This window comes from Streptomyces sp. NPDC004111 (assembly GCF_042874215.1).
Taxonomy (GTDB): Bacteria; Actinomycetota; Actinomycetes; order Streptomycetales; family Streptomycetaceae; genus Streptomyces.
In genome coordinates this window covers 111,875-168,527 of sequence record NZ_JBIAMU010000010.1, presented here as the reverse complement: position 1 = coordinate 168,527, position 56,653 = coordinate 111,875, and the positions used below count along the sequence as shown (strand labels likewise).

Genomic DNA, 56,653 nt, shown 5'->3' with positions numbered 1-56,653 from the left:
ACGGAAGTCCACCGCAATGCCCCTGCCACAGCCGCAGCCCCTGCCCCTGCCCCGCATCGGCGTCGTCATCGTCACCATGGGCAACCGCCCGGCAGAGCTCGACGCCCTGATCGCCTCGGTGAACAAGCAGGACTCCGCCGCGGCCCGAGTCGTCCTGGTCGGCAGCGCGACGCCGCTCACCGATGTCCCGTACGACGTCACCAAGATCCCGCTGGAGGACAACCCGGGCTGCCCCGGCGCCCGTAACGTCGGGCTTCGGGCACTGATCGACTCGGGCGAGGTGGACGTCGTCGTCGAACTCGACGACGACGGACTCCTCGTCGCCGACGACGTGTTCCGGCAGGTCCAGCAGTTGTACGCGCACGACCCCGCGCTCGGCATCGTGTCGTTCCGCATCGCGGACGAGCACGGCGAGACCCAGCGCAGGCACGTACCGCGGCTGCGCGCGGGCGACCCGATGCGGCGCGGCCTGGTGACCAGCTTCCTCGGCGGCGGGCACGCGCTGTCGGTGCCGATGCTGCGTCAGATCGGCATCTGGGCGGGCGAGTTCAGGTTCGGGCACGAGGAGTCGGACCTGGCCTGGCGGGCGCTCGACGCCGGCTGGAAGATCCTCTACGAGCCGGGCCTGGTCCTGCGGCACCCGAAGACGTCCCCGGCGAGGCACGCGGTGTACTACCGGTACACCGCACGCAACCGGGTGTGGATCGCGCGCCGCAGGCTCCCGGTCCCCCTCGTCCCGGTCTACCTGGGTGTCTGGCTGGCGCTCACCCTGGCCAGGATCCGCTCGCTCACCGGGCTGAAGGCGTGGTGCGCGGGGTTCCTGGAGGGAGTGCGCACCCCGTGCGGTCCGCGCAGGCCGATGAGGTGGCGCACCGTGTGGCGGATGACCAGGCTCGGCCGTCCCCCGGTCGTCTGAAGCGCTCTTCGCTCTCCCCGTCACGGGACGAACAATTGCCGGAGCGCGGCAGGCGGCCGGGCAGTAGGTTGAGCGGATGTCTACGCCACCCGTGATCCTGCTGCTGTCCGGAAGTCTGCGTACCGGTTCCTCCAACGAGTCCGTCCTGCGCACCGCGGGGGCCGTGGCTCACGCCGGGGCGCGCACCGTCCTGTACGACGGCCTGGCCGCCCTGCCGCACTTCAACCCCGACGACGACACCGACCCGCCGCCGGCCGCGGTGCGCGAACTGCGCGCGGCGATCGACACGGCGGACGCGATCCTGATCTGCACCCCGGAGTACGCGGGCACCCTGCCCGGGTCGTTCAAGAACCTGCTGGACTGGACGGTCGGCGGCACCGAGATCAGCGACAAGCCCACCGCCTGGGTCAACTCGGCCGCCCCTGGCCGCGGCCAGGGCGCCGAGGAAACCCTGCGCCAGGTGCTCGGCTACACCGGAGCCACCGTCGTCGAACCCGCCTGCGCCCGGATCCCGGTGGACCGCGCGATGCTCGGCACGGACGGCCTCATCACCGACGAGAACGTACGCCGACAACTCGCCGAACTCCTCGAACTGCTGACGAACCCACGCTGACGGCCACCTTCACGACCCGGCCGGGGCGTTCGGCCCATTGCCCCGCCGCCCCGGCCGTCCGTCCTGGTCCCGCCGCTCCCCCAGCGTGTTCCGCAGGAAGGTGTACTTCAGGGCCTGGAGCCTGGCGGACTGGGCGTTGTCGGCGGCGCTGCTGTGGCCGCCGCTGGGGGTTTCGTGGAAGAGGACCTCGTGGCCCTGGGCGCGCAGCAGGGCCGCGGTCTTGCGGGCGTGGCCGGGGTGGACGCGGTCGTCGCTGGTGGCGGTGTAGAGGAGGGTCGGCGGGTAGCCGCGGTCGGCGTGGAGGTTGTGGTACGGGGAGATCTCGTCGATGTGGGGCCGGTCGGCGGGGTCGTCCGGGTCGCCGTACTCGGCGATCCAGGAGGCGCCCGCGAGCAGCAGGTGGTAGCGGCGCAGGTCGAGGATGGGCGCGCCGATGATCGCGGCTCCGAAGAGTTCGGGGTAGCGGGCGAGCATCGCGCCGATGAGCAGGCCACCGTTGCTGCGGCCCTCGATGCCGAGCCGGTCGGGGGTGGTCAGGTTCCGGGCGACGAGGTCGCGGGCGACGGCCGCGAAGTCCTCGAACGCGCGCGGTCGGTTCGCCTTGAGCGCGGCGCGGTGCCAGGCGGGCCCGTACTCCCCGCCGCCCCGGATGCCCGCGATGACGTACGTACCGCCGAGGGCCAGCCAGCCCCGGCCGCGCAGGGCGCCGTAGCCGGGGGTCTGGGTGTGCTCGAAGCCGCCGTAGCCGTAGAGGAGCGTGGGGGTGGGGCCGGTGGGTTCGGCGGGGCCGATGACGAAGTACGGCACCCGGGTGCCGTCGTCGGAGGTGGCGAAGTGCTGGCGTACGGCCAGGCCCGTGGTGTCGAAGAGGGCCGGGGACTGCTTGAGCTGTTCCATCGCGCCGCCCGGGTGCGCGGTGGCCTCGCCCCGGTAGAGGGTGGGCGGCTGGAGGAAGCCGTCGACGGCCAGGAAGTACTCGTCGCTGTCGGGGTCCGTGGCGGTGACGGTGGCGGAGGCGAGCGGGGGCACGTCGGTGAGGGGGCGCCGGGACCAGGCGGCCGGGGCTCCCGCGCCGGTACCGGCCGGGGGTGCCCCCGGGGTGAGGATCTCGATGCTGGTGGCGACGTCCGTCAGGATCTCCAGGATCAGGTGGTCGCGCGTCCAGGAGTGCCCTTCGAGCGCGGTGCGGGCCGTCGGCGTGAACAGCACGGCCGCCTCGCGCGCACCCGCCAGGAACGCGTCGAAGCCGAACGCGAGGAGCGAGCCGGCCGGATGCCCCAGCCACTCGCTCCTGGGGCTGACGATCAGCCATTCGCGGTGCGCGTACGCGGTGGCGTCGTCCGGTACGTCGATCCGCGTCAACCGGTCGCCGTCGCCCAGGAGGTAGAGGTCCTGGTGCCAGAAGTCCCGGTGCACGGCGAGGAAGTCGCGGACGTACCCCGGGGTGGGGTCGCGCCAGCCGGTCACCGACAGGTCGTCGCGCGCGGCCTCGAAGACGAGCGCGGCCTCGGTGTGCGGGGTGCCGCGCCGCCAGCGGCGTACGGTGCGCGGGTAGCCCGAGGTGGTGAGCGAGTCGGGGCCGAGGTCGGCGCCGAGGAAGACGGTGTCCTCGTCGATCCAGCCGATACGGGTCTTGCCCTCGGGCACCCGGAAGCCCGCGGGGCCCCCGCCCGCCGTGCCGCCCGTAGCGTCCTCCGGTACGAACTCCCGCTCCACCATGTCGAACTCGCGCACCACGACGGCGTCCGTGCCCGAAGGGGACAGCCTGACCAGGGCCCGCCGGTGGTCCGGGTAGCGCACCCGGGCGCCGTCCCAGACCCAGTCGACGCCTTCGGCCTCGGCCAGGGCGTCGATGTCCAGCACGGTCTCCCACTCCGGCTCGTCCTTGCGGTACTCCGCGAGGGTCGTGCGCCGCCAGACGCCCCGGACGTGGGTGGCGTCCCGCCGGAAGTCGTAGAGCAGTTCGCCGCGGCGCCGGACGTAGGGAATGCGCCGGGCGTCGTCCAGCACCTCCCGGAGCTCGCTGGAGAGCTTGTCGAACTCCGGCCCCTCCAGCACCCGTTCGCACTCCGCGGTGCGCTCGCGCACCCACGCGAGCGCGTCCGGTCCTTCGATGTCTTCGAGCCACAGGTACGGGTCGTCAGCGATCATGACTTCGAGTATGGCCCTCCGGGGCGGCGGCCGGTAGCGGCGACAGACCCGTGCGCGTGCCCGGCCATCCGTGCGCCCCACCACCGCACCCCGTAGCATGTAAGGCATGAATGCCATGAGTGACTCTTACGAGCTGCGTATCGGCGTGCCCTCCGTGGAGGACTTCCGACGGCTGCGCACGGATGCCGGACTTTCGGACAAGTCCCCCGAGGCGGCGGCGCTCGCGCTGCCGAACACGTGGTTCGGGGTGGTGCTCGAACACGGCGGTCGGCCGATCGGCATGGGGCGGATCATCGGGGACGGCGGAACCGCGTTCCAGATCGTCGACATCTGCGTGAACCCGGCGCACCAGGGACGGGGGCTCGGCAGGCGCATCATGGCGGCGCTCACCGGGGAGCTGGAGCGGCGGGCACCGGCCACGGCGTACGTGTCACTGATCGCGGACGGGCCCGCGCGCTTCCTCTACGAGAAGTTCGGCTTCGCCGACACGGCGGGGCACGGGTCGATCGGGATGTACCGGATGATGGGCGCGCGTCGGACGGCGGGCGGACCCGACGGGGGTTCGGCCCCCGCGGAGACCTCGTAGACCGCGCCGCCCGGGGTGGGGCCGATGGGGCCGGGGCGCCCGCGGGCGGAAAACGGTCCGGTCAGGATCAGGATTGGAGAAGCACTCGTCATGGGCCCGGACCTAATGTGATCCGCATGGACCTCACCCCGCACTCCGGACCCCGCACCCGTACCCAGCGCCGGCTCGACACCGAGCGGCGGCTCGGCGGCGACGCCGACCTCTGGGTGGCGAGCGCCTCGGCGGACGGTGCGCCGTACCTGGTGCCGCTGTCCTTCGACTGGGACGGCGAGACGCTGCTGCTGGCCACTCCCGCCAACAGCCCGACCGGCCGGAACCTGGCCGCCGCCAAGGCCGTCCGGCTGGGGCTGGGGCCGACCCGCGACGTGACGATGATCGACGGCGAGGTCGAGGTCCTGGAGATGGACGCGCTGCCCCGGGAACACGGCGACCGGTTCGCGGCGCGCACCGGTTTCGACCCGCGTGCCGAGACGGCGACGTACCGCTGGTTCCGGGTCCGGCCGGTCCGCGTCCAGACGTGGCGGGAGGCGGACGAGCTGGCCGGCCGCACGCTGATGCGCGACGGCGCCTGGCTGGCCTGAGCGTTCCGGACCACGCCCCACCACCCCCTCACCCGCCACTTCAGCCCGTACACCCCACAGGGAGACACGATGAGCAGGGCCAGGAAGACATCGGACTCGCCGTCGTCCGCGCCGCGCGTTGCCGACAGCCACGATCTGATCCGCGTGCACGGTGCGCGCGTGAACAATCTCAAGGACGTCAGCATCGAGATCCCCAAGCGCCACCTGACGGTGTTCACGGGCGTCTCGGGGTCCGGCAAGAGCTCGCTGGTCTTCGACACGATCGCCGCCGAGTCGCAACGGCTGATCAACGAGACGTACAGCTCCTTCGTGCAGGGCTTCATGCCGAGCCTGGCGCGCCCCGAGGTCGACGTGCTGGACGGGCTGACGACGGCGATCATCGTCGACCAGCAGCGGATGGGCTCGGACCCGCGTTCCACGGTCGGCACCGCCACCGACGCCAACGCGATGCTGCGCATCCTCTTCAGCCGGCTCGGCAAGCCGCACATCGGCTCGCCCGGGGCGTTCGCCTTCAACGTGCCCTCGGTACGGGCGAGCGGCGCGATCACCGTCGAGCGCGGCAACAAGAAGACGGTGAAGGCGACCTTCAACCGCACCGGCGGCATGTGCACGCGCTGCGAGGGCCGCGGCTCGGTCTCCGACATCGACCTCACCCAGCTGTACGACGCGTCGAAGTCGCTCGCCGAGGGCGCGTTCACCATCCCGGGCTGGAAGTCCGACAGCTTCTTCACCGTGCGGGTGTACGCCGAGTCGGGGCTGCTCGATCCGCACAAGCCGATCGAGAAGTTCACCAAGCGGGAGATGCAGGACTTCCTGTACCGGGAGCCGACCAAGGTGAAGGTGGAGGGGGTGAACCTCACCTTCGAGGGGCTGATCCCCAAGATCCAGAAGTCGTTCCTCTCCAAGGACCGCGAGGCGATGCAGCCGCACATTCGCGAATTCGTGGACCGGGCGGTCACCTTCACCACCTGCCCCGAGTGCGACGGCACCCGGCTCAGCGCGGAGGCCCGCTCCTCGAAGATCGCCAAGGTCGGCATCGCCGACGTGTGCGCGATGCAGATCAGCGATCTGGCCGAGTGGGTGCGCGGGCTGCGCGAGCCCTCGGTGGCACCCCTGCTCACCGCACTCCAGCAGACCCTCGACTCGTTCGTGGAGATCGGCCTCGGGTACCTGTCGCTGGACCGCGCGTCCGGCACACTGTCCGGCGGCGAGGCGCAGCGGGTCAAGATGATCCGCCACCTCGGCTCCTCGCTCACCGACGTCACGTACGTCTTCGACGAGCCCACCACGGGCCTGCACCCGCACGACATCCAGCGGATGAACAACCTCCTGCTGCGCCTGCGGGACAAGGGCAACACGGTGCTCGTCGTGGAGCACAAGCCGGAGACGATCGCCGTCGCCGAGCACGTCGTCGACCTCGGCCCCGGCGCGGGGGCGGGCGGCGGCACCGTCTGCTTCGAGGGCACGGTGGAGGAGCTGCGGGCCGCCGACACGGTCACCGGACGCCACTTCGACGACCGGGCCAAGCTCAAGGACGAGGTGCGCGAGCCCACCGGCGTCCTGGAGGTGCGCGGCGCGAACGCCCACAACCTCCAGGACGTCGACGTCGACATTCCGCTCGGCGTGCTGACGGTGGTCACCGGGGTCGCCGGGTCCGGCAAGAGCTCGCTGATCCAGGGGTCGGTGGCGGGCCGGGAAGGCATCGTCACGGTCGACCAGGGGGCGATCCGCGGTTCACGGCGCAGCAACCCGGCGACGTACACCGGACTGCTCGACCCGATCCGCAAGGCGTTCGCGAAGGCGAACGGGGTGAAGCCGGCGCTCTTCAGCGCCAACTCCGAGGGCGCCTGCCCCCACTGCAACGGCGCCGGTGTCGTCTTCACCGACCTGGGGATGATGGCCGGGGTCTCCAGCACCTGCGAGGAGTGCGAGGGCAAGCGGTTCCAGGCGGCGGTGCTGGAGTACCGCCTGGGCGGCCGTGACATCAGCGAGGTGCTCGCGATGCCGGTGGCCGAGGCGAAGGAGTTCTTCGGTGACGGCGAGGCGCGCACCCCGGCCGCGCACCGGATCCTGGAGCGGCTCGCCGACGTCGGGCTCGGCTACCTCACGCTCGGGCAGCCGCTGACCACGCTGTCCGGCGGCGAGCGCCAGCGGCTCAAGCTGGCCACGCACATGGCCGAGAGGGGCGGTGTGTACGTCCTGGACGAGCCGACCGCGGGCCTGCACCTCGCCGATGTCGAGCAACTCCTGGGCCTGCTGGACCGGTTGGTCGAATCCGGCAAGTCGGCGATCGTGATCGAGCACCACCAGGCGGTGATGGCGCACGCCGACTGGATCATCGACCTGGGTCCCGGCGCGGGCCACGACGGCGGCCGGATCGTCTTCGAGGGCACGCCCACGGCTCTGGTCGCGGACCGTTCGACCCTGACGGGACAGCACTTGGCGGAGTACGTGGGCGGCTGAGGAAGCGCCGGCCGAAGTGTGTCCCCGGGACGGGTCCCGGGGACACACTTCGGCCATCTTGCACGAGCGGCGCACCCGGCATCGCCGGACAGCCGAAAGCCCTCGAAAGCACCCGAAGGCGCTGGCTGCTGGCTGCTGGCTGCTGGCTGCTGGCTGCTGGCTGCTGGCTGCTGAGCCTGGTACCGGCTCCGCGCACGACAACGCGACGGGCCGTCCTCTCCCCAGGACGGGCCGTCGTCGTCGGTCCGGTCGCGTCACCGGGCCAGGATCTCCCCCACGGATCCCCTGCCGCCCGGTGACGCCCGTACGTGCCGCAGTGCAGCGCCGCTCGCGCCGCGCCGTCCCCCGCACTGCTTGGCACAGAAGTTACGGGCGGTACGCCGTCGGCCGCGTCCTGCGGAGGGTTGATCCCCGGGTCAACCCAGCGCGGTAGTTCCGGGCCGTCTACAACCAGCGTGGTACATCGACCGGTTGACGTTCACCCCAGGCCCCGCCACTACGCTGCGACGATGCGGATCCGTTCCCCCTTCGTCCGCCGTCGGCAGACCGGTTCCCCGCCCCCTCGCGGCACCGTCCGCCCCGGCACCGTCCGCTCCGGCACCCGCCGGCTCGGCACCGGCCGGCTCGGGCCCCGGGGCCTCGACGCGCTGCTGGCCCTGGCACAGACGACGGTCGCCGTACTGCTGGGGCAGGAGGCCGTACGGCAGGGCTGGCCGGCCCTCGACGCGCTCGGGTACGCGCTGCTGGCCCTCACCACGCTGCCCGCCGTCCTCCGCACCCGCGCCCCGGTCCTCAGCTGCCTGGCCGTCCACGCGGGCTGGCTCGGCTACATCGTCGCCGGGTACTGGCCGGTCGCCGTCTGCACCGCCCCCATGCTCGCCGTGTACACCGTCGCCTCGCTGCGCCCGGCCCGTACGTCGGTGGCCTGCGCGGGGCTGATGGCGGCGGTGTGGACCGGCGCGGGGCTGCTGCACCCCGGTTCCGTCATGTCCTCCGTGCTGGCTCAGGCGCTGGTCTGGCCCGCCGTGCTGTGGCGGTTCGGGTTCACCGCCCGGCGGTCGGCGGAGCTGGCGCGCAGACTGCGGCTGGAGCAGGCGGAGCGGGCCCGCCGGGAGGTGGCCGCCGAACGCGGCCGGATCGCCCGCGAGCTGCACGACGTCGTCGCCCACCACATGTCGGTGATCTCCGTGCAGTCGGGGCTCGCCCGCTTCGTCCTCGACTCCGACCCGCCGACCGCGCGGGCCGCCCTGGACACCATCTCCGGCACCAGCACGGAGGCCCTGGAGGAGATGCGCCGGATGCTGCGGCTGCTGCGGGCGGACGACGACGAGCCCGGCGGGAGCGGCGGTGGCGGCGACGGTTCCACGGGGGCGGCTCCGGACGCGCCGATGCCGGGGCTCGCCCGGCTGTCGGAGATGGTCGAGCGGGTACGGAGCGGGGGCGTGCCGGTGGAGCTGCGGACGGCGGGCACCCCGCGTCCGCTCGCCCCCGGGGTGGAGCTGTGCGCCTACCGGGTCGTCCAGGAAGCCCTCACGAACGTCGTGAAGCACGCCCCCGGCGCCCCCACACTCGTACAACTGCGGTACGAGACGCACGAGGTGACGGTCGTGGTGACAAACGAGGCACCCCGGGCGGAACCGGCCATCGCGTCCGGGTTCGGCCCGGCCGGAAAGCACCTCGGCGCGCTCTCACCGGGCGGCCATGGCTTGATTGGAATGCGTGAGCGGGCCAAGCTCTACGGCGGAACGATCAGCATCGGCCCGCTCGGTGACGGCTACGAGGTACGCCTCGCCCTGCCCACCTCGCCCCGGGCCGTCCGACGGGAGGACGACGCCTCACCATGACCAGCCCCCGGCGGTCCGGATGACCGAACCGGTGCCTCCGTCCACTCCGGCCGCCCCCGCCTCCCAGCCGTCCCCCACCGTCCCGACCACCCCGGTGACGCGGGTGCTCGTCGTCGACGACCAGTTCCTCATCCGGGCCGGCCTGGCGGGACTGCTGCGCGCCGCACCGGGGTTCGAGGTGGCGGGCGAGGCGGGCGACGGCGCGGAGGCCGTCGAACTCGCCGCCCGGCTGCGGCCCGACGTGATCCTGATGGACATCCGGATGCCGGGCATGAGCGGCATCGTCGCCACCGAGAAGATCCTCGCCGAGGCCGAGGAGCCCGCCCCGCGCGTCCTCGTGCTGACGACCTTCGACCTCGACGAGTACGTGTACGGGGCGCTGCGCGCCGGAGCGTCCGGGTTCCTGCTGAAGGACTCCGGTCCCGAACGGCTGCTGGCGGCCGTGACGGCGGTGCGCGGCGGGGACGCGCTCTTCGCCCCGAGCGTCACCCGCCGCCTGGTCGAGGCGTTCGCGCAGCGCACCGAGGAGACGCGGGGCCCGGCGGCCGGGTCCGGCCCCGACGCGCTGCCGCCCCCCGCCGCCCCGGCCGATCTGGAGCTGCTGACCGACCGGGAGGTGGAGGTGCTGCGGCTGGCCGCCCACGGCCTGTCCAACGCGGCCATCGCCGAGCGGCTGTTCATCAGCGGCGCCACGGTCAAGACCCACCTCAACCGGACCATGTCCAAACTCAGCCTGGCCAGCCGGGCCCAGGCGGTGGTCATGGCGTACGAGACGGGATTGGTGACCCCGGGCAGGGGCTGCTGATCACCCCGTCCGCCCAAGCCGTAGGCTGCACCGCATGTCACCGTCCGGAGCACCGCGCACCCCCGTGGGCGGACGGCACGTCCGCGAGGCCGTCGCCCACTGCGTGACCACCCTCACCGGCGCGCCCGCCGCGCGATGGGAGTCGCCCGCGGGCGACTTGGAGTGGTCGTGCCGGGAGACCCTGGAACACCTCGCGGACGACCTCGTGACCTACGCGCTGCGGTTCGGGCCCGCACGGCCGGCGAGCGTGCCCCGGGTGCCGTTGCGGCTCTCCCGCGACCGGCCCGAGGGCCCGCTGAACGTCGTCTTCGTCGACCCGGCGGCCGGTCCCGAGGGGCTGCTGGCCACCGTCGAGGCCTGCGGCGCCCTGCTGGCCGCCGCCGTCGACACCGCCCCGCCCGCGACGTCGGCACCGCACGTGTTCGGGGCCGCCGATCCGGAGGGGTTCGCCGCGATGGGCGTCGTCGAGGCCCTGGTGCACACCTACGACGCGGCGCGCGGCCTCGGCGTCCCCCAGCGGCCCCCGCAGGAACTGGCGGAACGCGCCCTGGTCCGGCTGTTCCCCGACGTGCCGCTCACCGAGGACGCCCCGTGGCCGACCCTGCTGTGGGCCACCGGCCGCACCGGGGGCCCCGGCCGCCCGCGCCGCGAGACCTGGCGCTGGTACGGCGCCCCGCGCGACGCGGGCTGACCGGGAGCGTGCCGAGGTCGTGCCCGTCGGCGACGGAGGCACCGCCGCAACGTTTCACGGGGCGGGGTCCTGGGCCCGGAGCATCGCCAGACCGTCCACCGCCGCCGGGGACAGCTCCGCGGCGTCCAGACCGGCCAGCGGGTGCCAGGCGACCTCCGAGGTGGAGTCGTCGGTCTTGGTGACGGCGAGAGGACCGGCCTTGAGCTCGACCCGGTAGAACACGCCCACCAGGTGCCAGCCGATGCCCAGCCGGTGGGCGGCGTAGGACCGCGCGTCCAGCAGCCGGGCGTCCAGGAGCTCCAGCCCGGTCTCCTCGTACAGCTCGCGGGCGAGCGCCTCGCGCGGCTGCTCGCCGGGGTCGATCCCGCCGCCGGGCAGGTGCCAGAGCCCGGGTTCGAAGACCGGGGAGGCCGCGGAGAGACGGGTCAGCAGCAGGTGGTCCTCTGCGGTGGCGAGGGCGTACGCCGATATCCGCGGACGGGGCCGGGAGTCCAAGTCATCCTCCTGCGGGGCGGGTTCACGGCTCCGGAGGGCGCCGTGCGGAGGCCAAATCTAGCGATCATGGAACGGGGGCGGTACCGGCGGACCGCGGCGGTGGGCGGGCCCTGCCGGATACTGGGGGCATGGAATTCGCCGTCTTCATGACCCTCCCCGGTCTGGTCATCCTGCTGACCGTGCTGGCCCTGGTCGACCAGCTGCTGCTGCGCGCGGGGCGTTCCGGAATGCTGCCGTGGCGCAACGGTGCCCGGCAGGGGCAGATATCGTCGACCGGCTTCGAGCAGCTGCACGCCTCGTTCTCGCCGGGCAAGCAGAGCGAACTCAAGGAGCGGCGGTCGGCGCTGCTGCTGCGGGACGACGAGGAGGACGGCGCACCGCCGCACCGGACCACGGTGGACCTGGACGGCGGGCGGGCCGTCGTACGGATGCCCCGGACGCCGTAGCCGCGGGCGCTGCGGCGGGTACGGGGGCGGGACGGCCGGGCACGGCCGCGCACCCGGTGACGGTTCAAGAGCCGGGCAGCGGGTTCACTCCCACTTCGCGGTCGTGGGGTCGGTGCCGTTCGCCTCGGCGTTCGCGAAGATCACGTCGCGCAGCCAGCGGGCCAGACCGGGTTCCATGGCGTCGTAGTGGGCGACGTAACCGGGTTCGTCGACATAGCCGCGCGCGATGCAGACGTGCATGGCGTGCGTGCAGTCGAAGTACTGGGAGACGGACGCGCGGTGCCGTTCCGCGAGGGCGTTCGCCGCGTCGGAGCCGGGGGCCAGGCCGGTGCGTTTCCCGGCGGCGAGGTCCCGGTGGAGGGCTTCGGTGGCGGCGGCGATCTCCCGCCAGTCCTCGGGGGTCATCGCGGCGGCCCGCTCCGCGTACTGCCCCCACTCCGCGCTGTCGCCCCAGCGGGCCTCCGCCTCGTCCACCTGGCCCGGGTCCCAGTCGGCGCCGAAGATCTCGACCTGCTCCCGCGGGGTCAGCCGGATCCCGGGTTTCGTGGCGGTCATCATGCGGTCGACCGAGGAGACCATGTCCTGGAGGCGGGAGATCCGGTCGAGCAGCTGGGAGCGCTGGCGGCGCAGGTGGCCGTGCGCGGTGACGTCCGGGGCGTCGAGGATGCGGACGATCTCGGCGAGCGGGAAGCCGAGTTCCCGGTAGACGAGGGCGCGGTGGAGCCGGGCGATGTCGTCCGCCGAGTAGACCCGGTGGCCGGCCCAGGTGCGGGCGCTGGGGCGGACGAGGCCGAGGGAGTCCCAGTGGTGCAGGGTTTTCACGGTGACGCCCACCAGGGAGGCGGTCCGGCCGACCGTGAGGTTGTCAAGAGCGGGGGTTCCGTCGTCGGGGTCGGAGGTCTCGGAGGTCATGGGGAAAGTCTCGCAGGCGGCGGGGGTCCGTCGGCCGGGGCTGCCGGGGCTGCCGGGGACCCGTCTGCCGGGGCGGCCGGGGGCGGCCACGCGCCGCGCGCCCGCAGGTCCAGGACGAGCGCGGCGATGTTCCACGCGTCGTCCTCGCCCCGGTGGTGGCGGCCCTCCAGCGGCAGCCCCGCGACGCGCAGCGCGTGCGCCATGCCCGGCCTCCTGCGCAGCCCGTACGCCTGGGCGAACACGGCCTTGGCATTGGTGTGCAGCAGTTCCGCGGGGCGGCCGAAGGGGTACTCCACCCCGTCCGCCGTGCTCTGCCGCGCGAACTGCAACCGGTCGTAGTCGCCCCAGCTCGCCCACGGGCGCTCCCCCGCCCCGTACTCCTCGCGGAGGATCCGGCAGGCCTCGGCGAAGGTCGTGCCCCGGCTCACCTCGGCCCGGGTCAGACCGGTCAGTTCGGTGCAGAACGCGCTCACCTCGGACCGCGCGGGCCGGACCAGGAGGCGGTGCCTGGACACCCGTCGGCCCGCCCCGAGGTCGACGACGGTGAGGCCGATCTCGATGATCTCGTGCACCGAGCCGGGCGGCGGCTGCCCCTGCCAGCAGGTGGCCTCCACGTCGATGACGTTCAGAAGGCCGGAGGCGGGGGCGGGGCCGGTGCGGTGCCGCGTGTCGTCGCTCGCTGGGCTCATCCGGCGACAGTACGAGGGTGCGGGCCGCCCCGGCATCCGATTTGGGCGGCCCGCGGCCGGTCAGGCCCCGCTGTGCACGCCCGCGTTCGCCAGCACCTCCCCGGGCGGCAGCGCCACGCTCGCGGCGGCGGTCAGACCGCTGGCCGCCATGTGGGCGTCCGCGACGCGCAGTCCGACGCCGTAGCCCGCGAAGTCCGGCAGCCCGACGGGCTGTTGGCCGAACATCTCGGCGGTGGCGTCGCCGTGGACGTACGCGGTGAGGTTCTGCATGCCCGCCACGTCGATGCCGTCGGTGATCCTCGCGTACGCGTCGTCCAGTTCCCGCCCGCGCAGGCCGATCGTCCAGGGGCACATCGCCTGTTCGCCCGACAGGTCGCGCACGAAGGCCTCGGCGAGGCCCTCGGCCACGACCTGCTCGCCGACGGTGACGGTGGCGGGGTTCCAGACGACGTTGGTGTAGCGCACGTTGTGGTGGAGTTCGTGGGCGGCGGCGTGGCCGATCCGCTCCAGGGCCGTCCCGGTGGGCCAGATCGCCAGGTGGATGGCTCCCGGGAAGCCGCCCAGCCCGAAGTACCCGCTGCTGCGCACCGTCAGATGGTGGTCGTCGGGGTTGCCGAGCACCAGCAGGACGTGCACGGTGTCGGGGGTCCGGGTGCCGGGCGGCATCTCCTCGGCGAGCTTCCGTGCCGCGGCGTCGAGGCAGGCCTCGATCCGGTCCCGGACGCCCGCGTCCCGCATCCTGTGTACGGCGGAGGGCAGCCGCGGGTCGTCGCCCTCCAGGGGGAACCCGCTGCCCGCCCGGTGCATCCGCACCGCGTCGATGCCGCCCGCGCCGGCGGCGGCCATCGCCTCCTGGAGCGGGGCGAGCAGATCGCGCAGGGCCTCGGGCCTTTCCCGTTCGGGGAGTTGGAGGAGTTCGAGCATGGCGGTCGCGGTGTCGTGCACAACAATCTTCATGTCGCGGACCGTAGGACCTCCTGTTGCGGGAGGGGCAAATCCTCGCGCGCCGGGCACGCCCCGGGGCACCGTGGCGCACCGTCCGCGGGACCGCTCCCTTCCGCCATCCGCCGTTCACGGCCCCGTACTCCCCGCTTCGCCGACCGCCCCTAACCTCTCGCCGGACCCCACCCCCTACCGAGGAGCATCGTGAGCGCTTCCGCTCTCTCCGCGCTGGCCGCCGTCGCCGTCCTCTCCGTGACCGGCACCGCCGCCCCACCGCCTCCCCCGGTGTCCGCCACCGCCCGGGTGGAGACGCCCGCGGTGTACGACGACGAGGCGGGCGGCAACGCCGACGCCGACGACCCGGCCGTCTGGGTGGACCCCTCGAACCCGGGCCGCAGCATCGTCATCGGCACCCTGAAGGAGGCCGGTCTCGACGTCTACGGGCTCGACGGCCGCCGCCTCCAGCACCTCGCGGCCCCGAAGGCGCCGGGCGCCGGTGCCGCGCCCGGCCGCTTCAACAACGTCGACGTCGTCTACGGCTTCGAACTCGGCGGGCGCAAGACCGACCTGGCGCTGGTCAGCGACCGCGGCCGGGACCGCGTCCGCGCCTACGCGATCGACCCGAAGGCGGTCGCGGCGGGCCGACCGCCGCTGAGGGACGTGACGGCCGCGGGCGTCGCCCCGGTCTTCGCCGCCGACGAGACGCAGGTGGACGACCAGCGCACCGCGTACGGGCTGACCGCGTACACCGACGACGGCCGCACCTATGTCGTCGCCTCGCAGCGGGAGGAGACCCGGCTGCGGCTGCTGGAGCTGGAGGACCGCGACGGCCGCGTCGGCTACCGCACGAAGGACACCCTGGACCTGCCCCGCGCCTTCGCCCTGCCCGACGGGACGAAGTGGCGGCCGTGCGCCGACCCCGGCGAGCGTCCGCAGGTCGAGGGCATGGCCGTCGACCAGGAGGAGCGGGTGCTGTACGCGGCGCAGGAGGCCGTGGGCCTGTGGCGGGTGCGGCTCGACGACGCGAAGTTCGAGAAGCCGAAGCTGCTGGACCGGGTGCGGGAGTACGGGACGCCCTGGACGTACGACACGGAGAAGGAGGAGTGCGTGCTCGATGCGGCGCACGACCCCGGCTTCGGCGGCACGCACCTGTCCGCGGACGCGGAGGGCGTCACCGTTTACCACGCCAAGGACGGCAAGGGGTACGTCCTCGCCTCCAGCCAGGGCGACAACACCTTCGCCGTGTACGGCCGTGACGGCCGCAACGACTACGTCGGCTCCTTCGCCCTCAAGGACGGTCCGGCGGCCGACGGCGTCCAGCACTCCGACGGCTCCACCGTGGTCAACGTCCCGCTGGGGTCCGGCTTCCCGCAGGGTCTGCTGATCACCCACGACGGGGAGGCCACCCCGGCCGACGGGGAGCGGGCCGCCACCGACTTCAAGCTGACCCGGTGGGACGAGGTGGCACGGGCCTTCCCCGCCCCGCTGACCGTCGACCCGAAGTCCTTCGACCCGCGCGACACGGACTGACCCCGCGGCGGCCGGTCACTGGTGGTCGTACGTCATCCCGATGCCGAGGGTGCTCTGCGCCGGGAGGATCCCGGTGCCGACGATGTCGAGCACCGGGGGCAGCAGGAGGTCGGCCAGCCGGGCCGTCTCCTCCTGGGTGAGCGCGTCCCAGGGGGCGGCGGCCAGTTCGTCGGTGCGCCTCTCGACGGCGTTGCGCAGCCCAAGTCCTTCGTCCGTGGCTCTGCCGGAGGCGTCCACCAGGCCGCGGGCCGCCAGCCGTGCGCGGGCCGCGGCCCACTCCTCGGGGGTCCACCGCCGGCTGGCGAACACCTCCTCGGGCGCAGCGCCGACGGCCGCGTGCGAGACGAGGGACTCGGCGGGGCCGAGCCCGTGCGCCTGGAGGGCCACCAGGTGTCCGTCGCCGCGGTGCTCGCGCAGGACGGTGGCGGCGTGCCAGAGCACCATGTGCGGTTCCCCGGGCCAGGCACGGGCGGCGTTGGCGGCGGCCATGGGGCGGCCCGCGGTGTCGGCGGCGAGGGCCGCGCGGCGGGCGAGGGCGGCGGCCTCGCGCAGTTCGGGCGAGTCGGTCCGGTCGCCCAGGATGCGGCGCAGGGCGCGGTCCATGGCCGCGCTCCGCGCCTTCAGGACCTGCTCGGGCGCCGCGGTCCGCCAGGCGTCGGCCGCGTACCGCTTCACCATGCGGGGGCTGAAGCTGTAGAAGTGGGCGTTGACCAGCCCGTGGCCGACCGGGCCGAGGGGTGCGGCGCGGTAGGCGAAGTAGCTGGGCCAGCGTTCGTCGGTGGCGTAGCCGAGGGCGGCGGCCTCCTCGGCGGCCTCGGGGGCGTAGTAGAGGGTGGCGTGCACGGGCTCCAGCAGCTGCCACATCTGGCGGACGGTGCTCGGGCTGTGGGTCATGTCGTCGCTTCCTTCGCTGTCGCGGGGCGCATCTCCAAGGAACTTGACGCTGTCTAGATTGCGTCGCGCCGCTGTATCTTGTCAATGCCTACTTGTCAGTGACTACTTGTCGGTGCCTAGATTTGGGCTAGCCTGCTGTCATGGCTTCCACCGGCACGTACCACCACGGAGACCTGCGCCGCTCCCTCCTCTCCACGGCCGTGGAGGTGGTCCGCAGCGGCGGGGTCGCCGCGGTCAGCCTGCGCGATCTCGCCCGGCGCGCCGAGGTCTCGCACGCCGCCCCGGCGCACCACTTCAAGGACAAGGCCGGACTGCTCACCGCCATCGCGGCGGAGGGCTTCGACCTGCTGGCCGCCGCCCTGACCGCGGCTCCGGCCGGCGGCGCGCACCGGCTGCGCGAAATGGGTGTGCGCTACGTGGAGTTCGCGCTGGCGCACCCGGCCCACTTCGAGGTGATGTTCCAGCCGAGGCTGCTGCACGGGGACGACCCGGAGCTGTCCGCCGCCAAGGAGCGTGCCTCGGTGGCGCTGCGCTCCGGGGTGGAGGACCTTCCGGACGCTTCGGACCCCTTGGGTACCCGCCGCGCCGGGCTGGCCGCCTGGTCGCTGGCCCACGGCTTCGCCACCCTCCAGCTCGGCGGCAGTCTCCCGGCCCTGGACGACGACCCCGCCGAGACCTTCCGCAGCCTGGTCGGCCGGCTGCCCGCCGGGGACGCCTCCGAGGCAGGCTGAGGGAGCCGCCGCGCCCCCGGCGCATCCCGGACGCCGGGCCGTCGCGGGTGCTTCAGCGCGGCCCGCGCCTGGGGACGTACGCCGCGCAGCCGCACGTACCGCTGGGAATGAACTCGCCGACCGGGAAGTCGTCCCCGTGGCACGCACCGGTGCCCCCGGCGTGGTCACCGCTCTGGTGCTTGCAGGTGCGGCACCATTCCTTGGGCGCCCCGACGAGGTACATGGGCAGGAGCGACACGAGGCCGATGCCGCCGAACACGCCGAGCAGGACCAGAAGATTCGCCGTCACGCCACGCCAGCTCCTTCCAACTCCCTTGCGGAAGCGCGCCTTTCCCCTATTCTGCGGGCCGGTGGCACCCGCCGTCGCCCGGAGCGCGGCCGGTGTCCGGTACACCGATGACTTTCGCCGCTCCCGGGAGTCTCCCCTTCGCTGTCCCGCACAGCCGGGAACCGGGCTGCCGCCGCGGCCCCGCCGATCAACAGGTTCAACAGGAGGAACAAGTGGCTCAGTTGCTAAGGGTCCAGAACTTCAGCGTCTCCAGCGACGGGGTGGCCGCCGGGGAGGACCAGACCCTGGAGCGGCCCTTCGGGCACGTCTCGCCCGAGGGACTGTTCTCCTGGGCGGGGGCCACCGCCAGCTGGCCCAACCGGACCGACCCCGGCGGCAGCCGCGGCCTCGACGACTACTTCACCCGGGACTTCTCGCACAACATCGGTGCCGAGATCATGGGCCGCAACAAGTTCGGTCCGCAGCGCGGGCCCTGGGCGGACCACGAGTGGCAGGGCTGGTGGGGCGACGAGCCGCCGTTCCACACGCCGGTCTTCGTGATGACCCACCACGAGCGCCCTTCGTTCACGCTCTCCGACACCACGTTCCACTTCGTCGGCGGCGAGCCGGCCGACGTCCTCGACCGGGCGCGCGAGGCCGCGCAGGGCAAGGACGTGCGGCTGGGCGGCGGGGTGACCACCATCCGCCGGTTCCTGGACGCCGGCCTCGTCGACACGATGCACGTGGCGGTCTCGCCGGTGAAGCTCGGGTCGGGGCTGCGGCTCTGGGACTCGCCCGACGAGCTGCTCGACCGGTACCACCTGGACGTCGTACCGAGCCCGAGCGGGGTCACGCACCACCTGTTCTGGCGGAAGTGAGGCCAGGGGCCCTTCCGGGCCCGTCCGCCCCGCCCGTCCGCCCCCGCCCCGTCCGCCCGTTGACCGTCCGGGCGGCGACGGAGCCCGGATGATCAATCGGGCCCGGTCGGTCACGAATCGGACTCGCTCATTCCGAATTCAGGATCCCGGTCCCTTCAGTCCCTTCGGACCCTCGGCCCCGCCACGAGGACGGGACCCGAGGACGGGACCCGGGGACGAGGCACGGGGACGCGGCACTGGGGGCGGCAGCGGTCCGCCGACCGTCCCGGGCATCGGCCCCGGACGGTCGGCGGAGGGCAGGCGGGCCCGCGCGGCCCGGCCCGGTGGATCAGAGGCCGAGGATCCGGATGGACGGGTCCTGGCCGGTGTGCAGGTACAGCTTGTCCCGCGAGTTCTCCTTCTCCAGTTCCAGCACGAACCGGTACCGGTGCACCCCGGGCCTGGCCGTGCTCAGGACGGTGCCGGCCCAGTAGTAGTAGACGGGCGTCAGGGGCGAGCGCATCTTGTCGGGCATTCCGTAGATCTTCAGCTCCGTGAAGATCTTCCGTTCGGCCACGTCCTCCTCGTCACCCACCTCGGTGTCGAGGAACACGATGTTGTTGATCTTCGGCATCGGCGGCCAGGTGCCGTCGAGCCGCTTCTCCATGTCGAGGGGCCGGATGATCCAGTTGATGACCTGGCCCTGCCGGCAGACCGTCTCCAGGTGCTGGGTGCCCTGGCCGACGCCGCCGACGCTGTTGTCCATCATGTACAGGGCGTCGTCCAGCGAGTTCTGCTCGGTGGCCTTCTCCATGTCGATGAGGGTGACCACGTTGAGCTGTACGGAGTTGAGCTGGCCGGGGTTCTGCTTCGACTCGCTCACGCCGGCCATGGGGCCGGCGCCGGTGGCGGACCCGGGGGCGAGGGTGCTGGTGGAGCGGGCGCGGGTGGAGGTCATCGCTTCTCCTTCCGGGGGGTCGCGGCGGCGCGCGCACCCACCAGGGACGGGGTCAGGGAGGTGGTGACGGGGTCGGTCCTGGTGCCCACCAGGAACTTCAGCTCGTAGGTGAGCGATTCGACGTCGTCGGTCTTGACGGTGCCGATCCAGTAGGCGACGTCGGTGCCCGGGTAGACCTTGCGGACCGGTTCGCAGATCTCGGGGTCGATCACGACGTCGGCGAGCGCGACGAACGCCTCGCACTCCAACGCCAGGACGTTCCACAGGATCTGGTCGCCGCGCTTGACGGAGGTGCGCAGTTCCTCGGTGCCGAATCCGGTGGAGCCGCCGGCGAGGTTGGTGTCGTACAGGTAGAGGTGTCCCTCGGCGCTGCCGGACGCCAGGGCGCCCACGGCGTCCACGACCGCGGTGATCGAGATCGGCCGCCGCACCCCGTTGTCGCGCAGTATCGCCTTGCCTGGCATCGGTTCCTCCTTGGTGGCGGCGGTGGTACGTCGTCGGGTGGCCGGGGCCCGCGCGGGGCCCTCGGGCGTCATCCGCGGGCCGGCGGGATCGGCAGCATGCCGAGGCCGGCCTTGGTGAAGGCGTTGCGCTTGGGTTCGGTGCTGATCCTGAGTGCGGAGTCGATGGTCAGGTTCACCGGCTCCCAGAGGGTCTCACCGGCCTGCTGGACCAGCTTGTGGAGCTGGATGCGCATCGTGTACGAGTACACGCCGGGGCGCGAGCTGTCGACGGTGGCCGACCAGTACCAGCCGTCGGTGACCAGGTCCGGGGAGCCGTACTCCGCCGGGTACATGATCTTCTCGTCGACCGCCTCGCCGTAGATCTGGGTGATCACGGGGGCCGGGTAGCTGTACGCGCCGGCGTCGTCGGTGACGACCTTGCCGGTCACGTCGAGGACCTTCTGGTTGGACATGCGTCCCGCGGTGCGGCGGGTGGTCTTGATCCGGGTGCCCGCGGTCCTGCGGATGCGGGCGAGTTCGGCGGCGGACTCCTCGGCGCTGGAGGGGCCGACGCCGACCAGCCGGTCGAGGTCGGCGAGCGCCTCCTGGTCGCTCTGCCTGCCGCGTTCGACCTCGTACCCCTTGGGGACCGTCGGCGGGATCGAACCGAGGCTGTACGGGAGCCAGTTGAGCACCTGCTCGCTGGCCTGCGAACCGTCGCTCCAGTACGAGCCGTTGATCGCGGTGACCAGGCCGTTGGTGCCCTGGCCGTCGGAGCCGTGCAGCTTCATGTTGTCGAAGAGATAGGTGTGTTCCTGAAGGGACTTGGACTCCAGCGCGTTGCCGACGTCCACGAGCACGATGATCGCTAACTGCTGTGGCATGGTTCCTCCGGTCGGGACGGTGAACTGGTCCTGCGGGCGGCGCGCTCGGGCGGCCCCGCACGCACGTCCACGGGCGGCCCTGGACGCACGTCGGGCCCTAGACGCACATCAAGGACGGCGAGTCGATGTGGAGGGTGCTGAACTCGCCCTCGTACATCTGGAGTTCGAGGCGGTACTTGTGCGCGACGCCGGACGGCAGCTGCGGCACGATGCCGCTCCAGACCTCCAGGTCGAGCTTGTCGCCGTCGGTCTCCTCCTCGACGTCGGGAGCCTCGTCGTGGGACCGCGGGCGGGACGCGGGGTGCCCGGCGGCGCCCGGGTGGTGGGTGGTGCCGCGGGTCGCGTCGACGCGGGTGCTCTCGCCGTCCGGGCCCAGGAAGGTGATGTTCTTGATCTCCACGGGGGTCTGGAGGTCGATCGCCAGGACGGTCCACTGCACGACCTGGCCCGGCCTGACGAGCGTGACGAGGTCCGGGGTGCCCTGTGCCCTGCTCTGGTAGTCGCCGTTGTCGATCAGGGAGAGGTTGCCGTTGTGCAGCGACCTGTCCGAGAGCGCGCCGATGACGTCGACCATGGCGATGATGTTGACCTGCTGTTTCATGCCCACTGTCACTCCATCCGGTCGTAATCGGGTGTGGGTGCGGTGCGGTGCGGGGGTAGCGGGGCGGGGCCGCGCGGTGCCGTGCGGGGCGGCCGGCCCGGCCGCGGGTGGCGGGGTCAGCCCCGGTCGCGTACCAGCGGCACCTTGCCGACCGCGGTCCGCTCGATCTCCGGCGCGTGCCGGGGCACGAACACCAGCTGGAACTGGTAGCCGGTCTTCTCGATCGCGGCGGCGTTCGCCTCGCCGTGGTTGAAGAGCGACAGCGAGCGCGGCAGCGCCCTGAGGTACGCCTCGCGCAGCCCGTAGGGGCCGAGGGCCGACTCCATGCGGAAGGTCGTGGAGATGACGTCGTCGACCGAGGCGTACAGGGTGAGGGTCTTGGACTCGCGGTGATTGCTGAACTGGAACTCGTGGGCGACGTCGTCGAGGTCGACCGCCCCCGCCTCCGACAGCTCGTCGCGCAGTGCCTCGTAGGCGCGGGCCGCCGAGTACTGGCTGTCGTTGAGGTGCAGCACCTCGCCGGTGCGTCCGGCGAACTCGAACTGCTGGGTCTTCAGCCCGGGTTCGTCGAGCCGCGGCCGGCGGATCATCCGGTCGCCCAGCTTGAGCCGCAGCAGCGGGGCCTCGTGGGCGTGCAGCCGGGTGACGACGAGTTCGCCCTCCTCGCCCTCCTTCACCCAGCGGCCGTCCTCGTCCACGATCTCGATCAGGTGCAGACCGGGTACGGCGGCCAGGTACGGCGACTCCTGGGTGAGCTGGAGCCCGATGGTCTCGGCCTGGGTGGCGGCGAAGTAGCTGAGGATGACCAGGTTCGGGTACATCGCGTGCAGCTCGGTCCGCTTGCGCTGCGGCAGTACCCCGCTGCCGTACAGGGCGACCCGGAAGCTCTCCTTGGCCTGCTGGCTCATGCCGGCGCCCAGCTCGGCGAGGATCGCGATGCCCGCCGTGATGCCCATCAGCGCCTTGGGGCCCCGGTAGGAGAACATGTGCTCCAGGACGGGCGCGGTGACCGGCCCGGCCCCGATGTAGTTGACGCCCGGCACGCTCTGGAGCACCCCGCCGACCATGGTGCCGCTGCTCCACATCTGGTAGTCGGCGAGAGTCGTGAGCAGCCACTTGGGGTCGCTTCCCGCGAGGTAGCGGCCCAGTTGGTGGACGCCCATGAAGCGGCCCGCGATCTCGTACGTGTCCTGGAGCTCGCGCAGCGAGTACACGACCTCCAGGGGGCTGCCGCCGCTGGTGCCGCCGCTGGCGACCACCTCGAAGCCGCCCCGGCCGAGCGGCACCACCATGCCGGGCCGCGCCCCCATCAGGAAGTCGCGCTGCACGTCCTTGTCGGAGAGCGGGACGTCCTGCCACTGCTCGTACGAGGCGGGGGCACCGAGGATCCCGGCACCGGCCAGGCGCTCGCTCCACAGCGGGTTGAGCTGCACGGTGTGGATCATCTGCTGGAGCCTGCGCAGCACCAGGGCGTCCTGGATCTCGTGGGACAGCTCGCTGTACGCCGCTCCGCAGACACGCTCGCACTCGCGCATCTTCTCCGCGAAGGACGGCAGGAGGGTGACCGCGTCGACGGACGCGGGCCGCCACTCGTGGTCGGGGATCAGCCATTCGGCCAATTCGGCGGCCTTGCCGGGACCGCCGGTGTGCTGCGGGACGTGCGGGACGTTCACTGTGCTCACTCTTGTATCCCTTCGTCGAAACTGTCGCCGTAGCTCTGCTACTCGTACCGGGACATCAGTTCCTGTCCCGATTTCCGGATCTCGGCCAGCAGCATCCGGAAGTTCTCGACGGTGATCCGGTGATTCATCATCACGACGCGCAGGGCCGCCTCCCCCCGGACGTTCACCTTGGAGATGAAGAAGTTTCCCTGGAACTTCACCCGGTTACGGATGTCCTCCTGGAGGCGGTGGACGTTTTCCGGGGCGAGCGTTCCGGGAACGTACCGGAAGCAGAGAATGTTCGCTTCCGGCCGGTGCACGGTCTGGAAATCGCTTTCCGCCTGGAGCACTTCGTACGCGTCCTGCGTCAACTGGCAGAGGTGCTCTATCTTTTCGGCGAAGAGCGCCCTTCCGTACATGGACCACAGCACCCACAGCGGCATGATCATGGGGCGTTTGGTGCATTCGAAGTTCTTGTCGCCGCTGTCGAGCGCGGTGTAGATGTCCTGTTCCTCGTCGAACACATAGCTGGCCTTCTGGCGGAATGCCCCCCGGCTGTGTTCCTTGTTCCGGTAGAAGAGCAGCGTGCAGGGCGCGGGCACGAACATCATTTTGTGCGCGTCCCAGGCCAGTGAATCCACTTTCTCGATTCCGTGCAGTTTGTGGCGGAGCCGGTCGGAGACCAGCAGGCTGCCGCCGTGCGCCCCGTCGACATGGAGCCAGATGTTCCGTTCGTGCGCGAGGTCGGCGAGCGCGTCGAGCGGGTCGAAGGCGCCGATCGCGGTGGTACCGGCCGAGGCGACCAGGCAGAACACCTCCAGACCGCGCTCGGCGGCGGCCTCCAGCTCCGGACCGACCCGCTCCGCGCAGATCTTCTGGTCCGCGTCGAGCGGCAGCCGCACGAGCTGGTCCTCGCCGATCCCCATCACGCCGGCCGCCCGCGCGACGCTGTAGTGCACATCGGCGCCCACCGCGACGGCGGGCCGGCCGCGCCCTTCCATGGCGGCGCCGCCCCGGGTCCAGTACTCGGGAAAGCGCTGGTTGCGGGCGGCGAGCAGGGCGGTCAGGTTGGCCAGCGAGCCGCCCGACGTGGTGACCATGTCGAAGGTGCCGGTCTCCCAGCCGATGAACCGGTTGAGCTCGTCGGCCATGATCCGCTCGGCCACGTTGGGCAGCTGGCCCGCCTCGTAGAAGGAGGACGGCTGGTTGACGACCGAGCTGACGAAGTCGACCACTCCGCCGAGCGGCACGACTCCGGAGAACTGCCGTCCCATGTAGCCGGGCGAGTGGACCGGGATCCCGGTCCTGACGTACAGATCGACGATCGCGGCCAGTTTCTCCTCGTCGAAGTCGGCGATGCGGGTGCTCTCTTCGGTCATGAGAGAGCGCGCCGTTTCGGTGAGCCGTGCCGGATCGACCAGTTCGAGTCCCTTGATCGCTTGGTCTGCGAGATGCTTTTCGAGTTTGGCGAGCACCGATTCCGAACTCTCCCGGAACACCTGCGCGTCAAACGCCTCAAGCAGTAACTCCCCTTGCCCCCCGGCCAGTAATTCTCCCTGGCCCCCCGAGGCCTTCACCGACCTAGATTGCGTCACCGGGTCTCCCTCAGTTCTTCGGAAAACTGTCTGTGGCGGGCATGCCACTTACGGCGTCGTCGAGCAGCGGACCGGCACCCCGAAAGGGGCGCGGCAGCACGAAGACACCCCTCAAGCAAACGGTTGATGAAAAGTGAATTACCCCCCTCTCCCCGGCAATCCCCCCGCGCACTGGCGAACTGAGTGACAGTCAGCCCTACGCGCTCGGACCACGTTAGGGGTTTTCCTTTCAGTGGCCAGCCACCCTGGAATGTATGTCCGAAACCCTGCCGGGCGCACCGGCCGGAGTGCGTACGGATCCACTCGCCCGGCGAACCACATGCGTCACACCGTTCAAATGGCTTTCCGAGGTTTCCGGACAGCCGGCGGCGGCACCCCGTTCCCGCATAGCGGAACTCCGCAGGAAACGGGGACGGTAAAGCGAGGTGCCCCAGGACTGGTACGGACCGGAGGTGCCGGTTTCGCGCCATCGACGGGAATGTCAACAACGAGTCTGCTTCTGGCAGTTGCCCGGCACCCATTCCACGGGGGCGAATTTGTGTTCGGAGGGGCATTCCGGCCAGGCGAGCCCCCGGACGCGCCCCCTCCACACCCTCCCGCACCCCATCGCGCCCCGGCGCCCCCACCTCCACCCCTCGGCGGCCCCGGCCACCCACGACAAGTCCCTTCACTGCCCCGCGGAGCGTTCACCTTCATTACATTGCAACGAACTTGAGGTGTTCGTTGCATTGTATCCCTAACCGTTGCAACACTTTATGTGCTCTGAACTGCATGAATGCCATCCGTGTGCAACGAGTGCGTTGCCAGGAGTTGGAAAGCTACGTAGCTTTTCCTCCATCGGAAACGACGGGCCGCCCCAGGGCCCGCCACCCACCAGGGAGAGACACCATGCAGACCTTCGCCACCACCGCCCCCGTCACCGCCCACCTCGACATCCCCGCCGGCACCGTCCGCCTCATCGCCGCCGACCGCACCGACACCACCGTCGAGATCCGCCCCGCCAACCCCGCCCGCAGCCGCGACACCAAGGCCGCCGAACAGATCACCGTCGAGCACACCGACAACACCCTGCGCATCAGCACCGCACCCGCCAAGAACCGCCTCCTCGGCAACTCCGGCGCCGTCGAGATCACCGTCCAGCTCCCCGCCGGCTCCCACCTCCACGCCAAACTCGCCGCCGGCGAACTCCGCGGCGTCGGCCGCCTCGGCCACGTCACCCTCGACGCCGCCCAGGCCCGCATCAAGCTCGACGAGACCGCCGACGCCCACCTCACCCTCAACGACGGCGACATCACCCTCGGCCGCACCACCGGCCCCGCCCGCCTCACCACCCAGAAGGGCGACCTCACCATCGAAGAAGCCGTCCGCGGCACCCTCGAACTCCACACCCAGGCCGGCACCATCACCGTCACCGCCGCCCGCAACACCTCCGCCACCCTCGACGCCGGCACCTCCCACGGCCGCATCACCAACACCCTCACCCACACCCAGGGCCCCGACGCCGACCTCACCATCCACGCCACCACCTCCTACGGCGACATCACCGCCCGCAGCAACTGACACCCACCCACGGCACACCGGCCCACACCCCGCCAGCAGGCCACGGGTGAGGCCCCGGGAACGGAACGCGGTGAAGCGCGCAGTACGCTGCGCGCGTTCACCGCATCCTGTCGTTCGAGAGGAACTTCCTTGATATCGCGTGCAGTTCACCGAAAGACGCGGGCCGCGCTGGTGGGAGCGGCGGCCCTCGGACTGGCCTTCTCCGCGGGTTCCGGCGCCGCGCAGGCCACCCCGGCAGGCCCCGGTGTCGTCGGCAAGGTCATCTCCCAGCGGACCGTGGACGGCACGGACTACATCCTCCGCGACATCACCATTCCGCCGGGCCAGAGCACCGGCTGGCACGTGCACGACGGACCGCTGTACGGAGTCGTCCTGCGCGGCACGCTCAGCCACTTCGACGCCTCGTGCGCGAGCGACGGCGTCTACCGCGCGGGCGACCCGGTCACCGAACGCCGCGGCGCGGGCACCCACATCGGCCGCAACCTGGGCACCGAGCCGATGGTGCTGCGCGTGCTGTACGTACTGCCGCACGGTGCGCCCTTCTCGCAGGACGCGGCGAACCCGGGCTGCGACTTCCAGTGACGGGCACCGGCGCTGCGGACCGCTGACGGCGGGGTCGGCATGCGGAAGGGGACGGCCCGTGACGGGCCGCCCCCTTCCGCATGTCTTCCTCGCCGCACGCCCGGCCGCCACAGGGGGTCCGGTCACTGCCGCGCGCCCGGTCGCCGCAGTGGGTCCCGTCGTTGCCGCGCGCTCAGTCGCCCTTGACGATCTTGCCCGCGTCGACCTTCTCGCCCGCCGAGTTCTCGGTGACCGAGTCCGGTATCGGCTTGTCCGTGCGGAGCGCCATCCACAGCAGTTCGGACTGGTCCTTGAGGGGGACGACCCGGTAGGGGTCCTTGTCGTCGTAGTCGATGGGGAGGGTGATCACCTTCATGTCCTTGGCGCCGATGCCGCCGAGGCTGTTGCCGAAGGAGATGAGGGAGCCGACCGAGTTGAGCTTCGAGTCGGTGGTGAGGGTCTTGGTGGACGCGTCCGCCAGGTCGTACAGCCGCTTCGGGTTGCTGAAGATGCCGATTTCCTTGATCTGTTCCATCAGCGCCTTCATGAAGGCCTGCTGGAGCTGGATCCGGCCGAGATCGCTGCCGTCACCGACGGTCTTGCGGGTGCGGACCAGTCCGAGGGACTGCTCGCCGGTCAACTGGTGCGTGCCGGGCGGGAGATCGAGGTGGCTCTTGGGGTCCTTGATCGCCTTGTTGGTGGTCATGCTGACCCCGCCGAGGGAGTCGATGAGTTCCTTGAAGCCGGTGAAGTCGATTTCGAGGTAGTGGTCCATGCGGATGCCGGACAGCTTCTCCACCGTCTTCACCGCGCAGACCGGCCCGCCGACCTCGTACGCCGTGTTGAACACCTGGCGCTTCGCCTCGGGCTTGACCTTGGTGCGGCCCATGCACTCGGGGCGGGTGACCAGGGTGTCGCGGGGTATCGAGACGATGCTGGCCTTCTCGTTCCCCTTGTGCACGTGCACGATCATCGCGACGTCGGAACGGGCGTTGCCGACGTCCGTGCCGTACTGCTTGTTCTCGCCGCCGCGGGAGTCGGAGCCCAGGACGAGGATGTCCAGCGAGCCGTTGTCGTTCTCCGGCGGCCGGTCGCCGCCGAGGGCCGCGTCGATGTCGACGCTCTTGAGGTTGCCGTCGAGCTTGAAGTACACCCAGGTCGCACCGGCGCCGCCCACCACGAGCACCGGGACCAGCACCCACAGCAGGAGCGCGAACCTGCTGCGCGGTTTGCGCTGCTTGCGCCGGTTCGCGGCCCGCCCGCCGCTGCGCTGCTGCTCCCGCCTGGCCGCGGCCCGCCCGCCGCCGGCCGGCTGATCGTGCCCCGTCCCGGCGGGGCCGCCCCCGTGCCGCCCCTCGTCGGCCCACCGGTCACCGGCCCGGCCTGCTTCGTACCGTCCCTCGTCCGCCCACCCGTCGCCGGGCCGGCCGTCACTCCCCCAGCCGTCGCCGGGCCGTCCCTCACCAGGTGGCTCGTGCCACCCGGCCTCCGTGTACCCGCTGCGCGGCTGCTCCCTGGGCGGCTGTGCCCTGCGCCCCCCGCCCTGTTTCCGTCTGCTCCCACCGGACCGCGAACGTCCGCCCCTGCCATGGCCGCCCATGCACTACTCAGCTCCTTGAAATCCCCGTTTACCCCCTGCCGCCGCGGATCGGGGATGGAAACTTGTCGACAATTTATTCGCCCCCTTCACGGGGCGTTGCACGTTCAGACGTTCGAAGATGACGAAGGGTTGTACGGGATTTTGTTGCGGTCGTGTGTCGTACGGGGTATCGCGTCCCGCCGGCGCCATACCCGCAGGTCCACGCGGAAGGGGAGCCCACAGGTCCGCAAAACCCCGGTCCGGCGGCCCGCCACCCCCACAACCTCCGCCTCGTACCGACTTCTTGGGGAGTGGCAGGATGGCCCGATGAGCGCATCCACCGCCCCCGTACAGGCCCTGATCGTGGTCGACGTCCAGGCCGCCTTCGTCACCGGAGCCGGTGCCGTGCCCGACGCCGACCGCGTACGGGACCGCACCGAGAAGCTGCTGACCGCCGCGCGCGCGGCGGGCGTCCTCGTCGTACACCTCCAGAACGACGGTCCGCCCGGCGCGGACGACGAGACCGGCACCCCCGGCTGGGAACTGCACTTCCCGCCGCAGGAGGGTGAGGTCGTGGTGCACAAGACCGTCGACGACGGCTTCGAGGAGAACCCGCTCGCGGAACGGCTGAAGGAGGCGGGCGTACGGGGTCTGGCGGTCTGCGGCGTGCAGTCGGAGATGTGCGTACGGGCAACCGCCCAGACGGCCCTGGAGCTGGGCTTCCGGGTGGTCGTCCCGCACGACGCCCACGGGACGTACGACATCCCGGCGGCCGAGGGCATCAGCGAGGCGGTACCGGCGGTGATGGTGTCACGGGTGGCGGAGTGGACGCTGGGGGACGAGGTGGAGGTGGTGGCGGAAGCGGCCGAGGTGGTCTTCGGGCAGTGACCCGGCAGTGACGCCCCAGCGCCTGTGTCTCAGTACAGCGGCACCGGGGGCACCGCGACCGACACCTCGGGAAGTGCGCCGGCCGGCGTGTGCGCGCCACGGCCGGCGGGCCGGACCCCGGGGAGGACCACGTCGCCCGCCGCGCGGTGGAACACAGTCGTCGCCGTGCGGTCTCCCCCTCACCCCAGCTCCACCACCCGCGTCCACGCAGGTGGCCGGTCCGGGACGTAGTCCGGGTCCGATTCGTCGCGTTGCACTCCCGTGTACGGGCGGGGGAAGAGACCCACCACCGTGCGGCAGGCGGGGCGGTGCGACGGCCAGGGGGTCTGGCCGTCCGTCAGGACCACGATCACGTCCGGGCGCGGCATAGCCCGCAGCGCCCTGGCGAAGCCCTCGCGCAGGTCCGTACCGCCGCCGCCCATCAGCGGGATGCCCTCCGCCCGGCACAGCGGATGCGCGATCCCGGCCGCGGCGTCGCACGACACCACCGTGACCAGGTCGCGCCGCCCGCCCACCGCCTTGGAGATCGCGGCCACCTCCAGCAGCGCGCTGCCCAGTTCCGTGTCGCTCACCGAGCCCGAGGTGTCGATCACCACCGACACCCTGGGCGGTGTGCGCAGCAGACTCGGCAGTACGACTCCGGGCAGGCTCGCCGAGCGGCGGGCCGGCCTGCCGTACGTGTAGTCGTCGCCCGACGCCGAGCCCGCGGCCGCCGCCCGGATCGCCGCGCCGAGCAGTTCCCGCCAGGGCTGCGGTGGGTGGAACGCCTCCTTCGCCCAGCGCCGCCAGCCCTGCGGCGCGGTCCCCGGGCGGCCCTTGATGCCCTGCGCCACCCGGAACCTGACCGCGTCCCGCTGCTGCTCGCTGAGCCCGTTCGCGCCCTCCGGGCCCAGGTCCCAGCTGCGCTCGCGGCCGTCGGCGCCGCTGCCGCAGTCCAGCCACGCCAGCCGCTGGGTGAGCGGGCCGACCCGGAACTGGCGCAGGTAGTCCTCCATCAGTTCGCCCTCGGGCAGCCCCAGCATCGCCGGGTGCACCAGCCCCTCCGGCTTCACCAGGCCGTCGCCGAACGCGTCGTCGTTGATCTCCATGTCCGCGGCGATGTTCATCCGCAGCCGCTCCCCCGGGCCGGTCAGCCCGCGTTCCCGGGCGACCCGTTCGCCCCGCCCGTGGTGGTCGCGCAGCAGGTGGGACACCTCGTGCACCCACACACTGGCCAGCTCCTCCTCCGGCGTCGTCTCCACGAACGCCGGCGAGACGTACATCCGCCAGTGCGCGTCGACCGCCATCGTCGGCACCGCCCGGTCCGCGACGACGTGCAGGGCGAAGAGCGCCGTGGCCAGGTACGGCCGGGCCCTGGCCGCCTGGAGCCGGGCCGCGAACAGCTTGTCGTGGTCCAAGGTGTCCGCTGCGGACCCGGCGGGCGGTACGGGGTGCCGCGGGTCCCGTGCCGGGGGCGCTTCGGCCGGTGGCCGGGCCGCGGGAGGCTCCGGCGGGGCGGGGCGGCCCGCTGCCAGATCGGCCGGCGACGGCCTGCGCCGCCCCGCCGACGGACCCGGTACCGGCCCGGTGTCCACGGTCCGCTCCGCGGATGCGCTCATCGGCCCGCCTTCGCGCCGGCCGCCACCCGTCCCGCCGCGCGGTCCGCCCGCTGCGACAGTCCCACCACGCCCGCCAGCCGCTCGATCGTCTCCGGCACGTCCCAGTTCTCCTGCCGCAGCGAGGCCAGGGTGGTCGCGGGGACGACGATCAGGTCCGGCGCGCCGGTCTCCATCGCCCGTACCAGCAGCTTCCAGGCCGCGTCCCAGCGCGCCCTGTCCGGGCGGTTGCGGACTGCGGCCACCACCCCGTCGAGGGTGGCCTGGCGCAGGTCGCCGCGTTCGGGGAGTTCGGCCGCCGCGGGGTCGGCGAGGAGCTGTTCGGGGTCGGGCAGGTCCATCCGGTCCAGGTAGGCCACCATCTCCAGCCCGGGACCGTCCCCCACCGTGCCCCTGATCAGCTGGGACAGCACTTCCCGGTCGGAACCGGCGGCCGTCCCGAACGCGATCAGGCTCAGGGCCATGTCCCAGCTGCGCGGTGACGGCCAGGCCCCGCCGCGTCGGGTCTCGCTGCTGGGCAGCCGGTGCACCAGTTTGGGCCGGGCCGCGAGCATCCCGCACACCGCCCGCCGCGCGTACGCCACCGCTTCCGGCAGCTTCTCGGGGTCGAGGCTCGGCATGGTCGCCCGGGGCCAGGTCCCGCCCAGACCGCGCACCACCACCTCGTGGTCGTGCGCCCAGTGCAGGTGGACGAAACGGTTGGCCAGCGGTGCGCTCAGCTCCCAGCCGTCGGCGGCCGAGGACCTCGGATTGGCCGCGGCCACGATCCGCACGCCGGGCGGAAGCCGGAGCGCGCCGATCCGCCGTTCCAGGACGAGCCTGAGCAGTGCGGCCTGCACCGCGGGCGGCGCGGTGGACAGTTCGTCGAGGAACAGCAGTCCCCGCCCGGCCCGCACCAGGCGCACCGCCCAGTCCGGCGGTGCCATCGGCACTCCCTGCTCCGCCGGGTCGTCGCCGACGATCGGCAGCCCGGAGAAGTCGGACGGCTCGTGCACGCTGGCGATCACCGTGGTCAGGGGCAGTTCCAGGGATTCGGCGAGCTGGGTCAGGGCCGCGGTCTTGCCGATGCCGGGCTCGCCCCACAGCAGTACGGGGAGGTCGGCGGCGACAGCCAGGGTCAGGGCCTCCAGCTGGCTGTCGGGGCGCGGCTCGGTGGTGGTGTCGCGCAGCAGGCCCAGCAGCTCACCCGCGACTTCGAGTTCGGAGCGACGCCCGGCCGACGGAACCGGACTCGACGGGACGAAAGGGGCGTCGGAGGTGGTGGGCAGGGTGCTCAGGGGCATGTGGGATCACCTTGGGTGTGAGAGGGAAAGGGAAGGGCCGTGGGTGTGCAGGTGTGCAGGTGTGCAGGTGGCGGTCAGCGGCCTGTCGGGCTCGTACGGTCACGCGCTCGGGTACGTGTACATACGGTCACGCGCTCGGGGCACGCTCTACGGACGGCCGCCGTGAACCGGGACGAACCAGTCGATCTTGCCGCGGCGCGGTACTCCTGGCACGGGCACGGAGAGTTCCGCCCTGAAGAGCCCGTACGCGACCTTCCGCCGCGCCACCGTCTCCAGTTCGTCCCGCAACGCGCCGTCGCGCAGCACCGCCTGGGGTCCGAGCAGCCCTTCGACGACGGCCAGTGCTCCGGCGATGTCGCCGTGGGCGAGGCGTTCGCTGACGCCGGTGAGGCATTCGGGGCTGCGGTGTGCCTCGTCGATGGCGCGCAGACAGGGCAGTGGCGGTCCGTTCAGGGCGACGAGCAGTTCCTCGCGGCGGAGTTCGGCCGGGTCGTGGTCGAAGGGGACCAGTACGCCGTCGACCAGGCCGATCCGGTGCAGGGACCCCCGGCAGTCCACCGTGCGCGGTTCGCCCGGCCGTTGGCGGGCCCGCACGGTACCGGCCGCCACTCCGGGCGCGTCCGGTGCCAGTGCGGCGGCCACCAGCGGGTGCAGGCGGTCGGCCTCGATCGCGCCGGTGCGCAGCAGTTCGAGGTCGGGCAGTACCCAGGTCGCCGGGTCGGGCAGCACGGGCAGCTCGGCGGATTTGTTGTCCGCGGACAACACCGAGACCCGCAATCGGCCGCCTCCCTCGGGCAGTTCCAGCAGCAGCCGGTGCCGTTTCGAGAGCCGTACGGTGACCAGGCCGGAGGTCCGCCCCTCGGCCCGCAGCACCGTCGCGGCCTCCGCCTCCCACCGGTCGACGGCACACGGATAGCCGTCCGGCACCTCTTCCGGAAGGACAGCAGCCGCAGAACCGGCACCGAACTCGTCCGATACGTCCGGGAGTTCGGCCCCCGACCTGGCCCGCAGCTCGTCGGAGCGCCGGGCGTCCCAGAGGTGGCGGTGCAGATCGAACCGGAAGCGCCGGTCGGGATGCGGGTGCGGGTAGCGGGACGAGGGCGGTCCGGGCGGTCCTGGCGCACCGGCCGGTCCGCTCGCGCCGTCCCACAGCGCGAGGCTGACCCGTTGTCCGGCGTCCGCCCAGGCGGGCGGTGTCCGGACCACGAGCTGCACCGGGTGCCCGGTGCGGGTCCCCACGGACTCGTACCGCGCCAGCGCGATCGTCAGCCCGGGGCGCAGCAGTCCGTCCGGAGCGATCCGGGGCAGGTGCCAGCGCAGCAGGTCGGGTGCCAGATGGCGGAGGTCGTCGCGGACCAGGGAGGCCAGTTCGGAGCCCCAGGTGTGCGCGGCCGTACGGAGGTTGAGGTCGACGTCGAAGCCCGCGGCGGCACAGGCCCCCGCCCAGTCGCCGGACAGACGGCGGGCGGTCGCGGTTTCGATCATGGAGGGCGGCACGGCGAACTCACGCACGCGCGGCCAGAAGGAGGGGCGCCGGACCACGGGGCTCCGCAGAGCCGGGCGGCGCAGGAAGGCGGGAAAGTCCTCGTTCGCGATCTCAGTGAGCATCAGCACTCACCTTGCGCGGACGAGACCCCCGATCCGTGAAGAGAAGAAGTAGTCATCGCCGGGAGCATAACCTCTGCCTTCCCGGCACGCCAGAGGTTTCCGGCGTGCCGGGAGCACGGAACCCGCGCTCCCGGCACACGGCCGGCCCGGCCGCCCGGACGCATCACCCGGCCGCCCGGCCACTGCGGTCAGGCCCGCCGAACAGGCCCCCGGCAAGGCGGCCGATCAGGCCTCCGTTCAGGCCGCGAGCCGCAGTTCCTGACGTACGACGATGGCGTTGAGCCGGATCCGGTACGGGGCGACGTCCGTCAGTTCCAGCGCGTCGGCCCGCGCCCGGTCCAGCCCCACGCTCACGTCGATGCAGAAGGCGATCGCGTACATGTGCCCGCCGGTCTCCTCCCCCTGGAGGGCGAAGAACAGGTCGCGGTAGTAGCCGGTCCGGTCCGGCGTCTGCTCGTAGTACGCGAGACCGGGCCCGCCGGACTGCGCGCCGAGCCCGGTGAACGCGTCGACCAGCTCACGTTCGACGGTCTCCCAGAAGGCGGCGTCGGCGAACTCCCCCGGCAGGGCCTGCCGTACGGCCTCCTTGAGCGACAGCGCCATGACCGCGACCGGTGCGGTCTCCTGGAGTCCCCAGCCGCGCACCAGCTTGACGATCGCGCTGTCGGGGATGGCCGCCGCGGCCTCCCGGATGTTCCCGAAGTCGAAGTTGACGGTCGCCGGGGCTATCGCGTCCTGGAACACCCGGTCCATGGCCCGTGCCTGGTCGAGGTGGTCGGGGTGCACTTCCAGGACGGTCCTGAAGGTGGCGGACATGGCTCCTCCTACGGTTCTGCGGTGGCCGTTGGCCGGTGGGCGGTTCGGTCGCTGATCCGGACGGAGATCGCGCGGCCCCAGTATGCCGACCCGGCCACCGACGGGCGGAGCCGTCCCGACGTGCGGACATGACGCGGCGCGGGCGGAGTTGGCCGAAGGGAGGAGAGGAGGGGGACGGACGGGGCGGGGCCGGCTCAGCCGATGAGCGTCGTCTTCGGCCGGACCACGCAGAACTCGTTGCCCTCCGGGTCCGCCAGTACCGTCCAGGACTCGTCCCCGGTCTGCCCGATGTCCACCGGGCGCGCACCGAGCGCCCGTACGCGGTCGATCTCGGCCTCCCGGTCCTCCGGCGCGCACGTCAGGTCGAGGTGCAGCCGGTTCTTGACGGACTTCTTGTCGGTCACCGGCATGAAGCAGATGCCCACCGGTGCGTTCTCGTCGGGCCCGATCACCACCTCCCGCTCGCGCTCGGACAGGATGCGCCAGCGCAGTACCTCGGCCCAGAACCGGGCCAGACCGGGGAGGTCGTGCGCGTCGATGACGATGTGGTGCAGGGAGAGAGGCATGCCCGTCAGTGTGCCCGGGTCAGCGCAGCCGCCGCACCCCGTATACGGCGGCGCCCAGCAGCAGCACGGCCGCTCCCCACGCCGCCGAGGCGAGCGGCAGTGTGCAGGCCAGTACCAGGCACCCCACGAGCCCCACCACCGGAATCGCCCGTACCGGCCGGCCTTCGGCGCGGCTGAGGGTGAGGGCGGAGGCATTGGCGACGGCGTAGTAGGCGAGCACGCCGAAGGAGGAGAAGCCGATGGCGGCACGTACGTCGACCGTCGCGGCGAGCACCGCGACGACCGCGCCGACGGCGATTTCGGCCCGGTGCGGCACCTGGAAGCGCGGGTGCACGGCGGCCAGGGCGTGCGGCAGGTGGTGGTCGCGGGCCATGGCGAGGGTGGTGCGGGAGACGCCGAGGATCAGCGCGAGCAGGGAGCCGAGAGCGGCGACGGCGGCTCCGGCGCGGACGACCGGTGCCAGCCAGTCGGCGCCGACGGCGTGCGCCGCGTCCGCCAGCGGGGCGGTGGCGTGCGCGAGGCGCTCGGGGCCCAGCACCGCGAGTATGGACACCGCGACGGCGACGTACACGAAGAGGGTGATGCCGAGGGCGAGCGGGATCGCACGCGGGATGGTGCGGGCCGGGTCGCGGACCTCCTCGCCGAGGGTGGCGATGCGGGCGTATCCGGCGAACGCGAAGAAGAGGAGTCCGGCGGCCTGGAGGACTCCGTTCCAGGAGGCGTCGATACCCCATTCCAGCCGGGTCGCCTGCGCGTCGCCGCTGCTCAGGCAGGTGACGACGACGGTGGCCAGCACGGCGAGCACCACGGCGACGATCGCCCGGGTGAGCCGGGCGGCCTTCTGGATTCCGGCGTAGTTGACGGCGGTCAGGGCGACCACCGCGCCGACGGCGACGGCGTGTGCCTGCGCGGGCCAGACGTAGGTACCGACGGTCAGCGCCATCGCCGCACAGGAGGCAGTCTTGCCGACGACGAACGCCCAGCCCGCCAAGTAGCCCCAGAAGGGGCCGAGTCGCTCGCGCCCGTAGACGTACGTACCACCGGAGGCCGGGTAGCGGGCGGCCAGCCGGGCGGAGGAGGTGGCGTTGCAGTACGCGACGACGGCGGCGACGCCGAGCGCGATCAGCAGTCCGGACCCGGCCGCCGCTGCGGCGGGGGCGAGGGCGGCGAAGATCCCGGCCCCGATCATCGAACCGAGCCCGATCACGACGGCATCGGCGACACCGAGACGCCGGGAGAGGGTGCCGGAACCGCCACGGTCGCCGGACGCACCGGAAGCGCTGGGGCGACCGGACGCACCGGAACCGCTGGTACTGCCAGACGGACCAGAGTTGCCGGAACCATCCGAGCCACCGGAACCGTCCGGGCCGCCTGGCCCCCGCGCTCGGCCCGAACCACCCGCTCCTCCGGAACCGCCCGGAGTACCCGGGGTACCCGGGGTACCCGGAGTACCCGGATCGTCCGTCGAACCCCCGCCGTTGCCGGTCGTCCTGTTCATGGGCTGCTCCCCGTTTTCATGGACTGCTCCCCGTTCGCCCGAGAAGCCGCTCTACGAAGCACGGTCCGACCGGCGCTCGCCCGCGATCCCCGCCCTGCGGGCCGCGTCCACCGCGAGGCGGATCTCGTCGGACGGGCGGCCGAGACCGGCGACGAAGTCCCGTACCGCGTCCTCGGTGAGCGTGCCGGCCTCCGCGTCGCCCAACAGCCGTGCGAGGTGCACCGGGTCGATCTCCGCGTCGGGGTCGGTCGTGTCGTCGTCCAGCCAGGGTTCCAGTTCCCGGCCCACACGGTCGAAGGTGGTGAAGCGTTTCATGCCGCAGTCGAGACCGTCGTCGCCGAGGTCGTCCGGGTAGGGGGCGCGGGACCAGGTGCCGTTCTCGTACCAGTAGACGCAGCCGATCTCGTACGAGGAGATCAGGTCGCGCAGCAGCTCCAGCGGCAGCCAGTCGGGGGCTCCGGCGAGTACGTCGATCGGGCCGTCGTGCCATTTGACCTGGCTCGACTCGTCCTCGCCGTACAGCACGAAGCGGCCTTCCCCGGCCCGGCGCAGCGCCCACCAGGAGGAACCGCCGTCGTCGAAGCGCAGCCGGTCGACGCCGCCCCCGGACGCCACCCAGAAGCCGGTGCGGTGCACGTCGGAGGTGTCCTCGCGCTCCGCCGTGGTGAGCAGCGCGGCGAGCACCGCCCAGCGGGCCCAGAGGAGTTCGGCCGGCAACAGGTCCGTCGGGCGTCCGGGGCGGTGGATGACGGGAGGGGTGGCGCTTCCGCTGCTGGTCATGCCGGGTACCTGCCCTGAGGATCGGTCGTCGGTGCGGCACGCGGTGCCGCGGTGCCGACGAGGACTATAGGCGCACGACCTGTACATCTGGGGGCGGATGTCACCCCGCCGCAGCCCGGCACGGCGCGGGGTGCGAGCATGGCGCGCGGTACGGCGGCGGACGGCAGCGGCGGTGCGGCGAACGGAGGGGAGGGGCGACGGTGGTGGACGGGTGGCCTGACGTACCGGGCGACACGGCGCTCACCCTCAAGATCCCCGAGGCCGATCACCTGGTACGGGCCGGGTTTCCGGCACATGTGACGGTGCTCTACCCCTTCGTGCACGAGAGCCGGATCGACACCGCGTTCCGCACCGAACTCGCCGACCTCGTCGCCGCGCACGACGCCTTCACCCTCACCTTCGCCGAGTTCGGCCGCTATCCGGGCGTGCTCTACCTGGACCCGTGGCCGCACGGCCCGGTGCGGTCGCTCACCAAGGCGCTGACGCAGCGCTGGCCCGAGGCCGTGCCGTACCGGGGCATCTTCGATCCGCCGCTCGCCCCGCACCTGACGATCGCCAACCACGAGGGCCCGGCCACCCAGGAGGCGGCGTACGACGCCCTCCAGTCACAGCTCGCCCCGGCACTCCCGCTGACCTGCCGGCTGCGCACCGTCCACCTGATCGTCTGGGACGGCGAACGGTGGCTGGACCGGGCGGAGTTCGCCCTCGGAAGGCCCGGTCGGGGCGGGTGAGGAGGGCGGCGAGGAGCCCTGCCGTGTCGCCCCCGGCCCCGGCTGCGGGTGCGGCTGCGGCTGCTGGTGGGTGAGCGGCCTTCCGGCGGCGGGTGCCTGTGCGACTGTGGGTTTCCGGGGTACCGGCGCCGGCCGGACGCCCGCCCCGCCCTCCTCCCGACAGGTGGCCGCACATGCCCGACGCACCGAACGAGAACGCGACGCACTCGACCCGGGTCGCCCGGCACATGAACGCGCCGCGTGCCGCCGTCTACCGGGCGCTGCTGGATCCGGACGCCCTCGCGAAGTGGCGCGTGCCGGACGACATGAGCGGCCACGTCCACGAGTTCGACGCCCGCGAGGGGGGCCGCTTCCGAATCTCCCTGACGTACGAGGAGGGGGCCGGCACCGGAAAGTCGACCGACCGCACCGATACGTACCACGGCCGTTTCGTACGGCTCGTGCCGGACGAGGTGGTGGTGGAGGTGGCCGAGTTCGAGTCGGCGGACCCGGCGCTGCGGGGCGAGATGACGATGACGACCGCCCTGACGGACGCGGTGGGCGGCGGCACGGACGTCGTGGTGACGCACGAGGGGATTCCGGCGGTGGTCCCGGCCGCCGACAACGAGCTGGGCACCCGTATGGCCCTGGCGAACCTGGCCCGCCTCGTCGAGCCGGACCACTGACCCTCGTCGAGCCGGACCACCGACCTCGTGCCACCGGCCACTGACCCTCGTGGGACCGGACCACCGACCTCGTGGAACCGGGCCCCACCGATCCGGCCCGCCGTGCACCGTGCCGCATGGTGCGGCGGGCCCGGACCTTCCGGTTCCGCCGCACCCCCGTGCCGCTACTTCTTCGGCTTCGGCTTCGGCTTCGGCTTCGGCTTGACCTGGTCCTCCGCCTCGTTCGTCATCCGGACCGTGACGCCCACGGACGCGTTGGCCATGGTCACCGCGTGCGGGCCCGAGACCGGGTTGGCCGGGAGGCGGTAGCCCTCGGGGGCCTCGGTCTCCCGGACGTAGTACGAGCCGAGTTCCAGGTTGCCGAACGCGCAGGCTCCCTGGGCGTCGGTGGCGCAGCCGGCGCCGATCTCGAGGTCGCGGTCGGGGCCCGAGGTCTGGAGGCCGGGCTTGCGGCCGTTCTCCTTCCAGAGCTCGACGACCGCCCTGGCCAGTCCGCGTCCCGTGCGGGCGTCGACCTTGCGCACGTTGATCCGGCCCAGGGTGCTCGGCATGGCCGACTTCTTGTTGGGGACGGTGGTGGTGATGCCGTCCGTCTGGTTCGCCGCGGTGAGCGCGTAGGGGCCGAAGACGTTGGGGTTCGGCAGGTCGTAGCCGGCCGGGGCCTTGGTCTCCTGCCAGTAGTAGGAGTAGTTGATCTCCTCCTTCTCGCTGCACACGCCCTGCGCGTCGGTGGTGCACGGGGCACCGCGCCGCGTGTCGGGAGTGGCTCCCGAGGTCTGGAGGCCGGGCACGCCGTTGGTCTCCCGCCAGAGCTGGAAGACGCTGCCGGCCAGCGGGGCGCCGCTCTCGGAGTCCTTCTTGACGACCTTCAGCTCGCCCATGAGCGTGACGGGACTGCCGCACCTGGGCAGATCGCCGTTGAAGGGGTACGCGTGGAACTCCTGCCCGCCGCCGCCGGACGCCGCGCTGCGGTGGGTGATCGAGCCGGTGCTGAAGAAGCGCCCGTTGACGCCCGGCAGCGACACCTCCGCCTCGGATGCCTGGTTGCCGATCAGCACGCTGCCCTGGAACTGGCCGGTGCCCTTGAACTCGACGTTCGTGGCGTCGGGGAAGTTCCACAGCAGCCGGTCGCGCAGCCCGTTCAGCGGGTCGGTCGTGTCGTCGATGCCGCCGCTGTACGTGTTGATGGTGCGGCTCGCCCCGAGGACGTTGACCAGGACGGTGGCCCCGGCCGGGATGTTCTCGAAGACGATGCCCTGCTGGCCGCCGCTCGCGGACGTCAGGTCGAAGTCGACGTTGAAGACCTGGAGGGAGGAGGTGCCGTCTCCGGTGAAGACGGTCTGGCCGCCCTGGTTGACGGCGGTGCCGGTGGCCGGGCGGGTGCCGGTGTCGCCGTCGGCGTAGCACTGGCTGGCGTCGGTGAGCTGCTGGCGCAGCCCGAGGTACGGGGTGGCCGCGCCCGGGTCGAGGGTGTCGGTGCCGACGACGGTGCCGGTCAGCGGGCCGGCGTGGCGGACCACACCGTCCTCGGCGAGGAGGCGCTGCCCGGGGGCGATGGTGACGGAGCCGCCGGTGGTGAGGTAGTCCGAGCCCTTGGGCGGCGAGACCCGGGAGCCGACGCCCGCGACGCCCACGTTGTAGATCTGGCTGCCCTCGGCCGACTTGTTCATGTCGAACGAGCCGAGCACGACGACCCGTCCCTCGGCCTCGGCGGCCTTGTCCCGGACCCGGAAGTCCCCGCCCGCGAAGATGTTGATGGCGTTGTCGTAGCCCGCGTTCCCGCCGTTGTTGATCGGCGGGAACGGGTCGGGGCAGGTGCCCGGCACGCAGGGGCCGAGCCCGCCGGGCAGCGGGTCCGCCGCCCGGACGGACGCGGGTGCCGTTGCCGCGAACGCCGGTGCGGCGAAGGCCGGGGCCGGTGCGGCGACCGGTGCCGTCGCGCCGGTGCGCGCGGGCTGGGCACTCGCCGCGCCGGGCGCCGCCAGGGGCAGGAACACCGCTCCGGCGGCCAGCCAACAGGCGCCCGCCGTCCTCAAGCGGGGGGAGCCGAATCCTCCAAGGACCGTTCGCACGGAACTCACCACTCCTCAGTACTGCTCAGCCGCGCAGGGTGCCGCACGGGGATTTCCACGTCGGTGTGCGCGGGCATACTCCCAATATTCGCGACCCCAAATTTGCTGACGCGCCGTCACTCGGCTGCTGGATTCGAAATATGAGCAGGATGTCGGCCGAGTGCCGTATGCGCGCGGCGCCGGACATGAAGGTGCCGCTGCGGCAGCCTCAGCCGTCCTGACCAGGGCCGGAGGTACCGGTCCGACGAGCTTGCGGTGAGCCCGGAAGTGCGGCACACGGTGCGGGAGCAGCATCCGGCGAGGGCTGACTGGCCGAGCGCGGAAGTCGCCCGGATGTCGGGTGTGACGGCCCGGACAGTGCGGTACTGGGACGAGCGCTGCGGTACTACGAGGAGTCGCGGCTGCCGCGCCGGCCGCAGATCCTCGTCCTGCGGGAACCGGGGCTCGGCCCGCCCGGGACCGGGCAGGCCCCGGGCGCGCGCGTCCCGGACCACCCGCCCCCCCCGGGACCGGTCCGCAAGGGCCCGAGCGCCCCGGTATAGCGTCGGCACACGGCCCGCACCACCCCGCGCGAGAGGAACCCACCATGACCACCGAGCTGAGCCCCGGCAACGACGTCGGCCCCGGCGGCGCCACCGGGAGCGCCCCGGCCGGGCTGCTGGCGCAGGCCCGCGACGACTACCGGGACCTCGCGGCGCGCGGGCTCGCGCTCGACCTGACCCGGGGCAAGCCCGCACCCGGGCAGCTCGACCTCGCCGAGGACCTGCTGAGCCTGCCGGGCGGCCGGCACACCGCCGCCGACGGCACCGACGTGCGCAACTACGGCGGACTCCAGGGCCTCGCCGAACTGCGGGAGATATTCGCGCCGCTGCTCCAGGTCCCGGCCGGGCAGCTGCTCGCGGCCGGCAACTCCAGCCTGGAGCTGATGCACGACTGCCTGGTGCACGCCCTGCTCGGCGTGTTGCCCGGCGCAGAGTCGCGGTGGGTGGAGCAGGAGCGGATCGCGTTCCTGTGCCCGGTGCCCGGGTACGACCGGCACTTCGCGCTGTGCGAGCGCTTCGGCATCGACATGATCCCGGTGCCGATGACGGACGCGGGCCCGGACATGGACGAGGTGGAGCGGCTCGTCGCCGAGGACCCGGCGGTCAAGGGCATCTGGTGCGTGCCGAAGTACAGCAACCCGAACGGGGTTTGCTACAGCGACGAGACCGTGGCCCGGCTGGCCGCGATGGAGACCGCCGCACCCGATTTCCGGATCTTCTGGGACAACGCGTACGCCGTCCACCACCTCACCGACCGGCAGGCCGAGATCGCCGATCTGCTCGGTGCCTGCGAGGCGGCGGGGAACGCGGACCGGGTGTTCGTGTTCGGGTCCACCTCGAAGATCACCGCGGCGGGTGCGGGGGTCGCCTTCTTCGGTTCCTCGCCCGCGAACCTGCGGTGGCTGCTCGCCCACAACGCCAAGCGTTCCATCGGCCCCGACAAGGTCAACCAGCTGCGGCACGTGATGTTCCTGCGCGACACGGACGGGGTGCGGGCCCACATGGAGCGCCAGCGCGCCCAGCTCCAGCCGAAGTTCGAGGCCGTCGCCCGCATCCTGGAGGCGCGGCTCGGCGGTACCGGGCTGGCCTCCTGGACGTCTCCCGAGGGTGGCTACTTCGTCACCCTCCAGGTCCCGGACGGCTGTGCGCGCGAGGTGGTGAGCAGGGCGGCCGGGGCGGGCATCGTCCTCACTCCGGCGGGCGCGACGCACCCGTACGGCAAGGACCCGCGCGACGCGGTCATCCGGATCGCGCCGAGCTACCCCGGCCAGGCGGAGCTGGAGCAGGCGATCGAGGGCCTGACGGTGTGCGTACGGCTGGTCGGGTACGAGCAGCGGGCGGCGACGGCCACGGCCTGAGCCAGAACGTGGCGGGACGGGACGGGGCGGCGGCCGGTCGGACGCCTTGGCCGGACAGGCGGGTTGGCGGGTTGGTCGGCCGGACTCCCGGTCCCGCCGGGCTACCGATTCGGCCGGGCTACCGGTCCGCCCGGTGGCCGCTCGACCCGCCCGCCCCACCCCGCCCCACCCCGCCTCACCGCGCCCTGCGCCGCAGGTCCTTCGCCGCGCGGGTGAGCGTGCGAGCCTCGCGGCGGTGGCCCTGTCGGGCGAAGTGGTGGCCCAGCCAGGTCAGGGACTCCAGGAGACCGGGGATGTCGTTGCCCGCGTGGAAGGCGGTCAGGCCGGGCAGCAGGTCCGCCGCCTCCACGGCGGGGGCGAGCGCCTCCTCGTCGCGGCCGACCCTGGCCAGCCGCAGCGCGAGGTTGGCCAAGGCGTGCACGAACCCCGACAGGTGCGGGTCGGGGTCGGCCGTGCCGTCCGCCCGTACGGCTGCGGCCCCCGGGTCCGCCGCCTCCGCGCGCAGCCGCCGGTAGAGGGCGACCACCTCGCGCACGGCTTCGAGTGACTCCTCGTGCCGATCGCTGCCGGTGAGACGGATGCTGAGGTTGTTCAACACCCGCGCCAGCGAGGCCAGTTCCGCCGGGTCGGTATGGGCTAGCTGACGGTGGAGGGCCACGCACTCCTTCGCCGCGACGAGGGCGTCGTCCGGGCGGCCGAGGGTGGCGAGGCGGCCCGCGAGGGTGTCGAGCGCCTCCGCGAGCAGCGGCCGTACGAGCTGCGGGGCCGCGGCGAGCGAGCGGCGGCACAGGTGCACGGCCTCGTCGGCGGCGGCGAGCGCCTCGGGCTGCTGGTTGTTCCACGACAGTACGAGGCTCAGGTTGTGCAGGCAGCGGGCCAGCGGGATCGTCATGCCGGGGTTGGTACCGGCGGCCTGCCGGCAGAGTTCGACGGCGTCCCGGGCGGTGGTGGCGGCGCGTCCGTGGTTGCCGGTCCGGGAGAGGGTCAGGGCCTGTTCGTTGAGCTTCTGGACACGGGCGAGGAGCTCCTCGTCGACGGCCGTGGGCCGGGTGCCGGTCTCCGGGCCGGTGCGTTCGATGCGGCCGTCCGCGGTGACGGTGAAGCCGTGCCGCCCGGCCATGGCGACCAGGAAGGCCAGGAAGTCCGGGCTGGTGCGGGCGAGTTGGCGGTAGAGGGCGGCGGCCTCGTCGAGGTACGGGCGGGCCTCCTCGGTGCGGCCCAGCTGGTTCAGTTCACGGGCCAGGGCGAAGAGGGCGATCCAGCGGTCCCCCAGCCCGCCAGCGTCCCGGGCGTCACCCGCATCAGCGCCCCCGCCGGAACCGGGGGCACGGCGGGCCCCGGCGCCACGGCTCTCCCCCACCCCACCGCCCCGCTCCGCGGCACGTTCGACGAAGAGGTCGGTACTACGGGCGGCGCGGCCGTGGGTGCCGCTCTCGGTGGACGCGAGGCGCCGGTAGCGTTCGGTCGCGTCGCGCAGCACCGTCACCGCTTCCCCACCGCGGCCCATCTCGCCCAGCTTGACCCCCAACTCAACGAGCGCCGAGGCGAGTTCGGTCTCGCCGACGACCGGGTCGTGGGCGGCGAGCCGGCGGCACACCTCGACGGACTCACGTATCCGCGCCAGCGCCTCGTGGTGCAGGCCGAGTTCGGCGAGCTGGTTGCCGAGGTTGGCCAGGGCGCCGGCCAGCGGGGACAGGAAACCGGCCGGGTCCTCCTCCGCCAGGCCCCGGAAGTGCTCCACGCCCTCCTCCGCGCACGCCCGCGCCTCGCTGCGGTGCCCCAGCAGCCCCACCACCCGGGCGCGCTGGTCCAGGGCCAGAGCCAGCCCCGGCAGCCACGACCGGTCGCCCGTCCCGGCGAGCCGCCGGTAGACGTCCGCGGCCTCGGCCAGTACGCCGTCCAACTCCTCGTGCAGTTCCGGCCGTTCGATCAGTAACGTACCGAGCTCGAAGAGGCTGAGTCCCAGGTCGGGGAGGTGCCGGTGCGGATCCTCCCCGGTCCGGTTCCGGCCCTCAGCCACCTGCCTGCGACACTCTTCGGTCCGCCTGCGTGCCTCGTCGATCATCCCGTCTCCCCCGCAACGCCCCGGTTCACCGCTGTCACTTCCTTCACAGGATGGGCAATCCGTTCCGCCGATATCACCCTGTCGTCAAAAGTAAGCTGCGGCAAGCCTTTGGGACCCTTACGGTTGGGCCTGACCCTGCTGGCCGGCCGGAACGCGGAGCACTCGCCCATGCCTCACCTCATACCGGATCCCGGCCCTCAACGGGTCCTGGCCACAACGAACTTCGTCTACACCATCGGCAGCGGCCTCTATCTGACCGCCGGGGTGCTGTACTTCACCCAGGCCGTCCGGCTCCCGGCCGCCCAGGTGGGTCTCGGGCTGGGCATGGCCGGGGCCGTCTCGCTCGCCGTGGGCATCGCCGTCGGCCACCTCGCCGACCGGCACGGGGCCCGCGGGGTGTACGCGGGCACCCTGATCGCGCAGGCGCTGGCCACCGCGGGGTTCCTGCTGGCGGACAGCTTCTGGCCGTTCGTCCTCGCGGTGAGCGTCGCCACCGGCGCCAAGGCCGCCGGGAACGCCGCGCGTTCGCCGCTGATCAGGCGCTTCGGCGGTGAGCGCCCGCAGGAGTTCCGGGCGTACCTGCGCGCCGTGACCAACGTCGGGATCTCGCTCGGTGCCGTGCTGGCGGGCTGGTCCGTCCAGGTCGGCACCCTCACGGCGTACCAACTCCTCGTCGTGGGCAACGCGTTCGGTTTCCTGACGTCGGCGGCGACCCTGATGTTCCTGCCGTCGGTGGCGCCCGTGCCCGCCCCCGCCGCGACCGGCGGCCGACGCCGGGGCGCACTGCGGGACCGGCCGTATCTGCTGCTGACGGCGCTGGACGGCATCATGGCGATCCAGTTCAAGGTGCTCACCGTGGCCATCCCGCTCTGGCTCGTCTCGGCCACCACCGCCCCGCACTGGCTCGTCTCGGGCACCATGATCGCCAATACGCTCCTGGTGATCGTGTTCCAGGTGCGGGCCGGCCGGAGCGTCGTCTCCCCCGAAGCGGGCGGCCTCGCCTACCGGCGGGCGGGCGTGGCGTTCCTGGTCTCCTGTTCGCTGGTCTCGCCGGCCGCGGGGGTGCCCGCGTGGGCGGCCGTCGCACTGCTGATGACGGGGGTGGTGGTGCACACGATCGGTGAGCTGTGGCATGCGGCAGCCGGTTTCGAGGTGTCCTACGCCCTGGCCCCGCCGCATGCGACCGGCCAGTACCTGGGTGTCTTCGGGCTCGGGGCGGGCCTGGCCGAGGCGCTGGGCCCGGGGCTGCTGATCGCGCTCTGCATCACCTGGGGGTGGCCGGGGTGGTACGTGATGGGGGCCCTGTTCGCGCTGACCGGACTGGCGGCCCCGGCGGCCGTACGATGGGCCGGGCGCAGCCGTCCCGCCGGACCGGGCACCTCGGATACCGTGGCCGGCGAGTTGCCCAAGGGCCTGACGAAGCAGGGTGGTTGAGGAGTGGAGATACCCGGTCGCACGAGCACGCGCTGACGTTCCAGGTCGCGTTCGACCCGTCATCGCGTGCTGCCCCGAGCCGCGGACCGCGTCTGCCGGTCCGCTCACGGCTGCGGCACAGCGAGCCTTTCCTCGCGCCCCGCCCGACCGCGTACCGCGGGAAGGGCGGTGGCGTCGCTCACTGCCGCCCAAGGGGCCCGCCTCGTGTCCTCCTCCCGTCCGACGCCTCCTCCCGCCTCCCCTTCTCCCTCTCCTGACTCCTCTTCCTCCACTTCCTCCTCTTCCGGTACCGGCCTCTGGCGGGACCGTGACTTCCGCAGCCTCTGGATCGGCCAGACCGCCTCCCAACTGGGCTCGCAGGCCGCGCTTTTGGCGGTTCCGCTCGTCGCCGTGGTGGTGCTCGGCACCGATGCCCGGGGGCTCGGTGTGCTGCGCGCCGTGGAGCAGGCACCGGTCCTGCTGCTGTCGCTCTTCGCCGGTGCCTGGGTGGACCGGCTGCGGGCCCGGGACGTGATGGTGCTGGCGGCGGCGGTCGCGCTGGCGCTGTCCCCGCTGTTCATGGCGCTGTCGCCGTTGGCCGGACTGGGGCGACGGCTCCCGTCGGCGGGGTCCGGCACGGGGCGGGGGAAGGGCCGGGGGTAGGGGTGGTCCCACCCTCGGCCGGGGTGCTGGCCCGATGGTCCGCCTCCGTATCGCCGGACAGTCTTGAACCATGAAGAAGCACAGGTCAACAGCTGCTCTGGCCCTTCTCGTCGCCCTGGGTACGGTGGCCGCCACCGCGCCCGCGTCCTTCGCCGGGGAACCGTCGCCCACCGCCTCCGCGTCGTCGCCGGTGCCCGCCCTGGAACGGGCCGCGCATCCGCTGCGCACCACCGAACCCGGCGGCGGGTTCGCCGACCTGCGCCCGCTGGGGCGCATGGTGGGGGACGCCCGGGTGGTGGGGCTGGGCGAGGCAACCCACAGTTCGCACGAGTTCTTCGCGCTGAAGCACCGGGTCTTCCGGTACCTCGTCGAGGAGAAGGGGTTCCGCAGCTTCTCGCTGGAGACCGGCTGGGGCGGCGGGCTGCGGCTCAACGACTACGTGCTGCACGGCAGGGGCGACCTGAGGAAGATCATGGACGAGGAGTTCCAGAGCTTCTACTCCTGGTGGAACAACACCGACTACCGGGACCTGCTGCTCTGGATGCGCGCGTACAACCGTCAGCACCCGCAGGATCCGGTGCGGTTCACCGGCAACGACTTCGGGTTCGCCGGTCCCGAGCTGTACGACCGGATCACCTCGTACGTGGCCGCGCACCGCCCCGCGCTGCTGCCCCGCGTCACCGAGCTCTACCGGGGGCTGCGGCCGACGACCGCCATGGCCGAGCACACCGCCGCGTACATGGAACTGCCGCTGGCCGCACGGAAGTCGATGGCCGGACGGACCAGCGCCGCGCTGGCCCTGCTGAAGCGGCACGCGCCCGCGGCCGGTTCGGACGGGAAGGCGCGCGCGGCGTACGACTGGGCGGTGCAGCACGCCACCGCCGTCGACCAGACGGCCCGGGGGTACGCCTTCGACTTCGAGGACCCGGAGCAGAGCGCGCAGTCCATGCGCTACCGCGACTCGGTCATGGCGGACAACGTGGCCTGGTGGCAGCGGCGTACCGGCGACAAGGTGCTGCTGTCGGCCCACAACGGGCACGTCGCCCTGGTCACGCACAGCCCGGAGATGTACCCGAAGGTCCAGGGCTCGTTCCTGCGCGACAGGCTGGGCAAGGGGTATCTGAGCGTCGGCACCACCTTCGACCGGGGCTCGTTCAACGCCACCGACGACACGGAGAAGGTGCGGAGGTTCACCGTGGGGCCCGCGAAGCCGGGCAGCAACGAGGACACGCTGGACAAGGTGCGTCACCGCGACTACGTCGTGGATCTGCGCAACGTCCGCGAGCCGGGGCGCGGTTGGCTGGCTGCGCCCCGCAGCACCCGGAGCATCGGCACGGCGTACCCGGGGCCGGGAGTGGAGTTCCCCGTCGCGCTGTCCCGCTCGCACGACGTCGTCGTACACCTGGAGAAGGTGGCGGCGGCGCGGCTGCTGACGGCGGCCGGGCGGGGCGCCGCCGGGTAGTGCGGTCAGCCGCGCAGCAGCGCCTCGGGGAGGTAGCCGGAGCGGACGCCGAGCTGCCAGCCGTGGACGCGGACCGCGAGGGCGGCCAGGGCGATCGTGCCCACCGGGAGCAGTGTCCTGGGGTGCGGGTCGGCCTCGGCGGCCATGGTGTCGCGGTGCTGGACGAGGCGGTCGGCCAGGGCCTTGTCGAAGGCCGGCCGGTCGTCCTCCAGCAGCACCCGGAGCAGTCGCTGGTCCGGTGTCGGGTCGGCGGCGGCGTCGAGCCGCCGTGCGGCCCGGGTGCGTTCCTCGGCGGCCGGCATGCGCAGCGGGCCGGGCTGCCGCACCTCGGGGACCAGGTAGGTGCAGAGGGCGTCCATCTCGCCGAGCGCGGCCGGGTCGGAGACCGACTCCAGCGGGGAGCAGGGCACCCCCTCGCGGATCTGCGGGGCGATGTCGTCCTCCAGCATCGGGCCGATCATCCGCTCCCGGTCGTCGAGGAGGCCGCCGATCAGGCCGGTGGCGAAGGCGTCCTTCCAGGTGCTCGCGGTGGGTGCCAGGTCGACGGCGTCGGCGAAGGCGAAGTCCTCGCTGCTGAGCGACTCGTCGCAGAGCGTGAAGGCGACCAGGAAGTCGCCGCCGGGGAAGGTGCCGAGGTCGAGCACCCCGTAGGCGGCCTCGGCCGCGGTGCGCAGCGCCCCGCGCGTCAACGGGTCGGACACGGAGGCGGGTTCGGTCAGGATGCGGGCGGCGACGTGGTCGAGGAGTTCGTCGCGCATCCGCTGGACGCGCGCGAGCCGCAGGGAGCCGTACCTGAGGGAGTGCCAGTGGCCGTAGGCGCGCCCCTCGATGTCGACGAGCGCTTCGTCCACCCGCTGTTCGGCAATCTGATGGCACGCCACTTCGTACATCGCAGCCACTCCCCGTACATCCGTTCGCACTGGCGGCGAAACGGTATCAGGCGTGGTCAGGCGGTACGGCGGCCGAGAAACGGCCATCGCGGTGAAGACCGGGTCGCGGACGTGGGCGAAGGGGCCGGAGGTGGCGCCGCCCCACCAGGAGAGCCCCCCGCCACCTCCCAAGCGGGCCTCGGGCCGGCCCTCAGCAGCAGTCCTTCTCCTCGGCGTCCGCGCAGGTCCGGTCGGCAGCGACCGCGAGTACGGCCGCGCGCAGGTCGTCCAGCGCGTGGCCCAGGCGTGCGTCGGCGAGTTCGTAGCGGGTGCGGCGGCCTTCGGGCACAGCCACGACCAGTCCGCAGTCGCGCAGGCAGGCCAGGTGGTTCGAGAGGCGTGTGCGCGAGACGCCGAGGGTGTCCGCCAGGTCGGCGGGGTGTGCGGGCGCCTCCCTCAGGGTCAGCAGGATGCGGCAGCGGATGGGGTCCGCGAGAGCCCGGCCGAACCGGGTCAGCGCGTCGAGGTCGGTGGCGAGTGTCGGCATGAACCAGACGATACACAGGGTCGTGAATTCAGAGAACAGTGAATGGTTGGACGGACTCCCCCGCACCCCCTCTTCGCCGCGTCCCGGCCTCGCGCGGCCACGGGCCCGGTCGGCGCGACCGGGGACCCGATCAAAACGATCGCACGTTCGAATACTGAGCTACAGTTATCGAACGAACGTACGATTGAAGCTGTCCGGCGGATGGAACGAAGGGAGCGAAGTGATGGAGGTGCGACATGACGGGCTTTGCACACCTTCACGTCGCGTCCGGTTACTCCCTGCGCTACGGCGCCTCCCCGCCCGAGCAGCTGGTCCGGCGGGCGGCTGAGCGGGGCGTTCCGGCGCTCGCGCTGACCGACCGGGACACCGTCACCGGGACCGTCCGGTTCGCGCAGGCCTGCGCAGCGGAAGGGGTCCGGCCGCTCTTCGGCATCGACCTCGCGGTGGAGGCCCTGGCACCCCCGCCCCCCGCGCAGCGCCGCCGCACCCCGGCCCGCGGCGGTGCGCACGTGGTCGAACCGCCGCTGCGGTTCGTGCTGCTGGCGCAGAACCGCGCGGGCTGGGCACGGCTGTGCCGCATCACCTCGGCCGCCCATGCCCGCACCGTCGCCCACGGGGCGGCCGGCGCCCCGGACCGGGCGCCGGTCGTCCCGTGGGAGGCGCTGCGGGAGTACGGCGGCGACGGCCTGACGGTGCTGCTCGGCCCGCTCTCCGAGCCGGTCCGCGCACTGGCCGCGGGCCGGGAGGACGTCGCGAGGAAGCTGCTGGCTCCGTGGCAGGAGATCTTCGGAAGTGGAGTACGGCTGGAAGCCGTTGCGCAGAAACGTTTCAGCGTCGAGCCCGGGTCCCTTCGGCTGGCCGCCCGCACGCTGGCACTGGCCGACCGCACCCGCACCACGGCCGTACTGTCGAACGCGGTCCGCTACGCCGACCCCGGCCAGCACCGGCTCGCCGACGTCCTGGACGCCGCGCGGCTGCTGCGGCCCATCGACCGGCGCCGCCTGGACAGCGGGCAGCGCTGGCTCAAGGACGCGGGAGCGATGACGGGCATCGCCCGGATGATCACCGATTCCGCGGGCATGTCCCCCCGCCGGGCTGAGCGCCTGATGGCGGACACCGCCGCCACGGCCGCCCTGTGCGCCGTGGATCCCGCGGCCGACCTGGGGCTGGGCGTAACGCACCTCCCGGAGCCGCGGCTGCTGGGGGCCGGGCCCGGACCGGACGGCGCGGCACAGCTGCTGCGCCGGCGCTGCGAGGCGGGGATGACCCGGCGCGGCCTCGACCGCGACCGCGTCGCGCTCGACCGGCTGGACGAGGAGCTCGCGGTGATCTCCCGGCTGAACTACGACGCGTACTTCCTCGCCGTCGGCCAGGTCGTGACCGACATCCGGGACAAGGGCATCCGGGTCTCCGCCCGCGGCTCGGGCGCGGGCTCACTGGTCTGCCACACCCTGGGCATCGCCACCGCCAACCCGCTCGACCACCGGCTGCTGTTCGAACGCTTCCTGAGCGTACGCAGGGCATCGCTCCCGGACATCGACATCGACGTGGAGTCCGCCAGACGGCTCGACTGCTACGACGCGATCTTCGACCGGTTCGGCAAGGAGCGGGTGGCGGTCACCGCCATGCCCGAGACCTACCGGGCCCGCCGGGCCCTGCGCGACACCGGCCTGGCCCTGGGCATCGCCCCGGCGGAGGTCGACCGGATCGCCAAGAGCTTCCCCCACCTGCGGGCCTGCGACATCACCGGTGCGCTCGCCGAACTGCCGGAGCTCAAGCAGCTGTCGGCCGAGGCACACCGGTACGGACCTCTGTGGGAACTCGCCGAGGGCCTCGACTCCCTGGTGCACGGCATGGCCATGCACCCCTGCGGCGTGGTCATCAGCGACGCGACGCTCCTGGACCGGCTGCCCGTGCAGCCCACCCCCCAGGGCGACTACCCCATGGCGATGGCGGCCAAGAAGGAGATCGAGGCACTGGGCAACATCAAACTGGACGTCCTCGGCGTCCGGATGCTGTCCTCGATGTCCCACGCGGTCACCGAGATCGAACGCGTCACCGGCAACCGCGTCGACCTGGACGACCCGGCCCAGGTGCCGCTCGACGACGTCTTCGCGTTCAAGCTCATCCAGGACAGCAGGACGCTCGGCATGTTCCAGCTGGAGTCGCCGGGCCAGCAGGACCTGCTCTCCCGCCTCCAGCCCCGCGACCCGCAGGACGTCATCGCCGACATCAGCCTCTTCCGCCCGGGACCGGTCGCCGGCGGCATGCCCGAGCGGTACATCGCCGCCCGCCACGGCGGCACCCCCCGCTACGCCCACCCGGACCTGGAGCCGGTGCTCGCCGACACCTACGGCGTGACCATCTGGCACGAGCAGATCATCGAAACGCTGGCCGTGCTGACCGGCTGCGACCTCGCCCTGGGGGAGATCGCCCGGCGGGCGCTCGGCGACAGGAACCGGCTGCCCGGCATCAAGGCCTGGTTCCACGAGCGGGCACGGGCTCGCGGTTACGACGCCGCGGTGCGCGACGAGGTGTGGCAGACCGTCGAGGCCTTCGGGGCGTACGGCTTCTGCCGGGCGCACGCGGTGGCCTTCGCCGTGCCCGCCCTGCAGAGCGCCTGGCTCAAGGCCCACCACCCGGCCTTCCTGCTGGCCGGGCTCCTCGAACACGACCCGGGCATGTGGCCCAGGCGCGTCCTGGTCGCCGACGCCCGCAGGCACGGCGTGAGCGTCCTGCCGGTCGACGTCAACCGCTCCGCGGCACGGCACACCGTGGAACGCGCCGACGACGGGCAGTGGGGCGTGCGGCTGGCGCTGAGCACCGTACGGGGCATGGGCGAGGAGGAGCGGGTACGGATCGAGGAGGGCAGGCCGTACGGGTCGTTGTCGGACTTCTGGCAGCGGGCCCGCCCCAGCAGGCCGGTCGCCGAACGCCTCGCGGAGATCGGCGCCCTGCGCTGCCTGCACGAGGGCCCGCTCACCCGGCGCGACCTGATGCTCCGGATCGCCGAACTCCACCGGCAGTCCCGCACCCGTTCGGCGGGCGAGGGGCAGCTGCCCCTCGACATGGCCCCCGTCGGCGGGGAGGAGCCGAGCGGTCTGCCGGAGCTGACCGGCCGCGAGGCGCTGAGCGCGGAACTGAACACGCTCGGCATCGACGTGTCCAAGCACCTGATGGAGCACCACCACCGGCTGCTGCGGGAGATCGGCGCGACCGACGCGACACACCTGGCCGAACTGCCCGCCGGTCGGCAGGTCCTCGTCGCCGGCGTACGGGCCTCCACGCAGACCCCGCCGATCGCCAGCGGCAAGCGGATCATCTTCGTCACCCTGGAGGACGGCTCCGGCCTGGTCGACCTGGCCTTCTTCGAGGACTCCCACCAGGACTGCGCGCACACCGTCTTCCACAGCGGTCTGCTCCTGGTCCGCGGCACGGTCCAGGTCCGCGGCACCCGCCGCACCGTGGTCGGCACCATGGCCTGGGACCTGGAAAGGATCGCCGCCGCGCGCCGCGACGACGGCCCGGAGGCCGCCCTCGCCCTCCTCGGCGAGAGCCGCCCGAGCCCGACCCCCGCCCAGCCCGGACGCACCCTCACCAACGGCACCACCGGTGCCCGCCTGCACCCGTACGCCGACCTCCGGCCCGCCGGGAGCCGGTCGGCCGACCTGAAGAAGTTCGGCTACACGAGCCCGGGGAGCGCGGGATGACCACACGCCGGCGGTACATCGCCCACCTCCACCTGCACGCCCCGCTGAGCGAGGAGCAGCTCGACGACGTCGTCCGGCTGCTGACGGGCATCACCCCGCACGTCCACGCGGTCCCGCCGCAGGCCGTGCAGCTCGACCTGACGTCGGCCCTCCGCTACTTCGACATGTCGCCCTACGACGTCGTCCAGTTGGCGATGATGCGGCTCAAGGCCCTCTACGGGATCGACTGCAGCGCCGGCCTCGCGGGCAACCGCATGCTGGCCGTCATGGCGGCGGACACAGCCGCCCCGGGGGACACCACCTGGGTCACCGAGGAGAACGCCGCCGCCTGGCTGCGCCCCCGCCCGGTCACCGCGCTGCCGGGCGTGGGCCGCGGCACCGCGGACACCCTCGCCAAGTACGGCCTGCACACCGTCGGCCGGCTCGCCGACGTGCCCACCGCGACCCTGCAACGCCTGCTCGGCGTCGGCCAGGCGAGGCTGCTGTCCGAGCGCGCCCGCGGCCGGGACCCCCGCCCGGTCGTGCCCGAGGAACCGGTGGCGCACCTGACGGCGGACCTCGTGCTCGACCGGGACTGTCTGGACCCCGTACAGCACCACCGGGCCGTGCTGCAGCTCACCGAGCGGATCGGGCAGCGGCTGCGCGGCGAGCAACGGGCGGCCGGCCGTCTGACGCTCACCGTGCGCTACGCCGACCGCAGTTCCACCACCCGCACCCGGGCACTGGCCGAACCCACCGGCCACTCCGCAGCCCTCGGCGCGGGCGCCCTGGGACTGCTGGCCGGTCTGGGACTGCAGCGGGCCCGGGTCAGGGCCTTCTCCCTGCGCGCCGACGGGCTGGTGGCGGCCGACGGCGCCTGCCGTCAGCTCTCGCTGGACCCCACGGACGACCGTGCCCGTGCCGCGGAGCGGGCCGCGGACCGGGCCCGCCGCCGCTTCGGGCCGAAGGCCGTGTGCCCCGCCGCGCTGGCCGGCTCCTCGTACGCGGACGCCGTGACGCTCAGGGCCTGAGCCGGCCGGCCCGGGTGGCGTCGCCGGTGCCCCGTCCCGCGGCTCCTCCCGCACGGCTCGCCCCCGAAAGGGTCCGAAAACGCACCCGCGCACCGGGGACGGATCACGAGAGGCGATCATGGGTGCTGCGGGTCGGCCGTGCTGCTCGCACGGCCGGCTGTTATTTCTCTCGATCGATGGAGGTCCGCATGACCCAGACAGTGAACTTCAAGGGCGGCCCGGTGTCCGTCGACGGCACGTTCGTGCAGGTCGGCGCCACTGCTCCGGACTTCACCCTGGTGGGCAAGGACCTGGGCGAGGTCACCCTGGCGGACTTCGCCGGGAAGAAGAAGGTCCTCAACATCTTCCCGAGCGTCGACACCGGTGTCTGCGCCGCGTCGGTCCGCACCTTCAACGAGCGCGCCGCCGGCCTGGAGAACACCGCGGTGCTGTGCATCTCCGCGGACCTGCCGTTCGCCCAGGGCCGTTTCTGCGGTGCCGAGGGCCTGGAGAACGTCACCACCCTCTCCACCTTCCGCAGCCCCGGCTTCCGCAAGGACTACGGCGTGGACCTCGTCAGCGGCCCGCTGGCCGGCCTGACCACGCGCGCCGTCGTCGTCCTGGACGAGGACAACAAGGTCGTCCACGCCCAGCTGGTCGGCGAGATCACCGAGGAGCCCGACTACGACGCCGCCCTCACGGCCGTGAAGTAGTCCGGACGGCCTCACCGGCCTCCGCAGTACCGGCGACGCCCGGCCGGCCCGTGCACCCGCGGGCCGGCCGGGCGTTCCGCGTTCTCCCCGCCCCGGCGGGCGGTCAGGGAAGGACCAGCTCGGAGCCTCCGTGCACGGTGAACCCGACCGGTACGAGGGTGGTGGCCGTCGTGGCCGGCTCGCCCGTGCCGGGGCTGCGGGCGTAGCGGGGGTGGGCGCCGCCGCTGATCTGGAGCCGGACGCGGTGTCCGGCGGCGAAGCGGTGGGCGGTGGAGCCGAGCGCCACCTCGACGGGCCCGGCACCGGTACGGACCGGGGCGATGCCGTCGCAGACGTTGACGGAGCGGCCCTCGGCGTCGACGTCGCAGAGCCGTACGAAGACGTCCCCGAACCCGGTGTCGGCGGTGATCCGCAGCCGGGCGGAGACCGGACCGAGGGCCTCCAGGGGTTCGGTCAGCCTCGGGCCGGTGAAGGTGAGCACGTCGGCGCGGGCCTCCAGCGCGGTGTTGTCGCGCGGGCCCGCGCCCGGGGACAGCAGCGGTCCGCCGACGGACGGGGTCGGGTCGGCCGGGTCGTAGCGGAAGGACGCCAGCGGTTCGGTGTCCGTGGGCGGCTGCGCCAGGAGCCGTCCGCCGGGGGCGGCGTACCAGGAGCGCGGGCCCGCTCCGGCGTCCGGGGGCGGCGGCCACGCGTCGAGGTCCCGCCACTGCCCTTCTGCGCCGCCGACGTGCACCCGTACCCTCGTGGGCCGCAGTTCCGAGCGGTCGCCGTACAGATGGGCCCGCAGCCACCCCAGCGTCTCGGCGAACACCTCGGGCCAGCCCTCCTGGAGCGCGGAGGTGTGCGTCCACGGGCCGACGAGCAGCGACGTGTCGCAGTCGGCCGCCCGCAGCCGGGCGTACTGCTCGAAGCCCTGGCCGGCCAGGGCGTCGTACCACCCGGAGATCACGCCGACGGGTACGGTCACCCGCCCGGCCACGTCGGCGAGGGACGCCCCGTGCCAGTGCGGGTCCGCCGGGTCCGGATGTGCCAGCACCCCGTCGAGCCAGGGGACTTCGCCCAGCGCGGGTACGTGGGCGCCGCGCAGGGGCAGCGCGGTGGTGATCCGCCGCAGCTTCCGCCGCAGGCGCAGGACCGCGTTGGCGAAGGGGACGACTCCCCGGTGCTGGTACGTCATGCCCGCGCCGACGACGAGCGCGTTCTCCAGCTGGAACGCGCCGCCGCTGTGGAAGAGGGCGTGCGGGTCGTGCAGCGCCACCTGCATGACCATCGCCTTGAGCTCGGGCGGCGGGTCGAGGGCGAGTGCCCACTGCACATAGCTGAGGTAGCTGGGGCCCAGGGTGCCCAGGACGCCGTTGAACCAGGGCTGTTCGCGGAGCCATTCGACGGTGGCCCGTCCGTCGGCGGGCTCGTTGCGCCAGAGGTCGAAGGTGCCGCCTGAGCCGCCGGTGCCGCGGCAGCTCTGCAGGACGACGTGGAAGCCCTGCTCGGCGAAGAGCATCCCGTACATGGGGGACCAGGGAACGCCCCGCCCGTACGGGGAGCGGACGAGCAGTGTGGGGAA

48 protein-coding genes and 2 pseudogenes (1 of these 50 only partly in view) are annotated in these 56,653 nt (G+C 72.6%); 24 read left to right on the top strand and 26 right to left on the bottom strand.

The genetic code is table 11. From position 1 onward, the window contains the following. Positions 1 to 40 precede the first annotated feature (40 nt). Positions 41 to 916, top strand: a complete 876-nt coding sequence (locus ACFYVL_RS20935) for a glycosyltransferase family 2 protein (RefSeq protein WP_389247121.1) — start codon at positions 41 to 43, stop codon at positions 914 to 916. Positions 917 to 992: 76 nt separating this feature from the next. Further along, positions 993 to 1,529, top strand: coding sequence for an NADPH-dependent FMN reductase (locus ACFYVL_RS20930; protein WP_389246871.1), 537 nt, complete (start codon positions 993 to 995; stop codon positions 1,527 to 1,529). A gap of 9 nt (positions 1,530 to 1,538) precedes the next feature. Here ACFYVL_RS20930 and ACFYVL_RS20925 read toward each other — a convergent pair whose 3' ends face one another. After that, positions 1,539 to 3,680, bottom strand: coding sequence for a prolyl oligopeptidase family protein (locus tag ACFYVL_RS20925; protein WP_389246869.1), 2,142 nt, complete (start codon positions 3,678 to 3,680; stop codon positions 1,539 to 1,541). Positions 3,681 to 3,786: 106 nt separating this feature from the next. Here ACFYVL_RS20925 and ACFYVL_RS20920 point away from each other — a divergent pair, with 106 nt between their 5' ends. From ACFYVL_RS20920 to ACFYVL_RS20895, 6 genes are all read left to right on the top strand, one after another. Further along, positions 3,787 to 4,266, top strand: a complete 480-nt coding sequence (locus ACFYVL_RS20920) for a GNAT family N-acetyltransferase (protein WP_389246867.1) — start codon at positions 3,787 to 3,789, stop codon at positions 4,264 to 4,266. A gap of 116 nt (positions 4,267 to 4,382) precedes the next feature. After that, positions 4,383 to 4,847 carry a pyridoxamine 5'-phosphate oxidase family protein gene (locus tag ACFYVL_RS20915; RefSeq protein ID WP_389246865.1) on the top strand — a complete coding sequence of 155 codons (465 nt, stop codon included), beginning with the start codon at positions 4,383 to 4,385 and terminating at the stop codon, positions 4,845 to 4,847. Between the two features lie 69 nt (positions 4,848 to 4,916). Next, positions 4,917 to 7,310 carry an ATP-binding cassette domain-containing protein gene (locus ACFYVL_RS20910; protein WP_389246863.1) on the top strand — a complete coding sequence of 798 codons (2,394 nt, stop codon included), beginning with the start codon at positions 4,917 to 4,919 and terminating at the stop codon, positions 7,308 to 7,310. Between the two features lie 509 nt (positions 7,311 to 7,819). Next, complete coding sequence (locus ACFYVL_RS20905) at positions 7,820 to 9,154, top strand: sensor histidine kinase (protein WP_389246861.1); 1,335 nt, start codon at positions 7,820 to 7,822, stop codon at positions 9,152 to 9,154. A gap of 94 nt (positions 9,155 to 9,248) precedes the next feature. Continuing rightward, the gene (locus ACFYVL_RS20900; protein WP_389247119.1) at positions 9,249 to 9,959 is read left to right on the top strand and encodes a response regulator; all 711 of its coding nucleotides are present in this window, start codon (positions 9,249 to 9,251) and stop codon (positions 9,957 to 9,959) included. Positions 9,960 to 9,993: 34 nt separating this feature from the next. After that, complete coding sequence (locus tag ACFYVL_RS20895; protein WP_389246859.1) at positions 9,994 to 10,650, top strand: maleylpyruvate isomerase N-terminal domain-containing protein; 657 nt, start codon at positions 9,994 to 9,996, stop codon at positions 10,648 to 10,650. Between the two features lie 54 nt (positions 10,651 to 10,704). Here the strand turns inward: ACFYVL_RS20895 and ACFYVL_RS20890 are convergent, their stop codons facing one another. Then, positions 10,705 to 11,145, bottom strand: a complete 441-nt coding sequence (locus ACFYVL_RS20890; protein ID WP_389246857.1) for an NUDIX hydrolase — start codon at positions 11,143 to 11,145, stop codon at positions 10,705 to 10,707. Positions 11,146 to 11,273: 128 nt separating this feature from the next. On the opposite strand from ACFYVL_RS20890, the gene ACFYVL_RS20885 reads away from it, so the two are divergent. Beyond that, positions 11,274 to 11,591 carry a DUF6191 domain-containing protein gene (locus tag ACFYVL_RS20885; protein ID WP_389246855.1) on the top strand — a complete coding sequence of 106 codons (318 nt, stop codon included), beginning with the start codon at positions 11,274 to 11,276 and terminating at the stop codon, positions 11,589 to 11,591. Between the two features lie 84 nt (positions 11,592 to 11,675). Here the strand turns inward: ACFYVL_RS20885 and ACFYVL_RS20880 are convergent, their stop codons facing one another. From ACFYVL_RS20880 to ACFYVL_RS20870, 3 genes are read right to left on the bottom strand one after another with little or no spacing between them, the layout of a single operon-like run. Next, positions 11,676 to 12,503 (bottom strand): MerR family transcriptional regulator, encoded by an 828-nt coding sequence (locus tag ACFYVL_RS20880; RefSeq protein ID WP_389246853.1) that lies wholly within the window; start codon positions 12,501 to 12,503, stop codon positions 11,676 to 11,678. Beyond that, positions 12,500 to 13,192 carry an exonuclease domain-containing protein gene (locus tag ACFYVL_RS20875; RefSeq protein WP_389246851.1) on the bottom strand — a complete coding sequence of 231 codons (693 nt, stop codon included), beginning with the start codon at positions 13,190 to 13,192 and terminating at the stop codon, positions 12,500 to 12,502. Before ACFYVL_RS20875 ends, ACFYVL_RS20880 begins: the two co-directional genes overlap by 4 nt. A 60-nt stretch (positions 13,193 to 13,252) precedes the next feature. Then, positions 13,253 to 14,149, bottom strand: coding sequence for a DUF2268 domain-containing protein (locus ACFYVL_RS20870; protein WP_389246849.1), 897 nt, complete (start codon positions 14,147 to 14,149; stop codon positions 13,253 to 13,255). Between the two features lie 189 nt (positions 14,150 to 14,338). On the opposite strand from ACFYVL_RS20870, the gene ACFYVL_RS20865 reads away from it, so the two are divergent. Continuing rightward, complete coding sequence (locus tag ACFYVL_RS20865; RefSeq protein ID WP_389246847.1) at positions 14,339 to 15,664, top strand: phytase; 1,326 nt, start codon at positions 14,339 to 14,341, stop codon at positions 15,662 to 15,664. A 15-nt stretch (positions 15,665 to 15,679) separates the two neighbouring features. Here ACFYVL_RS20865 and ACFYVL_RS20860 read toward each other — a convergent pair whose 3' ends face one another. Next, complete coding sequence (locus ACFYVL_RS20860; RefSeq protein WP_389246845.1) at positions 15,680 to 16,558, bottom strand: hypothetical protein; 879 nt, start codon at positions 16,556 to 16,558, stop codon at positions 15,680 to 15,682. Positions 16,559 to 16,698: 140 nt separating this feature from the next. Between ACFYVL_RS20860 and ACFYVL_RS20855 the strand changes: the two genes are divergently transcribed. Further along, positions 16,699 to 17,289 (top strand): TetR/AcrR family transcriptional regulator, encoded by a 591-nt coding sequence (locus tag ACFYVL_RS20855; RefSeq protein ID WP_389246843.1) that lies wholly within the window; start codon positions 16,699 to 16,701, stop codon positions 17,287 to 17,289. A gap of 52 nt (positions 17,290 to 17,341) precedes the next feature. On the opposite strand, the gene ACFYVL_RS20850 is transcribed toward ACFYVL_RS20855, so the two are convergent. Beyond that, positions 17,342 to 17,578, bottom strand: coding sequence for a hypothetical protein (locus tag ACFYVL_RS20850; RefSeq protein WP_389246841.1), 237 nt, complete (start codon positions 17,576 to 17,578; stop codon positions 17,342 to 17,344). A 212-nt stretch (positions 17,579 to 17,790) separates the two neighbouring features. Between ACFYVL_RS20850 and ACFYVL_RS20845 the strand changes: the two genes are divergently transcribed. Continuing rightward, the gene (locus ACFYVL_RS20845) at positions 17,791 to 18,435 is read left to right on the top strand and encodes a dihydrofolate reductase family protein (protein ID WP_389246839.1); all 645 of its coding nucleotides are present in this window, start codon (positions 17,791 to 17,793) and stop codon (positions 18,433 to 18,435) included. Positions 18,436 to 18,763: 328 nt separating this feature from the next. Here ACFYVL_RS20845 and ACFYVL_RS20840 read toward each other — a convergent pair whose 3' ends face one another. From ACFYVL_RS20840 to ACFYVL_RS20815, 6 genes are all read right to left on the bottom strand, one after another. Further along, complete coding sequence (locus ACFYVL_RS20840) at positions 18,764 to 19,372, bottom strand: hypothetical protein (RefSeq protein WP_389246837.1); 609 nt, start codon at positions 19,370 to 19,372, stop codon at positions 18,764 to 18,766. Continuing rightward, complete coding sequence (locus ACFYVL_RS20835; protein ID WP_389246835.1) at positions 19,369 to 19,836, bottom strand: hypothetical protein; 468 nt, start codon at positions 19,834 to 19,836, stop codon at positions 19,369 to 19,371. Before ACFYVL_RS20835 ends, ACFYVL_RS20840 begins: the two co-directional genes overlap by 4 nt. A 68-nt stretch (positions 19,837 to 19,904) precedes the next feature. Then, positions 19,905 to 20,699, bottom strand: coding sequence for a hypothetical protein (locus ACFYVL_RS20830; RefSeq protein ID WP_389246833.1), 795 nt, complete (start codon positions 20,697 to 20,699; stop codon positions 19,905 to 19,907). Between the two features lie 97 nt (positions 20,700 to 20,796). Further along, positions 20,797 to 21,300, bottom strand: coding sequence for a hypothetical protein (locus ACFYVL_RS20825; protein ID WP_389246831.1), 504 nt, complete (start codon positions 21,298 to 21,300; stop codon positions 20,797 to 20,799). A 116-nt stretch (positions 21,301 to 21,416) separates the two neighbouring features. Beyond that, positions 21,417 to 22,982, bottom strand: coding sequence for a hypothetical protein (locus tag ACFYVL_RS20820; RefSeq protein ID WP_389246829.1), 1,566 nt, complete (start codon positions 22,980 to 22,982; stop codon positions 21,417 to 21,419). A gap of 38 nt (positions 22,983 to 23,020) precedes the next feature. Next, positions 23,021 to 24,340 (bottom strand): pyridoxal phosphate-dependent decarboxylase family protein, encoded by a 1,320-nt coding sequence (locus tag ACFYVL_RS20815; protein ID WP_389246827.1) that lies wholly within the window; start codon positions 24,338 to 24,340, stop codon positions 23,021 to 23,023. 1,104 nt (positions 24,341 to 25,444) lie between these two features. On the opposite strand from ACFYVL_RS20815, the gene ACFYVL_RS20810 reads away from it, so the two are divergent. Together ACFYVL_RS20810 and ACFYVL_RS20805 are read left to right on the top strand one after the other, a co-directional pair. Beyond that, positions 25,445 to 26,116, top strand: coding sequence for a DUF4097 family beta strand repeat-containing protein (locus tag ACFYVL_RS20810; protein WP_389246826.1), 672 nt, complete (start codon positions 25,445 to 25,447; stop codon positions 26,114 to 26,116). 129 nt (positions 26,117 to 26,245) lie between these two features. Then, positions 26,246 to 26,698: a cupin domain-containing protein gene (locus ACFYVL_RS20805; RefSeq protein ID WP_389246824.1), complete on the top strand. Its 453-nt coding sequence runs from the start codon at positions 26,246 to 26,248 to the stop codon at positions 26,696 to 26,698. Between the two features lie 172 nt (positions 26,699 to 26,870). Here ACFYVL_RS20805 and ACFYVL_RS20800 read toward each other — a convergent pair. Then, positions 26,871 to 27,956: pseudogene (locus ACFYVL_RS20800) on the bottom strand (LCP family protein); the annotation flags it as partial. Between the two features lie 627 nt (positions 27,957 to 28,583). Here ACFYVL_RS20800 and ACFYVL_RS20795 point away from each other — a divergent pair. Continuing rightward, positions 28,584 to 29,144, top strand: a complete 561-nt coding sequence (locus ACFYVL_RS20795; protein WP_389246822.1) for an isochorismatase family protein — start codon at positions 28,584 to 28,586, stop codon at positions 29,142 to 29,144. Between the two features lie 179 nt (positions 29,145 to 29,323). Here the strand turns inward: ACFYVL_RS20795 and ACFYVL_RS20790 are convergent, their stop codons facing one another. From ACFYVL_RS20790 to ACFYVL_RS20760, 7 genes and pseudogenes are all read right to left on the bottom strand, one after another. Next, on the bottom strand, positions 29,324 to 30,742 hold the full coding sequence (locus ACFYVL_RS20790; RefSeq protein WP_389246820.1) for a VWA-like domain-containing protein: 1,419 nt from the start codon (positions 30,740 to 30,742) through the stop codon (positions 29,324 to 29,326). Next, entirely contained in the window at positions 30,739 to 32,022 is a 1,284-nt protein-coding gene (locus ACFYVL_RS20785; RefSeq protein ID WP_389246818.1) for an AAA family ATPase, read from the bottom strand. The genes ACFYVL_RS20790 and ACFYVL_RS20785 overlap by 4 nt, the downstream gene beginning before the upstream one ends. Positions 32,023 to 32,169: 147 nt before the next feature. Continuing rightward, the gene (locus ACFYVL_RS20780; RefSeq protein ID WP_389246816.1) at positions 32,170 to 33,630 is read right to left on the bottom strand and encodes a hypothetical protein; all 1,461 of its coding nucleotides are present in this window, start codon (positions 33,628 to 33,630) and stop codon (positions 32,170 to 32,172) included. 237 nt (positions 33,631 to 33,867) lie between these two features. Further along, entirely contained in the window at positions 33,868 to 34,446 is a 579-nt protein-coding gene (locus ACFYVL_RS20775) for a Type-2Aa cytolytic delta-endotoxin (RefSeq protein WP_389246814.1), read from the bottom strand. A gap of 194 nt (positions 34,447 to 34,640) precedes the next feature. Beyond that, complete coding sequence (locus tag ACFYVL_RS20770) at positions 34,641 to 35,012, bottom strand: VOC family protein (RefSeq protein ID WP_389246812.1); 372 nt, start codon at positions 35,010 to 35,012, stop codon at positions 34,641 to 34,643. Between the two features lie 19 nt (positions 35,013 to 35,031). After that, positions 35,032 to 36,261: pseudogene (locus tag ACFYVL_RS20765) on the bottom strand (APC family permease); the annotation flags it as partial. A gap of 300 nt (positions 36,262 to 36,561) precedes the next feature. Next, positions 36,562 to 37,290 carry a hypothetical protein gene (locus tag ACFYVL_RS20760; protein WP_389246810.1) on the bottom strand — a complete coding sequence of 243 codons (729 nt, stop codon included), beginning with the start codon at positions 37,288 to 37,290 and terminating at the stop codon, positions 36,562 to 36,564. Positions 37,291 to 37,493: 203 nt separating this feature from the next. Here ACFYVL_RS20760 and ACFYVL_RS20755 point away from each other — a divergent pair, with 203 nt between their 5' ends. Continuing rightward, the gene (locus ACFYVL_RS20755; RefSeq protein WP_389246808.1) at positions 37,494 to 38,021 is read left to right on the top strand and encodes a 2'-5' RNA ligase family protein; all 528 of its coding nucleotides are present in this window, start codon (positions 37,494 to 37,496) and stop codon (positions 38,019 to 38,021) included. A gap of 173 nt (positions 38,022 to 38,194) precedes the next feature. Further along, a complete protein-coding gene (locus ACFYVL_RS20750) occupies positions 38,195 to 38,686 on the top strand; it encodes an SRPBCC domain-containing protein (RefSeq protein ID WP_389246806.1) in 492 nt (163 codons plus the stop codon). Between the two features lie 164 nt (positions 38,687 to 38,850). Here the strand turns inward: ACFYVL_RS20750 and ACFYVL_RS20745 are convergent, their stop codons facing one another. Further along, positions 38,851 to 40,758: a choice-of-anchor A family protein gene (locus ACFYVL_RS20745; protein ID WP_389246804.1), complete on the bottom strand. Its 1,908-nt coding sequence runs from the start codon at positions 40,756 to 40,758 to the stop codon at positions 38,851 to 38,853. 586 nt (positions 40,759 to 41,344) lie between these two features. Between ACFYVL_RS20745 and ACFYVL_RS20740 the strand changes: the two genes are divergently transcribed. After that, positions 41,345 to 42,658 carry an aminotransferase class I/II-fold pyridoxal phosphate-dependent enzyme gene (locus ACFYVL_RS20740; RefSeq protein WP_389246802.1) on the top strand — a complete coding sequence of 438 codons (1,314 nt, stop codon included), beginning with the start codon at positions 41,345 to 41,347 and terminating at the stop codon, positions 42,656 to 42,658. A gap of 175 nt (positions 42,659 to 42,833) precedes the next feature. Here ACFYVL_RS20740 and ACFYVL_RS20735 read toward each other — a convergent pair whose 3' ends face one another. Beyond that, entirely contained in the window at positions 42,834 to 44,678 is a 1,845-nt protein-coding gene (locus ACFYVL_RS20735; RefSeq protein WP_389246800.1) for a tetratricopeptide repeat protein, read from the bottom strand. 213 nt (positions 44,679 to 44,891) lie between these two features. Here ACFYVL_RS20735 and ACFYVL_RS20730 point away from each other — a divergent pair, with 213 nt between their 5' ends. The 3 genes from ACFYVL_RS20730 to ACFYVL_RS20720 all read left to right on the top strand — a co-directional run bounded on the left by ACFYVL_RS20730 (position 44,892) and on the right by ACFYVL_RS20720 (position 48,261). Beyond that, complete coding sequence (locus ACFYVL_RS20730; protein ID WP_389246798.1) at positions 44,892 to 46,157, top strand: MFS transporter; 1,266 nt, start codon at positions 44,892 to 44,894, stop codon at positions 46,155 to 46,157. A gap of 369 nt (positions 46,158 to 46,526) precedes the next feature. Continuing rightward, a complete protein-coding gene (locus tag ACFYVL_RS20725; protein WP_389246796.1) occupies positions 46,527 to 46,799 on the top strand; it encodes a hypothetical protein in 273 nt (90 codons plus the stop codon). A 70-nt stretch (positions 46,800 to 46,869) separates the two neighbouring features. Continuing rightward, positions 46,870 to 48,261, top strand: coding sequence for an erythromycin esterase family protein (locus tag ACFYVL_RS20720; protein ID WP_389246795.1), 1,392 nt, complete (start codon positions 46,870 to 46,872; stop codon positions 48,259 to 48,261). A 5-nt stretch (positions 48,262 to 48,266) separates the two neighbouring features. Here ACFYVL_RS20720 and ACFYVL_RS20715 read toward each other — a convergent pair whose 3' ends face one another. Together ACFYVL_RS20715 and ACFYVL_RS20710 are read right to left on the bottom strand one after the other, a co-directional pair. Then, a complete protein-coding gene (locus tag ACFYVL_RS20715) occupies positions 48,267 to 49,151 on the bottom strand; it encodes an immunity 49 family protein (protein WP_389246793.1) in 885 nt (294 codons plus the stop codon). A gap of 190 nt (positions 49,152 to 49,341) precedes the next feature. Beyond that, positions 49,342 to 49,677: an ArsR/SmtB family transcription factor gene (locus ACFYVL_RS20710; protein WP_389246791.1), complete on the bottom strand. Its 336-nt coding sequence runs from the start codon at positions 49,675 to 49,677 to the stop codon at positions 49,342 to 49,344. A 236-nt stretch (positions 49,678 to 49,913) separates the two neighbouring features. On the opposite strand from ACFYVL_RS20710, the gene ACFYVL_RS20705 reads away from it, so the two are divergent. From ACFYVL_RS20705 to tpx, 3 genes are all read left to right on the top strand, one after another. Next, a complete protein-coding gene (locus tag ACFYVL_RS20705) occupies positions 49,914 to 53,387 on the top strand; it encodes a DNA polymerase III subunit alpha (RefSeq protein ID WP_389246789.1) in 3,474 nt (1,157 codons plus the stop codon). Next, entirely contained in the window at positions 53,384 to 54,397 is a 1,014-nt protein-coding gene (locus tag ACFYVL_RS20700) for an ImpB/MucB/SamB family protein (RefSeq protein WP_389246786.1), read from the top strand. Before ACFYVL_RS20705 ends, ACFYVL_RS20700 begins: the two co-directional genes overlap by 4 nt. Before the next feature lie 188 nt (positions 54,398 to 54,585). Continuing rightward, positions 54,586 to 55,089, top strand: coding sequence for a thiol peroxidase (tpx, locus tag ACFYVL_RS20695; RefSeq protein WP_389246784.1), 504 nt, complete (start codon positions 54,586 to 54,588; stop codon positions 55,087 to 55,089). Positions 55,090 to 55,192: 103 nt separating this feature from the next. Here tpx and ACFYVL_RS20690 read toward each other — a convergent pair whose 3' ends face one another. Next, positions 55,193 to 56,653, bottom strand: the 3' portion of a protein-coding gene (locus tag ACFYVL_RS20690) for a CocE/NonD family hydrolase (protein ID WP_389246782.1). 189 nt of this gene lie beyond the right edge of the window; the window shows 1,461 of its 1,650 coding nt (coding positions 190-1,650); its start codon lies beyond the right edge, outside the window — the gene reads right to left on this strand; the stop codon is at positions 55,193 to 55,195.

Coding starts and splice junctions, on each gene's coding strand:
- ACFYVL_RS20880 (WP_389246853.1), bottom strand. CDS start 12,503: ATGACCTCCGAGACCTCCGACCCCGACGACGGAACCCCCGCTCTTGAC.
- ACFYVL_RS20705 (WP_389246789.1), top strand. CDS start 49,914: ATGACGGGCTTTGCACACCTTCACGTCGCGTCCGGTTACTCCCTGCGC.
- ACFYVL_RS20920 (WP_389246867.1), top strand. CDS start 3,787: ATGAATGCCATGAGTGACTCTTACGAGCTGCGTATCGGCGTGCCCTCC.
- ACFYVL_RS20795 (WP_389246822.1), top strand. CDS start 28,584: ATGAGCGCATCCACCGCCCCCGTACAGGCCCTGATCGTGGTCGACGTC.
- ACFYVL_RS20905 (WP_389246861.1), top strand. CDS start 7,820: ATGCGGATCCGTTCCCCCTTCGTCCGCCGTCGGCAGACCGGTTCCCCG.
- ACFYVL_RS20760 (WP_389246810.1), bottom strand. CDS start 37,290: ATGACCAGCAGCGGAAGCGCCACCCCTCCCGTCATCCACCGCCCCGGA.
- ACFYVL_RS20930 (WP_389246871.1), top strand. CDS start 993: ATGTCTACGCCACCCGTGATCCTGCTGCTGTCCGGAAGTCTGCGTACC.
- ACFYVL_RS20730 (WP_389246798.1), top strand. CDS start 44,892: ATGCCTCACCTCATACCGGATCCCGGCCCTCAACGGGTCCTGGCCACA.
- ACFYVL_RS20780 (WP_389246816.1), bottom strand. CDS start 33,630: ATGCTCACTGAGATCGCGAACGAGGACTTTCCCGCCTTCCTGCGCCGC.
- ACFYVL_RS20810 (WP_389246826.1), top strand. CDS start 25,445: ATGCAGACCTTCGCCACCACCGCCCCCGTCACCGCCCACCTCGACATC.
- ACFYVL_RS20790 (WP_389246820.1), bottom strand. CDS start 30,742: ATGAGCGCATCCGCGGAGCGGACCGTGGACACCGGGCCGGTACCGGGT.
- ACFYVL_RS20915 (WP_389246865.1), top strand. CDS start 4,383: ATGGACCTCACCCCGCACTCCGGACCCCGCACCCGTACCCAGCGCCGG.
- ACFYVL_RS20870 (WP_389246849.1), bottom strand. CDS start 14,149: ATGAAGATTGTTGTGCACGACACCGCGACCGCCATGCTCGAACTCCTC.
- ACFYVL_RS20860 (WP_389246845.1), bottom strand. CDS start 16,558: ATGACCCACAGCCCGAGCACCGTCCGCCAGATGTGGCAGCTGCTGGAG.
- ACFYVL_RS20875 (WP_389246851.1), bottom strand. CDS start 13,192: ATGAGCCCAGCGAGCGACGACACGCGGCACCGCACCGGCCCCGCCCCC.
- ACFYVL_RS20840 (WP_389246837.1), bottom strand. CDS start 19,372: ATGACCTCCACCCGCGCCCGCTCCACCAGCACCCTCGCCCCCGGGTCC.
- ACFYVL_RS20775 (WP_389246814.1), bottom strand. CDS start 34,446: ATGTCCGCCACCTTCAGGACCGTCCTGGAAGTGCACCCCGACCACCTC.
- ACFYVL_RS20910 (WP_389246863.1), top strand. CDS start 4,917: ATGAGCAGGGCCAGGAAGACATCGGACTCGCCGTCGTCCGCGCCGCGC.
- ACFYVL_RS20895 (WP_389246859.1), top strand. CDS start 9,994: ATGTCACCGTCCGGAGCACCGCGCACCCCCGTGGGCGGACGGCACGTC.
- ACFYVL_RS20700 (WP_389246786.1), top strand. CDS start 53,384: ATGACCACACGCCGGCGGTACATCGCCCACCTCCACCTGCACGCCCCG.
- ACFYVL_RS20885 (WP_389246855.1), top strand. CDS start 11,274: ATGGAATTCGCCGTCTTCATGACCCTCCCCGGTCTGGTCATCCTGCTG.
- ACFYVL_RS20925 (WP_389246869.1), bottom strand. CDS start 3,680: ATGATCGCTGACGACCCGTACCTGTGGCTCGAAGACATCGAAGGACCG.
- ACFYVL_RS20825 (WP_389246831.1), bottom strand. CDS start 21,300: ATGAAACAGCAGGTCAACATCATCGCCATGGTCGACGTCATCGGCGCG.
- ACFYVL_RS20750 (WP_389246806.1), top strand. CDS start 38,195: ATGCCCGACGCACCGAACGAGAACGCGACGCACTCGACCCGGGTCGCC.
- ACFYVL_RS20770 (WP_389246812.1), bottom strand. CDS start 35,012: ATGCCTCTCTCCCTGCACCACATCGTCATCGACGCGCACGACCTCCCC.
- ACFYVL_RS20785 (WP_389246818.1), bottom strand. CDS start 32,022: ATGCCCCTGAGCACCCTGCCCACCACCTCCGACGCCCCTTTCGTCCCG.
- ACFYVL_RS20715 (WP_389246793.1), bottom strand. CDS start 49,151: ATGTACGAAGTGGCGTGCCATCAGATTGCCGAACAGCGGGTGGACGAA.
- ACFYVL_RS20815 (WP_389246827.1), bottom strand. CDS start 24,340: ATGACCGAAGAGAGCACCCGCATCGCCGACTTCGACGAGGAGAAACTG.
- ACFYVL_RS20710 (WP_389246791.1), bottom strand. CDS start 49,677: ATGCCGACACTCGCCACCGACCTCGACGCGCTGACCCGGTTCGGCCGG.
- ACFYVL_RS20855 (WP_389246843.1), top strand. CDS start 16,699: ATGGCTTCCACCGGCACGTACCACCACGGAGACCTGCGCCGCTCCCTC.
- ACFYVL_RS20835 (WP_389246835.1), bottom strand. CDS start 19,836: ATGCCAGGCAAGGCGATACTGCGCGACAACGGGGTGCGGCGGCCGATC.
- tpx (WP_389246784.1), top strand. CDS start 54,586: ATGACCCAGACAGTGAACTTCAAGGGCGGCCCGGTGTCCGTCGACGGC.
- ACFYVL_RS20740 (WP_389246802.1), top strand. CDS start 41,345: ATGACCACCGAGCTGAGCCCCGGCAACGACGTCGGCCCCGGCGGCGCC.
- ACFYVL_RS20720 (WP_389246795.1), top strand. CDS start 46,870: ATGAAGAAGCACAGGTCAACAGCTGCTCTGGCCCTTCTCGTCGCCCTG.
- ACFYVL_RS20830 (WP_389246833.1), bottom strand. CDS start 20,699: ATGCCACAGCAGTTAGCGATCATCGTGCTCGTGGACGTCGGCAACGCG.